General features: G+C 60.6%; 57 protein-coding genes and 1 pseudogene (1 of these 58 running past the window's edge). 33 read left to right on the top strand and 25 right to left on the bottom strand.

Going from position 1 to position 54533, the window contains the following annotated elements; all coding sequences use genetic code 11:
* Window positions 1-159: 159 nt before the first annotated feature.
* Window positions 160-1656: a YifB family Mg chelatase-like AAA ATPase gene (locus tag HCF10_RS27265; protein ID WP_145337425.1), complete on the bottom strand. Its 1497-nt coding sequence runs from the start codon at window positions 1654-1656 to the stop codon at window positions 160-162.
* Window positions 1657-1872: 216 nt separating this feature from the next.
* Window positions 1873-2133: an accessory factor UbiK family protein gene (locus HCF10_RS27270; RefSeq protein WP_027608312.1), complete on the bottom strand. Its 261-nt coding sequence runs from the start codon at window positions 2131-2133 to the stop codon at window positions 1873-1875.
* 421 nt (window positions 2134-2554) lie between these two features.
* On the opposite strand from HCF10_RS27270, the gene glnK reads away from it, so the two are divergent.
* The 4 genes from glnK to sutA all read left to right on the top strand — a co-directional run bounded on the left by glnK (window position 2555) and on the right by sutA (window position 5328).
* Window positions 2555-2893 (top strand): P-II family nitrogen regulator, encoded by a 339-nt coding sequence (gene glnK, locus HCF10_RS27275; protein ID WP_002555808.1) that lies wholly within the window; start codon window positions 2555-2557, stop codon window positions 2891-2893.
* 34 nt (window positions 2894-2927) lie between these two features.
* Window positions 2928-4265, top strand: coding sequence for an ammonium transporter (locus HCF10_RS27280; protein ID WP_131697627.1), 1338 nt, complete (start codon window positions 2928-2930; stop codon window positions 4263-4265).
* Between the two features lie 199 nt (window positions 4266-4464).
* Window positions 4465-4890, top strand: a complete 426-nt coding sequence (locus HCF10_RS27285) for a secondary thiamine-phosphate synthase enzyme YjbQ (protein WP_065938004.1) — start codon at window positions 4465-4467, stop codon at window positions 4888-4890.
* A 102-nt stretch (window positions 4891-4992) separates the two neighbouring features.
* Window positions 4993-5328: a transcriptional regulator SutA gene (gene sutA / locus HCF10_RS27290; RefSeq protein WP_131697626.1), complete on the top strand. Its 336-nt coding sequence runs from the start codon at window positions 4993-4995 to the stop codon at window positions 5326-5328.
* A gap of 196 nt (window positions 5329-5524) precedes the next feature.
* Here the strand turns inward: sutA and HCF10_RS27295 are convergent, their stop codons facing one another.
* From HCF10_RS27295 to lptM, 6 genes are read right to left on the bottom strand one after another with little or no spacing between them, the layout of a single operon-like run.
* The gene (locus HCF10_RS27295) at window positions 5525-6220 is read right to left on the bottom strand and encodes an HAD family hydrolase (RefSeq protein ID WP_131697625.1); all 696 of its coding nucleotides are present in this window, start codon (window positions 6218-6220) and stop codon (window positions 5525-5527) included.
* The gene (xerC, locus tag HCF10_RS27300) at window positions 6217-7116 is read right to left on the bottom strand and encodes a tyrosine recombinase XerC (RefSeq protein WP_131697624.1); all 900 of its coding nucleotides are present in this window, start codon (window positions 7114-7116) and stop codon (window positions 6217-6219) included. The genes HCF10_RS27295 and xerC overlap by 4 nt, the downstream gene beginning before the upstream one ends.
* A gap of 2 nt (window positions 7117-7118) precedes the next feature.
* Complete coding sequence (locus tag HCF10_RS27305) at window positions 7119-7835, bottom strand: DUF484 family protein (RefSeq protein ID WP_131697623.1); 717 nt, start codon at window positions 7833-7835, stop codon at window positions 7119-7121.
* A gap of 13 nt (window positions 7836-7848) precedes the next feature.
* The gene (gene dapF / locus HCF10_RS27310) at window positions 7849-8679 is read right to left on the bottom strand and encodes a diaminopimelate epimerase (protein ID WP_131697622.1); all 831 of its coding nucleotides are present in this window, start codon (window positions 8677-8679) and stop codon (window positions 7849-7851) included.
* A 3-nt stretch (window positions 8680-8682) separates the two neighbouring features.
* Window positions 8683-9930 carry a diaminopimelate decarboxylase gene (gene lysA / locus HCF10_RS27315; RefSeq protein WP_145337427.1) on the bottom strand — a complete coding sequence of 416 codons (1248 nt, stop codon included), beginning with the start codon at window positions 9928-9930 and terminating at the stop codon, window positions 8683-8685.
* A 9-nt stretch (window positions 9931-9939) separates the two neighbouring features.
* Window positions 9940-10110 (bottom strand): LPS translocon maturation chaperone LptM, encoded by a 171-nt coding sequence (gene lptM, locus HCF10_RS27320; protein WP_010207449.1) that lies wholly within the window; start codon window positions 10108-10110, stop codon window positions 9940-9942.
* A 238-nt stretch (window positions 10111-10348) separates the two neighbouring features.
* Between lptM and cyaY the strand changes: the two genes are divergently transcribed.
* The 3 genes from cyaY to rnk all read left to right on the top strand — a co-directional run bounded on the left by cyaY (window position 10349) and on the right by rnk (window position 11444).
* Window positions 10349-10681, top strand: coding sequence for an iron donor protein CyaY (gene cyaY / locus HCF10_RS27325; RefSeq protein ID WP_032884360.1), 333 nt, complete (start codon window positions 10349-10351; stop codon window positions 10679-10681).
* Window positions 10682-10683: 2 nt separating this feature from the next.
* Window positions 10684-10902: a DUF1289 domain-containing protein gene (locus tag HCF10_RS27330; RefSeq protein ID WP_131697620.1), complete on the top strand. Its 219-nt coding sequence runs from the start codon at window positions 10684-10686 to the stop codon at window positions 10900-10902.
* 131 nt (window positions 10903-11033) lie between these two features.
* Window positions 11034-11444, top strand: a complete 411-nt coding sequence (gene rnk, locus HCF10_RS27335) for a nucleoside diphosphate kinase regulator (protein ID WP_131697619.1) — start codon at window positions 11034-11036, stop codon at window positions 11442-11444.
* Here the strand turns inward: rnk and HCF10_RS27340 are convergent.
* The 3 genes from HCF10_RS27340 to HCF10_RS27350 form a co-directional block, all read right to left on the bottom strand.
* Window positions 11441-14281: a class I adenylate cyclase gene (locus HCF10_RS27340; RefSeq protein WP_167656789.1), complete on the bottom strand. Its 2841-nt coding sequence runs from the start codon at window positions 14279-14281 to the stop codon at window positions 11441-11443. The genes rnk and HCF10_RS27340 overlap by 4 nt on opposite strands.
* A 168-nt stretch (window positions 14282-14449) precedes the next feature.
* A complete protein-coding gene (locus HCF10_RS27345; protein WP_145337429.1) occupies window positions 14450-14704 on the bottom strand; it encodes a TIGR02647 family protein in 255 nt (84 codons plus the stop codon).
* 95 nt (window positions 14705-14799) lie between these two features.
* Entirely contained in the window at window positions 14800-15084 is a 285-nt protein-coding gene (locus HCF10_RS27350) for a hypothetical protein (RefSeq protein ID WP_065926681.1), read from the bottom strand.
* Window positions 15085-15175: 91 nt separating this feature from the next.
* On the opposite strand from HCF10_RS27350, the gene HCF10_RS27355 reads away from it, so the two are divergent.
* Window positions 15176-15319, top strand: a complete 144-nt coding sequence (locus HCF10_RS27355) for a hypothetical protein (protein ID WP_405046452.1) — start codon at window positions 15176-15178, stop codon at window positions 15317-15319.
* A gap of 39 nt (window positions 15320-15358) precedes the next feature.
* Here HCF10_RS27355 and argH read toward each other — a convergent pair whose 3' ends face one another.
* A complete protein-coding gene (gene argH / locus HCF10_RS27360; RefSeq protein ID WP_131697616.1) occupies window positions 15359-16753 on the bottom strand; it encodes an argininosuccinate lyase in 1395 nt (464 codons plus the stop codon).
* Between the two features lie 389 nt (window positions 16754-17142).
* Here argH and HCF10_RS32205 point away from each other — a divergent pair.
* From HCF10_RS32205 to rsd, 8 genes and pseudogenes are all read left to right on the top strand, one after another.
* Window positions 17143-17259 (top strand): annotated as a pseudogene (locus tag HCF10_RS32205) (sensor histidine kinase); the annotation flags it as partial.
* Window positions 17256-18002, top strand: coding sequence for a LytR/AlgR family response regulator transcription factor (locus HCF10_RS27365; RefSeq protein WP_131697615.1), 747 nt, complete (start codon window positions 17256-17258; stop codon window positions 18000-18002). The pseudogene HCF10_RS32205 and the gene HCF10_RS27365, both read left to right, overlap by 4 nt.
* A 137-nt stretch (window positions 18003-18139) precedes the next feature.
* A complete protein-coding gene (gene hemC, locus HCF10_RS27370; RefSeq protein WP_131697614.1) occupies window positions 18140-19081 on the top strand; it encodes a hydroxymethylbilane synthase in 942 nt (313 codons plus the stop codon).
* A complete protein-coding gene (locus HCF10_RS27375; RefSeq protein WP_167656790.1) occupies window positions 19078-19836 on the top strand; it encodes a uroporphyrinogen-III synthase in 759 nt (252 codons plus the stop codon). The genes hemC and HCF10_RS27375 overlap by 4 nt, the downstream gene beginning before the upstream one ends.
* 18 nt (window positions 19837-19854) lie before the next feature.
* The gene (locus tag HCF10_RS27380; RefSeq protein WP_167656791.1) at window positions 19855-20979 is read left to right on the top strand and encodes a uroporphyrinogen-III C-methyltransferase; all 1125 of its coding nucleotides are present in this window, start codon (window positions 19855-19857) and stop codon (window positions 20977-20979) included.
* A gap of 5 nt (window positions 20980-20984) precedes the next feature.
* Entirely contained in the window at window positions 20985-22226 is a 1242-nt protein-coding gene (locus tag HCF10_RS27385) for a heme biosynthesis protein HemY (protein ID WP_131697613.1), read from the top strand.
* A 237-nt stretch (window positions 22227-22463) separates the two neighbouring features.
* A complete protein-coding gene (locus tag HCF10_RS27390) occupies window positions 22464-22985 on the top strand; it encodes a disulfide bond formation protein B (RefSeq protein ID WP_131697612.1) in 522 nt (173 codons plus the stop codon).
* A 209-nt stretch (window positions 22986-23194) separates the two neighbouring features.
* Entirely contained in the window at window positions 23195-23653 is a 459-nt protein-coding gene (gene rsd, locus HCF10_RS27395; RefSeq protein WP_131697611.1) for a sigma D regulator, read from the top strand.
* Window positions 23654-23707: 54 nt separating this feature from the next.
* Here the strand turns inward: rsd and HCF10_RS27400 are convergent, their stop codons facing one another.
* Window positions 23708-24385, bottom strand: a complete 678-nt coding sequence (locus tag HCF10_RS27400; protein WP_145337433.1) for an FKBP-type peptidyl-prolyl cis-trans isomerase — start codon at window positions 24383-24385, stop codon at window positions 23708-23710.
* Between the two features lie 192 nt (window positions 24386-24577).
* On the opposite strand from HCF10_RS27400, the gene HCF10_RS27405 reads away from it, so the two are divergent.
* Window positions 24578-25705, top strand: a complete 1128-nt coding sequence (locus HCF10_RS27405) for an AlgP family protein (RefSeq protein ID WP_167656792.1) — start codon at window positions 24578-24580, stop codon at window positions 25703-25705.
* Here the strand turns inward: HCF10_RS27405 and HCF10_RS27410 are convergent.
* Entirely contained in the window at window positions 25702-26166 is a 465-nt protein-coding gene (locus HCF10_RS27410; protein WP_145337435.1) for a TIGR02444 family protein, read from the bottom strand. The genes HCF10_RS27405 and HCF10_RS27410 overlap by 4 nt on opposite strands.
* Before the next feature lie 50 nt (window positions 26167-26216).
* On the opposite strand from HCF10_RS27410, the gene abc-f reads away from it, so the two are divergent.
* The 3 genes from abc-f to HCF10_RS27425 all read left to right on the top strand — a co-directional run bounded on the left by abc-f (window position 26217) and on the right by HCF10_RS27425 (window position 29423).
* On the top strand, window positions 26217-28127 hold the full coding sequence (gene abc-f, locus HCF10_RS27415; protein WP_167656793.1) for a ribosomal protection-like ABC-F family protein: 1911 nt from the start codon (window positions 26217-26219) through the stop codon (window positions 28125-28127).
* Complete coding sequence (locus HCF10_RS27420; RefSeq protein WP_145337436.1) at window positions 28127-28699, top strand: mechanosensitive ion channel family protein; 573 nt, start codon at window positions 28127-28129, stop codon at window positions 28697-28699. Before abc-f ends, HCF10_RS27420 begins: the two co-directional genes overlap by 1 nt.
* A gap of 91 nt (window positions 28700-28790) precedes the next feature.
* Window positions 28791-29423 (top strand): LysE family transporter, encoded by a 633-nt coding sequence (locus tag HCF10_RS27425; RefSeq protein ID WP_131697605.1) that lies wholly within the window; start codon window positions 28791-28793, stop codon window positions 29421-29423.
* A 151-nt stretch (window positions 29424-29574) separates the two neighbouring features.
* Here the strand turns inward: HCF10_RS27425 and HCF10_RS27430 are convergent, their stop codons facing one another.
* From HCF10_RS27430 to HCF10_RS27445, 4 genes are read right to left on the bottom strand one after another with little or no spacing between them, the layout of a single operon-like run.
* Window positions 29575-30315 (bottom strand): penicillin-binding protein activator LpoB, encoded by a 741-nt coding sequence (locus HCF10_RS27430; RefSeq protein ID WP_131697604.1) that lies wholly within the window; start codon window positions 30313-30315, stop codon window positions 29575-29577.
* 3 nt (window positions 30316-30318) lie between these two features.
* Window positions 30319-30906: a penicillin-binding protein activator LpoB gene (gene lpoB, locus HCF10_RS27435; RefSeq protein WP_131697603.1), complete on the bottom strand. Its 588-nt coding sequence runs from the start codon at window positions 30904-30906 to the stop codon at window positions 30319-30321.
* A 35-nt stretch (window positions 30907-30941) separates the two neighbouring features.
* Window positions 30942-31313, bottom strand: coding sequence for a YcfL family protein (locus HCF10_RS27440; protein WP_131697602.1), 372 nt, complete (start codon window positions 31311-31313; stop codon window positions 30942-30944).
* Between the two features lie 10 nt (window positions 31314-31323).
* A complete protein-coding gene (locus tag HCF10_RS27445; RefSeq protein WP_167656794.1) occupies window positions 31324-32721 on the bottom strand; it encodes a COG3014 family protein in 1398 nt (465 codons plus the stop codon).
* A 267-nt stretch (window positions 32722-32988) separates the two neighbouring features.
* On the opposite strand from HCF10_RS27445, the gene HCF10_RS27450 reads away from it, so the two are divergent.
* Together HCF10_RS27450 and HCF10_RS27455 are read left to right on the top strand one after the other, a co-directional pair.
* The gene (locus tag HCF10_RS27450; RefSeq protein ID WP_167656795.1) at window positions 32989-34884 is read left to right on the top strand and encodes an FTR1 family protein; all 1896 of its coding nucleotides are present in this window, start codon (window positions 32989-32991) and stop codon (window positions 34882-34884) included.
* Window positions 34885-34886: 2 nt separating this feature from the next.
* Entirely contained in the window at window positions 34887-35342 is a 456-nt protein-coding gene (locus HCF10_RS27455) for a YaiI/YqxD family protein (protein WP_131697599.1), read from the top strand.
* Window positions 35343-35406: 64 nt separating this feature from the next.
* Here the strand turns inward: HCF10_RS27455 and elbB are convergent, their stop codons facing one another.
* On the bottom strand, window positions 35407-36072 hold the full coding sequence (gene elbB, locus HCF10_RS27460; RefSeq protein ID WP_167656796.1) for an isoprenoid biosynthesis glyoxalase ElbB: 666 nt from the start codon (window positions 36070-36072) through the stop codon (window positions 35407-35409).
* A 116-nt stretch (window positions 36073-36188) separates the two neighbouring features.
* Between elbB and HCF10_RS27465 the strand changes: the two genes are divergently transcribed.
* Window positions 36189-37424, top strand: a complete 1236-nt coding sequence (locus HCF10_RS27465; protein ID WP_131697597.1) for a sterol desaturase family protein — start codon at window positions 36189-36191, stop codon at window positions 37422-37424.
* Here HCF10_RS27465 and HCF10_RS27470 read toward each other — a convergent pair.
* The gene (locus HCF10_RS27470) at window positions 37405-38043 is read right to left on the bottom strand and encodes a DedA family protein (RefSeq protein ID WP_131697596.1); all 639 of its coding nucleotides are present in this window, start codon (window positions 38041-38043) and stop codon (window positions 37405-37407) included. The two genes, HCF10_RS27465 and HCF10_RS27470, sit on opposite strands and share 20 nt — an antisense overlap.
* Before the next feature lie 208 nt (window positions 38044-38251).
* On the opposite strand from HCF10_RS27470, the gene hemB reads away from it, so the two are divergent.
* Both hemB and ppk1 read left to right on the top strand, forming a co-directional pair.
* Entirely contained in the window at window positions 38252-39265 is a 1014-nt protein-coding gene (gene hemB, locus HCF10_RS27475) for a porphobilinogen synthase (RefSeq protein WP_167656797.1), read from the top strand.
* Window positions 39266-39283: 18 nt separating this feature from the next.
* Entirely contained in the window at window positions 39284-41509 is a 2226-nt protein-coding gene (gene ppk1, locus HCF10_RS27480; RefSeq protein WP_167656798.1) for a polyphosphate kinase 1, read from the top strand.
* Window positions 41510-41648: 139 nt separating this feature from the next.
* Here the strand turns inward: ppk1 and ppx are convergent, their stop codons facing one another.
* Window positions 41649-43151, bottom strand: coding sequence for an exopolyphosphatase (ppx, locus tag HCF10_RS27485; protein WP_167656799.1), 1503 nt, complete (start codon window positions 43149-43151; stop codon window positions 41649-41651).
* A gap of 448 nt (window positions 43152-43599) precedes the next feature.
* On the opposite strand from ppx, the gene HCF10_RS27490 reads away from it, so the two are divergent.
* The 4 genes from HCF10_RS27490 (at window position 43600) to HCF10_RS27505 (ending at window position 48111) form a co-directional block, all read left to right on the top strand.
* Window positions 43600-44256, top strand: coding sequence for a DUF1120 domain-containing protein (locus tag HCF10_RS27490; protein WP_167656800.1), 657 nt, complete (start codon window positions 43600-43602; stop codon window positions 44254-44256).
* 103 nt (window positions 44257-44359) lie between these two features.
* On the top strand, window positions 44360-45076 hold the full coding sequence (locus HCF10_RS27495) for a fimbria/pilus chaperone family protein (RefSeq protein ID WP_167656801.1): 717 nt from the start codon (window positions 44360-44362) through the stop codon (window positions 45074-45076).
* 70 nt (window positions 45077-45146) lie between these two features.
* Window positions 45147-47585 carry a fimbria/pilus outer membrane usher protein gene (locus tag HCF10_RS27500; protein ID WP_237683194.1) on the top strand — a complete coding sequence of 813 codons (2439 nt, stop codon included), beginning with the start codon at window positions 45147-45149 and terminating at the stop codon, window positions 47583-47585.
* Window positions 47575-48111 (top strand): hypothetical protein, encoded by a 537-nt coding sequence (locus tag HCF10_RS27505; protein WP_131697589.1) that lies wholly within the window; start codon window positions 47575-47577, stop codon window positions 48109-48111. The genes HCF10_RS27500 and HCF10_RS27505 overlap by 11 nt, the downstream gene beginning before the upstream one ends.
* Here the strand turns inward: HCF10_RS27505 and HCF10_RS27510 are convergent.
* From HCF10_RS27510 to HCF10_RS27525, 4 genes are read right to left on the bottom strand one after another with little or no spacing between them, the layout of a single operon-like run.
* Window positions 48083-48820, bottom strand: coding sequence for an amino acid ABC transporter ATP-binding protein (locus tag HCF10_RS27510; protein ID WP_065938032.1), 738 nt, complete (start codon window positions 48818-48820; stop codon window positions 48083-48085). The genes HCF10_RS27505 and HCF10_RS27510 overlap by 29 nt on opposite strands.
* Window positions 48807-49457, bottom strand: coding sequence for an amino acid ABC transporter permease (locus tag HCF10_RS27515; RefSeq protein WP_115485519.1), 651 nt, complete (start codon window positions 49455-49457; stop codon window positions 48807-48809). The genes HCF10_RS27510 and HCF10_RS27515 overlap by 14 nt, the downstream gene beginning before the upstream one ends.
* Window positions 49454-50122, bottom strand: a complete 669-nt coding sequence (locus HCF10_RS27520) for an amino acid ABC transporter permease (RefSeq protein ID WP_017736949.1) — start codon at window positions 50120-50122, stop codon at window positions 49454-49456. Before HCF10_RS27520 ends, HCF10_RS27515 begins: the two co-directional genes overlap by 4 nt.
* A gap of 14 nt (window positions 50123-50136) precedes the next feature.
* Window positions 50137-50922, bottom strand: a complete 786-nt coding sequence (locus HCF10_RS27525) for a transporter substrate-binding domain-containing protein (RefSeq protein ID WP_131697588.1) — start codon at window positions 50920-50922, stop codon at window positions 50137-50139.
* Window positions 50923-51177: 255 nt separating this feature from the next.
* Here HCF10_RS27525 and HCF10_RS27530 point away from each other — a divergent pair, with 255 nt between their 5' ends.
* The 4 genes from HCF10_RS27530 to ubiD all read left to right on the top strand — a co-directional run.
* Complete coding sequence (locus tag HCF10_RS27530; RefSeq protein WP_131697587.1) at window positions 51178-51873, top strand: FadR/GntR family transcriptional regulator; 696 nt, start codon at window positions 51178-51180, stop codon at window positions 51871-51873.
* A 121-nt stretch (window positions 51874-51994) separates the two neighbouring features.
* The gene (gene trxA, locus HCF10_RS27535) at window positions 51995-52324 is read left to right on the top strand and encodes a thioredoxin TrxA (protein WP_015886460.1); all 330 of its coding nucleotides are present in this window, start codon (window positions 51995-51997) and stop codon (window positions 52322-52324) included.
* Between the two features lie 235 nt (window positions 52325-52559).
* Entirely contained in the window at window positions 52560-53819 is a 1260-nt protein-coding gene (gene rho / locus HCF10_RS27540) for a transcription termination factor Rho (RefSeq protein ID WP_003176825.1), read from the top strand.
* 157 nt (window positions 53820-53976) lie between these two features.
* Window positions 53977-54533, top strand: the start of a protein-coding gene (ubiD, locus tag HCF10_RS27545) for a 4-hydroxy-3-polyprenylbenzoate decarboxylase (protein ID WP_027608362.1). It continues 910 nt past the right edge of the window; only the first 557 of its 1467 coding nucleotides appear in the window; the start codon lies at window positions 53977-53979; the stop codon falls past the right edge of the window.

Consider the following 54533-nt stretch of genomic DNA (forward strand, 5'->3'; position numbering starts at 1 on the left):
TCCAACACCATGCTGGCAGCCTTGAGCTTGAACTCACTCGAATAAGATTTACGCATATCCAAACACCTCAGATTTGGGCGCTATCATAGCGCCCGATTGAAGTGTCCAAAATCATTAGGCCAGTTCATACCCCCTCCCACATTTGGCTCTGCGCCAAGCTTAAGTGATCGCCGCCGGGCGGTATTGCAGGGCCTCTTTCAGGTGGTCGCGGGTAATGGTATCTACCTGATCCAGATCCGCCAGGGTGCGTGCCACCTTGAGCAGTCGATGGGCCGCGCGCAGCGATAGGGTCAGTCGTTCACAGGCCGTTTCCAACCAGCTTTCATCCACCTTCGCGAGCTTGCAGTGCTCGCGCAGCCCCGGCAGATCAAGAAAGGCATTCGCACAGCCCTGGCGCTTTTGCTGATGCTCGCGAGCCTGGGCGACCCGCGCTGAGGCATGGGCGGTATCCTCGCCCATCTGTTGGATCGGGTTCAGCGCTGTCGTCTCCCTCGCCACGGTCAGGTGCAAGTCAATCCGGTCCAGCAGCGGTCCTGAGAGCTTGTTGCGATACCGCTGAATCTGCTCCGGCGTACAGCGACAGCGCCCGCTGGGTTCGCCCATATAGCCGCAAGGGCAGGGGTTCATCGCCGCGACCAGTTGGAAGCGCGCCGGGAAACTCACTCGGTCGCGAGCGCGGGAAATCACGATATGCCCCGACTCCAGCGGTTCACGCAGCACTTCCAACACCTTTCGATCAAATTCCGGCAGCTCATCGAGAAACAGCACCCCATGATGAGCCAGGGTAATTTCTCCTGGCTGTGGTTTCGAGCCGCCGCCCACCAGTGCCGGGCCTGATGCCGAATGGTGCGGTTGGCGAAACGGCCGGTGAGGCCAGTGGCTCAGCGGTGCCAGGCTTACAACCGATTGAATCGCGGCAACCTCCAGCGCCTCCTGTTCGCTCAACGGCGGCAATAAACCTGGCAGGCGGCTGGCGAGCAAGGTCTTGCCGGTGCCGGGCGGCCCACTGAACAAAAGGTTATGCGCGCCCGCTGCCGCAATCAGCAACGCTCGCTTGGCCGCGAGCTGGCCCTGGACTTCACTCAGGTCCGGATAGGGCTTGTTCAAGTACATCAAACCATCGGACTTGTATGGCTCGATCGGCACATGCCCATTCAGGTGCGCCACCACTTGCAGCAGGTGGTCCACCGCAATCACCTTCAACCCCGACGCCAGGCACGCCTCCTCGGCATTCGCCCGCGGCACTATCACGGTGCGCCCGGCCTTGCGTGCCGCCAACGCCGCCGGCAACACCCCTTTCACTGCGCGCACCTCGCCGGACAGCGCCAGTTCCCCCAGGCATTCCACGTCATCGAGCATCAGCGCCGGCACCTGCACGCTGGCCGCCAGGATTCCCAGGGCAATCGCCAGGTCAAAACGGCCGCCGTCCTTGGGCAGGTCGGCGGGCGCTAGATTGAGGGTGATCCGGCGGGCAGGGTATTGCAACGCGGAGTTGAGAATGGCGCTGCGTACGCGGTCCTTGCTTTCCTTGACCGCGGTTTCCGGCAGCCCCACCAGCGTCAGGGACGGCAGACCATTGGCCATATGCACCTCGACGGTGACGGCAGGGGCTTCGACGCCGATCTGGGCGCGGCTGTGGACGATGGCGAGGGACATGCTCGTTCCTTGAAAAGGGGAGGCCGCTTCCTGCGGTTTTTCAAGGGTAGACGAGGTGGGGAAGAGCGAGGCGGGGAGGTTTTACAGAACGTATCCAGAACAAAAGGTTGAGCAAATGTGGGAGGGGGCTTGCTCCCGATAGCAATGTTTCAGTCAGCATTGATACCGGCTGATACACCGCCATCGGGAGCAAGCCCCCTCCCACACTGATCGCATTTATTCAGCAGGAGGGGTCAACCGCGCTTCCAGCTCTGCAACTTTCGCCTCCAGGCTCTCCAACCGCGCACGGGTGCGGGCAAGAACCACCATCTGGCTATCAAACTCTTCCCGGCTCACCAGGTCGAGCTTGCTGAAACCGCTTTGCAGCAAGGCCTTGAACTGGCTTTCGATTTCATTGCGGGGCAGCGGGGTGTCGCCGCTGAACAGACGAGAGGCGTGGCCGCTCAGGGCGTCGAGGAGGTCTTTGGGCGCGAGCATGGGGAATATTCCGGAAAACTGTTGGCGGGCAGTGTATCACGCAGCGTCTATAGTCTTTTTTACGGCCTGAGTCGCACGCTTTTCGCGCATCAGGCTGGGCGGCTATGCGCTGTTTTAGTGCGCATTGTCGTCGCCAGATAGCCCCGCTGGTGGGCTTGAGTGGGCAAAGGACTGATTTCAGTGATTTTTACGGAGCTGGCAAGGTTTCTGCTTAGACGATCATGACCCATGCACTGATGCAGTCGCTGTGACGAATGCAGTGCGCCGACGGATCAGGGGTACAGGTTTCGTCACCAGTGGTTCGCTGGCGTCGCAATGGCAACTGCCCTGCGACGATGCGTTACAAAGCCAGGCACTGCGCTTAGACTTGAGACGGGTTTGTTTTCCTGGGGCAAGTCCACCAATTCGGGAGAGAGTTTTCATGAAGCTAGTCACTGCCATCATCAAGCCGTTCAAGTTGGACGATGTACGCGAGTCGTTGTCCGAGATCGGCGTGCAGGGCATTACCGTTACTGAGGTCAAGGGCTTCGGTCGGCAGAAGGGTCACACCGAGCTGTATCGCGGCGCGGAATATGTAGTCGATTTCCTGCCGAAGGTGAAGATTGATGTCGCTATTGACGACAAGGATCTTGACCGGGTTATCGAGGCGATAACCAAGGCCGCCAACACCGGCAAGATCGGTGACGGCAAGATCTTCGTGGTCAATCTGGAACAGGCTATTCGCATCCGTACCGGCGAAACCGATACCGACGCAATCTAAGCCGCCAAACCCCAACGCCCCAGGAGAAAACAATATGACTCTGCGTAAATTCGCAGGGCTCGGAGCCCTGTTGTCCATCGTAATGCCAAGCCTGGCCATGGCGGCAGACGAAGTGGCTGCTCCAGTCCTCAATTCCGGCGACACCGCCTGGATGCTCACATCCACTGCGCTGGTGCTGTTCATGACCATTCCAGGCCTGGCGCTGTTCTACGGCGGCATGGTGCGCTCCAAAAACATTCTTTCGGTAATGATGCAGTGCTTCGCCATCACGGGCCTGATCAGCATCCTGTGGGTCGTCTACGGCTATAGCATCGCGTTCGATACCACGGGTATGGAACAGGGTGTGGTCAACTTCAACTCCTTCTTCGGCGGCATGGGCAAGGCGTTCCTGGCGGGTGTGACCCCGGCCAGCATCACCGGGCCGGCTGCGCTGTTCCCGGAAGCAGTGTTCATCACCTTCCAGATGACCTTCGCCATCATCACCCCGGCACTGATCGTCGGTGCGTTCGCCGAACGCATGAAGTTCTCCGCCATGCTGATCTTCATGGCTATCTGGTTCACTCTGGTCTATGCGCCAATCGCCCACATGGTGTGGAGCGGCAACGGTGGCCTGCTATGGGACTGGGGCGTGCTGGACTTCGCCGGCGGCACCGTGGTGCACATCAATGCCGGTGTTGCTGGCCTGGTGGCGTGCATCGTGCTCGGCAAGCGTAAAGGCTTCCCGACCACACCAATGGCGCCTCACAACCTGGGCTACACCCTGGTGGGTGCTGCCATGCTGTGGGTTGGCTGGTTCGGCTTCAACGCCGGCTCTGCGGCTGCGGCCAACGGCACCGCCGGTATGGCGATGCTGGTGACTCAGATTGCTACCGCTGCTGCAGCCCTGGGCTGGATGTTCGCCGAGTGGATCACTCACGGTAAGCCAAGCGCACTGGGCATCGCCTCGGGTGTCGTGGCTGGTCTGGTAGCCGTTACGCCGGCCGCTGGCACTGTTGGCCCGATGGGCGCTCTGGTGATCGGCCTGGTGGCCGGTGTGATCTGTTTCTTCTGCGCCACCAGCCTCAAGCGCAAACTGGGCTATGACGACTCCCTGGACGCATTCGGCGTGCACGGTATCGGCGGTATCGTCGGTGCGATCCTCACCGGTGTGTTTGCAGCCCCTGCATTGGGCGGCTTCGGCACCGTGACTGACATTGCAGCTCAAGTCTGGATCCAGTGCAAAGGTGTCGGCTTCACCGTGATCTACACGGCCATCGTCACCTACGTCATCCTCAAGGTGCTGGACATGGTCATGGGCCTGCGTGTCACCGAAGAGGAAGAGGCTGTCGGCCTCGACCTGGCGCAACACAACGAACGCGGCTACAACCTGTAAGTACGCGAAAAAAAGATGCCCGGCTTGCCGGGCATTTTTTTGCCTGGCGTTTGTCAGTCATAACAAGCTGTGCCGGTTTTTGCGCAGAGTTTGTCATGCACTTTCCACCGTGCGAATGTCTTACAGGCATGTAGGCGTATTCGGCACTTTGTTTTTTCCCAGAGCGCGCTAGAATGCGCGCCGATGGGCGGAGAACTGTATGTGGCAACAGACCCTGATTACCCTGCGGGCCAAGCCCCGGGGCTTTCACCTGGTGACTGACGAGTTGCTTGCCGGTTTGCCTGAACTGAAGGCCTGCCGCGTGGGCCTGTTACATCTGTGGCTGCAGCACACCTCGGCCTCGTTGACCGTCAACGAGAATGCCGATCCGGCGGTTCGTCGTGACTTCGAGCGTTTTTTCAACTCGCTGGTGCCGCAGGGCCGCGCCGGGTTCGAACACAACGACGAAGGTCCGGATGACCTGCCGGCGCACTTCAAGGCCAGTCTCCTGGGCTGCCAGCTGAGTTTGCCGGTCAAGGCCGGCCGCTTGGCGATAGGGACCTGGCAAGGTGTTTATCTGGGCGAGCACCGTGATCATGGCGGTGCTCGTAAAGTCCTCGCCACCTTGCACGGTGATGGGGCATAAGCCACTGGTTATCCGGTGGATGTTGATTTTTCCCCGGTGACCTCGACAGAGGATGAAGCTGGGCTATAACTAATCTGCTTTTCGCAAGTCATGAGGTAGAACATGAGCGACGATGATCTGGAAAACGACGACCTCGAAGTAGGTGACGACGACGAGGCCGAAGATAGTCTTGATGCGGCAGCAGTTGACGACGTTGCTGACGAGGCCGATGACGGTGGTGGCGATGACGCGGCTCCCAAAGCCAAGGGCAAAGCCAAGGCTGCTGTTTCGGTAGATGAATTGCCGAGCGTTGAAGCCAAGAATAAAGAGCGCGATGCGCTGGCCCGTGCGATGGAAGAGTTTCTTGCCAAAGGCGGCAAAGTGGTTGAAGTCGAGCCCAATGTGGTTGCAGACCCGCCCAAGAAGCCGGATAACAAGTACGGCAGCCGACCTATCTAAGGTCAGCCACCTGCTTGCAAGAAAAAGCCCGCCGTCGCTGCGGGTTTTTTCATGCCTGTAATAACCGGCTACAGGTCACCCCCCAATCAAGTGTGGGAGGGGGCTTGCTCCCGATTACAGTAGGTCAGTCAATACATCGGGAGACTGATACACCGCTATCGGGAGCAAGCCCCCCCCCACATTTTTCTCACCCGTATTACTGCCAGCTACGAAGTAACGCCGGCAACTCCGTCAGGCTGCGAATCTGTGCGTCCGGGAGTTTATCCCCTTCCCACACCTTGTCCGACGGGTTAAACCACACCGCCCGCAGCCCCGCCTGCTGCGCCCCAGCAATGTCGTCCCCGGGGTGGTCGCCAACATGCACCGCCGCACTGGCATCTACTCCGCCGCGCTGCAGCGCTTCCTGGAACAGCCGCGCATCCGGCTTGGCGATGCCAATATCTTCAGCGCGCAGCGCAAAGTGAAAATAGTCCGCCAGGCCAACACGCTGCACATCGGCATTGCCATTGGTGATCACACCCAGCAGAAAGTGCTGGCGCAGTGCTTGCAGCATCGGCTCGGCTTCTGGGAATGGCGTGAGCTGATGGCGGGCGTGAATGAACGCTTCGAAACACACATCGGCCATTTCCGTGGCCTCAGGCTGTGGGTAACCGGCCTCTTCAAACGCATGCATCAAGACTCGGTGGCGCAGGACGCTGATGCGGTGTTTGAGTTCGGGATGACGTTGCAGTACCTGCTGGCGAAGGCTGGCAAAATGCTCCAGGGGCAGGTCGCCAACTTTGGCGGCGTGGGTGGCCAGCCATTCGCGCATCGACGCTTCGGCGCCGATGATGACGGGTACGTTGTCCCAGAGCGTGTCGTCCAGGTCGAAGGTGATCAGCTTGATACTCATGAGTCGCCGCCCTTGATGCGTTTGGCCCGTGGATGGGCGCTGTCGTAGACCGTTGCCAGGTGTTGGAAGTCCAGATGGGTGTAGATCTGCGTGGTCTTGATGTCGGAATGGCCGAGCAGTTCCTGCACGGCGCGCAGATCCTGGGACGATTCCAGCATATGGCTGGCAAAGGAGTGCCGCAGCATATGCGGGTGCAGGTTCTGCCCCAGCTCGCGCTCGCCCGCGGCCTTGACCCGAACCTGGATGGCCCGTGGCCCCAGGCGCCGGCCTTGCTGGCTGATAAACACCGCGTCGTCCACCGGGTTGGCCAGGGCGCGCAGCGGCAGCCAGGTTTGCAGGGCTTCGCGGGCTTTCCTGCCCACCGGCAGCACCCGGGTCTTGCTGCCCTTGCCGAGCACCTGCACCAGGCCGTCGGCCAGGTCCAGTTGATCGAGGTTCAGCCCCGTCAGCTCCGACAGGCGCAGGCCTGAAGAGTAGAACAGTTCGAGGATCGCCTGGTCGCGGTGGGCGAGGAAGTCGTCCTCCACGGCGCCATCGAGCAATTGCAAGGCGCGGTCGGTATCCAGGGTCTTGGGCAGGCGTCGCTCGCCTTTCGGCGGAGCCAGGCCATTGGCGGGGTCGTGGTCGCAGAGGCCTTCGCGATTGAGGTAGTGATAGAGGCCACGCACCGCCGACAGCAGGCGCGACAGGCTGCGTGAGGACTGGCCCGCCTGGTGCAACCTTGCGATCAGGCTGCGCAGGCTCTGGATATCCAGGGCCTTCCAACTGGCGATCTGCTGTTTTTCGCAGTAGGCCAGGACCTTGTTCAAGTCCCGTCGGTAAGCTTCCAGCGTATGGGGCGACACCTGGCGCTCGTTGCGCAGGTGAGCGCAATAAGCGTCCAGTTGCCGTTCCATGGCTAGCGCACCGCGCGAAGGGCGGTGGTGAAGCGCGGCAATACTCGGCCCAGCACTTCGGCGATATAGGTCAGGAACAGCGTGCCCACCGAGCTTTTGTAGTGCGCGGGATCGCGGCTGGCAATGGCCAGTACGCCGTGCAGGCCTTGATGGCTGAGGGCGACTACGGCGGTAGAGCCGATCTGCTTGCGCTGTTCGGCGCCGAACAGGAAGTCCAGTTCATGCTCGCGCAAGGTGCCGCTGATGGTCTTGCCTTCGGAAAGCAAGCCGCCGATCGCGGTTTGTGCGTCGTTGCCGCTGACCCAGCGACCTACCGGCATCGGGTTGTCGCTGAACAGGATCAGGCTGACAAAAGGCACCTGGAAGTCCTGGCGCAGGCTGTCTTCCACGGCAATCACCGTTTCTTCCAGGCTGCCGGCGTCCATCAGGGTAAGAATCAGGCGGCGGGTTTTCTCGAACAGACGGTCGTTGTCGCGGGCGACATCCATCAGGTGCGAGAGCTTGTGGCGCATTTCGATATTGCGCTCGCGCAGGATCTTCATCTGTCGCTCCACCAGCGATACGGTATCGCCACGCTGGTGGGGGATGCGCAGGGCCGGCAGCAGTTCTTCGTGTTCGACGAAGAAGTCCGGATTAGCCTCAAGGTACGCCGCGACGGCAGCGGCCTCCAGACTTTCGCTCGGGGTTGCTTGTGCGGGCACTTGAGGCTTATCGGTCATTGGCTTGGCTCACTCATAGACGGACCTGTCCTTCGTATACGCGCGAGGCCGGCCCGGTCATCATCACCGGGTGGCCAGGGCCTGCCCATTCGATGGACAAGCGTCCACCGGGCAGGTCGATCAACAGCGGCGAATCCATCCACCCCTGGCTGATCGCGGCCACGGCAGCGGCGCAAGCACCTGTACCGCAGGCCTGGGTTTCGCCGGCGCCGCGTTCCCACACACGCAATTGCGCGCGGGAACGGTCGATCACCTGCAGGAAGCCCACATTGACCCGCGCCGGAAAGCGCGGGTGGTGTTCGATCTTCGGCCCCAGTTCATGCACGGGCGCAGTGTTGATGTCGTTGACCCGCAGCACGGCATGGGGGTTGCCCATGGAGACGGCCGCCAGGTCGACGATCTTGCCGTCGACATCCACTGCATAGCTGGTGGCCTGCTCGCTGGCCTGGAACGGAATATCCGCCGGCACCAGGCGTGGCGCGCCCATGTTGACGCTGATCTGGCCGTCGCTGCGGATATCCAGCTCGATCACACCGCTCTTGGTCTCGACGCGAATCTGCCGCTTGGCGGTCAGGCGCTTGTCCAGCACAAAGCGTGCAAAGCAGCGCGCACCGTTGCCGCACTGTTCCACTTCGGAGCCGTCGGAGTTGAAGATCCGATAACGGAAATCCACCTCCGGGTTGCTTGGCGCCTCGACGATCAACAATTGGTCGAAACCAATCCCGGTATGCCGGTCGCCCCACTGTTTAGCGTGCTTGGGCAGGATGTGCGCGTGCTGGCTGACCAGGTCGAGGACCATGAAATCGTTGCCCAGCCCGTGCATCTTGGTAAAACGCAGCAGCATGGCTTACTCCGGCAGCAGGCTTTCGCCAGCATACAACTCGGCTACCGTCTCGCGGCGACGCACTTCAAACGCTTGATCACCGTCCACCAGCACCTCGGCGGTACGCCCGCGGGTGTTGTAGTTGGAACTCATGACAAACCCGTAGGCACCGGCCGAATGCACGACCAGCAGGTCGCCTTCTTCCAGGGCCAGTTGACGATCCTTCGCCAGGAAGTCACCGGTCTCGCAGATCGGGCCGACGATGTCATAGGCGCGCACTTCGCTGTTGCGAGGCGTCACCGCGGTGACATTCATCCAGGCCTGGTACAGCGCAGGGCGGATCAGGTCGTTCATCGCCGCGTCGACGATGGCAAAGTCCTTGTGCTCGGTGTGCTTGAGGTACTCGACCTGGGTCAGCAACACGCCGGCGTTGGCGACGATATAGCGGCCCGGCTCGAACATCAGCGTCAGGTCGCGGCCTTCGATGCGCTCACGCACGGCCTGGATATAGTCGGCGATCGCCGGGGGCTCTTCATCGCGATAACGCACGCCCACGCCACCGCCGAGGTCGATGTGGTGCAGGTAGATGCCGCATTCGCCCAGGCGGTCGATCAATGCCAGCAGGCGGTCGAGGGCATCCAGGAACGGTGGCAGTGTGGTCAGTTGCGAGCCGATATGGCAGTCGACACCCAGCACCTCCAGGTTCGGCAGCTGGGCGGCGCGGATGTACACGTCTTCGGCGTCGGCAATGGCGATGCCGAATTTGTTCTCTTTGAGACCGGTGGAAATGTACGGGTGGGTGCCGGCATCGACGTCCGGGTTGACGCGCAGGGAGATCGGCGCACGAACGCCCATCTCGGCCGCGACGACTTGCAGGCGCTCCAGTTCGTCGGTGGATTCGACATTGAAGCAATGCACGCCGACTTCCAGGGCCCGGCGCATGTCCTCGCGGCTCTTGCCGACGCCGGAGAACACGATCTTGTCGGGCTGGCCGCCGGCGGCCAGGACCCGTTCCAGCTCGCCACGGGAGACGATGTCGAAACCGGCGCCCAGACGCGCCAGGACATTCAGTACACCCAGGTTGGAGTTGGCCTTGACTGCGTAGCACACCAGGTGCGGTACGCCCTCGAGAGGGTCGGCGAACGAGCGGTATTGGGCTTCGATATGCGCACGGGAGTACACGTAGGTCGGGGTACCAAAGCGCTGGGCAATCGCGGACAACGCCACGCCTTCCGCGAACAGCTCGCCGTCCCGGTAGTTAAAAGCGTCCATGGAGTTCCCTTATTCGTAGGTGTCGTGCTTATGCGCTTTGGATGGCTTTTGCGACGATTGCGCCTGTTCATTCGGGTCTTTGCTGTCATCGGGCAGGTACAGCGGGCCTTTTTGACCACAGGCACTAACGAGGCAAGCGACCGCGACGAGCGCAGCAAGGGAAGAGATCAGGCGCTTCATGGCGAAATCCTTGAATATGCATTAATTGCGCCCGAGTATACCGACCACCCGCCAGCTTGCCTATGCGCTGAAATACCCGTCCGGCGGGGGTTTGCCGAGATGGTCGGGAAGCGGACTACGCTGGTTGAGGATATTTCACGCCGTCAATCGTGCTGAAATCGGTATCCTTTGCAATCGGCGAGGCTCGCCCGTATCGTGCGGCGCTTGAGCAAAACCAGACACTTTTGAGGTTGCCACAATGAGTTTGACCGAAGCCCGTTTTCACGACCTGGTGGATGCGACCCAGCAGGCGCTGGAAGATATTTTTGACGATAGCGGCCTGGATGTGGACCTGGAAAACTCGGCCGGCGTGCTGACCGTCAAGTTCGAGAGTGGCCAGCAACTGATCTTCAGTCGCCAGGAACCGCTGCGTCAGCTGTGGCTGGCGGCGCGCTCCGGTGGCGTTCACTTCGACTACGACGAAGAAAGCGGCAAATGGCAGTGCGACAAGAGTGAAGAGTTGTTGGGCGAGATGCTCACGCGCCTGGTCCACGAATATACCGGCGCCGAGCTGGACTTTGACGAGATCTGATCGTGAGCCAGCCTGCACTCGTACGCCCGCCCAAGCCGCTGTTCAGTAATGTCAGCCCGGCGGTGCCGTCACCTTGTATCAGTTTGTGTCGCCTGGACGAGCAAAAAGTCTGCCTCGGCTGCTTCCGCCATGTGGAAGACATCCGTGAATGGCGCTCCGCCGATGATCAGCGGCGCCGAGTGATCGTGGCCCAGGCCGAGCAACGCAAGGCGGCGTCTTGAGCCTGTCTTGTTTATTTGCGCTGCTGTGATAGTGTCCGGGTACGCCTCAACTCATCGAGGCCCGTGAGAACCCCGCCTTTTCCTGGCGGGGTTTTGCTTTTTTGTGCAGAAAAAAGGAGTCTGCCTGAATCATGACCGCACCTTCCATCATCCTCACCCGTCTTGATGTGCAGCGTCTTGAGCAATTGATCGACCGTATGGACGAGACGCAGCCGGGCGTTATTGCGCTGCAAGCCGAACTCGACCGCGCCGAAGAAGTGGTTGGCCACGATGAAGTGCCTGCAACGGTCGTGACCATGAACTCCAGCGTGCATTGCCGTGAGCAAGGCAGCGGCAAGGACTACCACCTGACCCTGGTCTACCCGAAAGATGCGAACGCAGATGCAGGCAAGATTTCGGTCCTGGCCCCGGTGGGCAGTGCCTTGCTTGGCTTGCAGGTAGGGCAGCACATCGATTGGCCGGCACCGGGTGGCAAGACCCTCAAGCTTGAACTGCTCAGCGTTGAAGGCCAGCCGAAAGATGGCGGTGCCTTCCCTCTCTAAATCTGGCTCAGCGCTTCATTCAGCGCGAGCTCCAGCTCGGCCTTGTAGCGCAGATACAAATTGCTTGGGCTTTGCACATCACCGAGCAGCCCCGACAGGTCGAGGTCGGTGATGTAGCAGCGGTAGCGCTCGGCTTCCCGGCGTTGACCGACGATCTCCTGGGCGACCACGGCAAAGAGCTGGTCGCCGAATTCCAGTTCTGAAAACTCCCGCTGATTGCAGTAAAGGGTAATGCCCACTTGGCCTGGCGCTGCCTTGCCGATAATCGCCTGCACGTCATAAAACGGTTTGTTCGCGGGGTTCTGCGGGGCCGGCCGCGGTTCGACGCCGCGCGCGCGCGTGCCTCCCGACGGCAACAGTTGGTAGTACAAGGTTTGCACCTCACCCAACGGTTGTTGCGTATCCAAAGGCGACAGCGCTTCCCGTCGATAGATGATCGACTGCAAAAAGCGCTGCAGCGGTGCCAAAAGGCTCTGCTCATCATGAAACGGCAAGCTCTGCTGCCAGAGCGCGTTGAACTCATCCAGCACATACAGCTCGGCGAAGCCTTCGTTGACCCGGTAGAACACCTGCACGCAATCGGCCATGCCCATGGGCAGCAACAGCGCCAGGTCGTGGTCTTCCAGGGCCATGGCATCCAGATGCAGCGGGCTGTAGCTGGCCAGCTCCTCGCTGAGATAGGCGACCAGTGCATCCTGGGTCGCCAGCGATACGTGGGTGGCCTGGCCCGGCATCAACTCCATCACGTGATAGTGCTGCTGCACTTGGAGCAAGTAGCGGTGGTTGCCTTGACCCAGCAGCAGGTTTTGCGCGGTATCGAAGACTTCTTCCACGCGCTGGGCAATGAATTGCGCACGGTTATGGCAAAAACAGCGTACCCGCAGGCGTGGCAAGTGATCTGACGGCAGTTGATTGAGGTAGTCGCGCAGGCAATCGAGCAGGGCGTGCGGGCCGTCGTAGCGGCTGACCATCACCTCGTTCCAACTGTTGAGGGTGACCTGGTCCAGGGTCAGTACGAGGTTGTCGCGCACACCGGCATAACTCAGGGAGTCGGTGCGCTCCGTCGTCATCAGGATATTGAGGTCGCGATGATGCTTGAGTGGGTCGACGCCGACGTTGATCAGCAGCAACACTTCCTCGGGCACCGCCGAGCGCAGCAGGCGCGCTTCATCAACGCTGGCCAGGGGGAGGGCGATCGTCTGTTGCAGGCTGCCCAGCAGGTTGAACAGCTCGAATTCGGTCATGTCGCTGGTGCCGGGGTGCAGCGCCAGGCGGGTGCTGCTGTCGATGACGCCGTTGCGGTGGCACCAGGTGAGCATTTCCAGCAGGTCGCGGCTGCGCTTGATCGGCGCGAAGTGCTCCCACTCCAGGGCCGTGAGGTTGCCGTTGTACAGGCCCCAGTGGTGCTGGCCGGGCTCCTTGCGGTTGGGCGATTGCACCAGGGTCAGGGTGTCTTCGGCCAGGTCCGGGGCGATGCCGGGGTTGATGAATTCGACTTTGCCCGCCTTGCGTTCAAAGGCAGCGTACAGGCGCCGACCGAGCACATTGAGGTCACGCTTGTTGATCAGGCTGACGGTCTGTTCGGTACGGGCGAATTGGGTCAGGAAGCGATAGCTGTAGTTCAGCTCGCTGACCAGGGCCCGGCGCTCGGAGGCCACCTGGCGTACTTTCCACTGGCTGCGGCTGTCCAGCAGCGCCAGTTGGCGCTGGTCCCAGCCCCACTCATGGGCCAGGCGTTCCAGCAACAGCCGTTGCCAGCTGGCATTGCGCTGACCGGCGCTGAGTTTGCGGTTGACCTTCAGGTACAAGGCGCGGCGCACCAGTTCCAGGCGCTCGGGCTCGTTGCGTGCCCGGAGGTATTCCTCGATACGGCGGTACACCACGATGTACGGGTCCAGCTCATCCAGGTCCATCTGGTTGGCGAACACCGCGCGCTTAAAGCGCAGGCTCAGGCAATGCACGTTCGGGTGCTCGCTGGCGTAGACCTCGGTCAGCAGCAGCTTGAGTACCGATTTGTACGGCGACTCGATGCCCTTGAACAGTTGCCACAGCCCGGCACCAATGAATTCACCGGGAGGGATGCGCGCCAGGTGGCCGAGGTCGAGGGTTTCATCGGCGCGGATAAAACGTTTTGAGATCAGTGTGTGGGTGAATTCCGCATAGCGGGTTTCTTCATACACCGGCACCAGCCACCAGATCGGCGTGCGCCCGGCCAGCCAGATGGCTGTGCGGTAGAACTCGTCCAACAACAGGTAGTGCTGGGTCGTGCCGCAGTCGTCGGAGCTCAGCTGCGTATCGCGCTCGCCGAGTACGAAGCGCGTCGGCTCGATCAGGAAGAAGTGTGCCTCGGCGCCCATCGTGAGGGCCCAGGCTTCCAGCAGTTGGCATTTTTTGCGCAGCTCCGCGAGCTCGTTTTCACCCAGGTCGGGGGCGTGGCACACCCACACATCCATGTCACTCTGATCGGCCTGGGCCAGGGTGCCGAGGCTGCCCATCAGGAACAGGCCATGGATCGGTTTGGGTTGATTAACCGTACGCGGCTTGTAAGAGAACGAGCGGGTCAAGCGCTGGGCTTCGGTCAGGGCCTGGGCGTCGGGCTCGAAGTTCGACAGCCCGGCTGGCGTGCTGCCCGATACGTAACCTGGCAACAGCGGATGATTGACGTGAAAAAACAGCGGCAGCAGGGTCAGCACGCTTTGCTGGCGCGGCGTCAGCCCTTCGACGGCACGAGCCATGCGACCTTCATTGAGGGCCATGAAGCGCGCGCGCAATTGGGCCAGCACCTTGCGGTCGATGCCTTCGTCCAGGTCAGGGCGGATTTCATGGGTGCGGGTCATGTCGAACTCGGTGGCTCGCAGGGCCCGACATGGGCGGCCATGTAGGAGTTTACATTCAGTAGTGCAGGAGGTTTAGAGGGAAATGGTTTTTGACGTCAGAATTTTCTCGCTCCCACAGCAACGCCCTCGGAATCCGCACGGGGCGGACTCCATGGGCGGTATCAAGTATCAGGCGGCTTCTTTGGTCGCGGCGGTCGTCAGAATAGTCAGCAGGCTTTGTGCGTGCTCGGCAGCATCCCGGCCAAGGCTGGTCAGATAACCGCCATCTGGCTGGTCGATCAAGTCTTTGTCATACAGGCGCCGGGCAGCAGCGATGGCAGTGGGAGCGGCGGTCTGGTGGACTTTCAGACCTTCCTGGGAGCTACCCAGGTTGAAGAGTGCAAGGATTTCCAGTTCGGCAACCAACTCAGGGGTATACGACATAAGGACTCCAGACTTTCTAAAATTTATTAGAGGCTAGCAGACCATAAGGTGAACGCACTTTGCCGAACTGTCCAGCGTGTTGCGGTGTGCCGGGATTATTCCTTTTCGGGAGGCAGCTCAGGCAGTGCCCGCAGCGCTGTTTCATACCATTCGGTATTGAATGCGCGGTCATCATCCAGCATCGCGTCGATCTCGAAAGCCAACACATGAGCCATGAGATTCAGGATCTCCTCACGCTCATAACCCACCAGAGTCAGTTTGTTGAAAGTGGCCTTGGCGGCAGGTGGGTTGTCGCTTTCGATCTGGTTTTCGATCGCTTCGATCAAGGTGTTTTCGGTGAACTCTTCTTCGTCGCTGTCGATATCGGTCGGCTCGCTCATGGCAGGCTCCTCAAGGAAAGGGCGCCAGTCTACCCCCATTCAGGCAGGTGATGCTGCTGGCCAGGCGGGCTATAACGCTTGCAGCGGCTTCATGTACAGCGTGAACCTCGCCTGTGCGGTGGGCGAGAAGCTGTTTCTGGAGAGGCTGCCTGCCATGCCCAATGCGCAGAAGGTGGCGGCGGACAGGGAAGCAGCGATGCCGGCGTTCATGGCGATGAATGCGGCCAAAAAGTGATCAAGTGTGTGAGGGGGCTTGCCCCCCTCACACATTTTTTTAGCGACTGGCGAGCAGGGCCTGGCCGCGCAAGACGGCTGCCTTCACCTGCGCCGGCGCGGTACCGCCCACGTGGTTACGGGCATTCACCGAGCCTTCCAGGGTCAACACGGCAAACACGTCCTGTTCGATCTGGTCACTGAACTGGCGCAGTTCTTCCAGGCTCATTTCCGCCAGGTCCTTGCCGGTGTCCACGCCGTACTTCACCGCATGGCCAACGATCTCGTGGCAGTCGCGGAACGGCAGGCCACGGCGTACCAGGTAGTCCGCCAGGTCAGTCGCCGTGGAGAAACCGCGCAGGGCCGCTTCACGCATGATCGCATGCTTGGGCTTGATCGCCGGGATCATGTCGGCAAACGCGCGCAGCGAATCGCGCAGGGTGTCGGCGGCGTCGAACAGCGGTTCCTTGTCTTCCTGGTTGTCCTTGTTGTAGGCCAAAGGCTGGCCTTTCATCAGGGTCAGCAGGCCCATCAGTGCGCCGAATACACGGCCGCTCTTGCCACGCACCAGCTCGGGCACGTCGGGGTTTTTCTTTTGCGGCATGATCGAGCTGCCGGTGCAGAAGCGGTCCGGCAGGTCGATGAACTGGAATTGCGCACTGGTCCACAGCACCAGCTCTTCGGAGAAACGCGACAGATGCATCATCGCAATGCTGGCGGCGGCGCAGAATTCGATGGCGAAATCGCGGTCCGATACGCCGTCCAGAGAGTTGCCGCCGACGGCGTCGAAGCCCAGCAGTTGTGCGGTGTACTCACGGTCGATCGGGTACGTGGTGCCGGCCAGGGCGGCGCTGCCGAGCGGCATGCGATTGGCGCGCTTGCGGCAATCCACCAGGCGCTCGTAGTCGCGGCTGAGCATTTCGAACCAGGCCAGCAGGTGGTGACCGAAGGTCACCGGTTGTGCGGTTTGCAGGTGGGTGAAGCCGGGCATGATGGTGTCCGCCTCACGCTCAGCCTGCTCCAGCAAACCTTTCTGCAAGCGGGTGATTTCGGCCAGGATCAGGTCGATTTCGTCGCGCAGCCACAGGCGGATGTCGGTGGCCACCTGGTCGTTACGGCTACGACCGGTGTGCAGTTTCTTGCCGGTCACACCGATACGGTCGGTGAGGCGGGCCTCGATGTTCATGTGCACGTCTTCCAGGTCGACACGCCAGTCGAACGTACCGGCTTCGATCTCACCGCGGATGGTGGTCAGGCCATCGATGATGCTGTCGCGCTCGGCGTCGGTCAGCACGCCGACCTTGGCCAGCATCGTCGCATGGGCGATGGAGCCCATGATGTCGTGGCGGTACAGGCGCTGGTCAAAGGTGACGGAGGCGGTGAAGCGGGCGACGAAGGCGTCGACGGGTTCACTGAAGCGGCCGCCCCAGGACTGGTTGGTCTTGTCGGTGCTCATGGATTCGCTCGTGGTCTGCTTATTAAGAGGCATGAAAGTGTGGCGGCGATAATAACAGGGTTGCCCTTGGAGGCGGTGCTGCGGGTCGTCGGCATTTTTATTTGTGCAAAGGATGGCTAAGTGCCTTGCCGCCGACCGCGTCCAGGACGAGACTGGAGGCAGCTGCTTATTGATACGATATTTGACGATTGAGCAATATCGTCTCGGCGAGCGTCTACAGTTGGACTGATAGTGTGTGAATGCACCAAAGTCGGGTAATGCGGTCAGAGCCTGACTATCCATTTAAAAGGGGGGTATTCGGATTGTGCATCAGCAAACCCTGCGACGATGCCCGAAGGCAGCAGGTCTTGGGCGCTATTGAACAGGTCCGGGTAAATATGGGTGCCGCTGTCAGGGCACTTTTTGCCGCTCGCGCTAGTCTTAGCGTGGATCGCTGTGACGCAAGTCACCGCACCTGTCTACGCTATCCTTGTGCGAGACTCACGCAGGAATCCAGCGCTATATGAATGTCCTGATCGTTGATGACGAACCCCAAGCCCGCGAGCGACTGAGCCGTTTGGTCAGTGATCTCGAGGGTTATACAGTCCTTGAACCGAGTGCCACCAGCGGAGAGGAGGCGTTGACGTTGATCGACAGCCTCAAGCCGGACGTGGTGTTGCTCGATATCCGTATGCCGGGCCTTGATGGCCTGCAAGTTGCCGCCCGACTGAGTGAGCGCGAATCGCCACCCGCCGTGGTGTTATTTGCGGCGCAGGAAGAGTTTGCCGCGCAGACACTGGAGGCCAGTGGTGTCAGCTTCGTGGTCAAGCCGGTGACTGCCGAAGCCTTGCTCAGGGCCCTGAAGAAAGCTGAACGCCCCAACCGCACCCAGCTTGCTGCCCTGACCCAGCCGGCCGCCCAAAGTGGTAACGGGCCGCGCAGCCATATCAGTGCCCGCACACGCAAAGGCATCGAGCTGATCCCTTTGAACCAGGTGGTCTACTTCATTGCCGATCACAAGTACGTGACCTTGCGACATGAGGCCGGTGAAGTGTTGCTAGATGAGCCGCTCAAGGCCCTTGAGGATGAGTTCGGTGACCGCTTCGTGCGTATTCACCGTAACGCGCTAGTGGCCCGCGAGCGGATCGAGCGCCTGCAGCGCACGCCCCTCGGGCACTTTCAGTTGTTCCTCAAAGGGCTTAACGGGGATGCGTTGATTGTCAGCCGACGCCATGTCGCCGGCGTGCGCAAGATGATGCAGCAGCTTTAGCCCGGGGGTTTTGGCGAGACTGTATTCATTATCCCGGTGCGACGTGGCCAGGGAGGCCCCGCACTTGCTGATTCAAATCAAAGCGTATTTGCCTGAGCTGTTATTATCTGCCGTATCTATTCAGTACGGATTGATCCATGTCCTCTCGCGAAATCCGCATCGCCACCCGTAAAAGCGCCCTGGCCTTGTGGCAGGCCGAATACGTCAAAGCACGTCTTGAGCAGGCCCATCCCGGCCTCAAGGTGACCCTGGTGCCCATGGTCAGTCGCGGCGACAAGCTGCTGGACTCGCCGCTGTCGAAGATCGGCGGCAAGGGCCTGTTCGTCAAGGAACTGGAAACAGCGCTGCTGGAAAACGAAGCCGACATCGCTGTGCATTCAATGAAAGATGTGCCCATGGACTTCCCCGAAGGCCTGGGCCTGTTTTGCATCTGTGAACGTGAAGACCCGCGTGATGCCTTCGTTTCCAACACCTTCGCGTCCTTGGATGACTTGCCTCTGGGCAGCATTGTCGGCACCTCCAGCCTGCGTCGCCAGGCACAATTGTTGACCCGTCGTCCGGACCTGCAGATTCGCTTCCTGCGTGGCAACGTCAACACCCGCCTGGCCAAGCTCGATGCCGGTGAGTATGACGCGATCATCCTCGCTGCCGCCGGCCTGATCCGATTGGGCTTCGAAGACCGCATCACCTCGGCCATCAGCGTCGAAGACAGTCTGCCTGCTGGTGGGCAAGGCGCCGTGGGCATTGAATGCCGCACCGCCGACAGTGAAATCCACGCTCTGCTCAAACCCCTGGATCACCACGATACTGAAGTGCGCGTCACGGCCGAACGCGCCCTGAACAAGCACCTTAACGGTGGCTGTCAGGTGCCGATCGCCTGTTACGCCGTGCTCGAAGGTGAAAACCTGTGGCTGCGTGGCCTGGTTGGGGATCCGGAAGGGGGCACTCTGCTGACTGCCGAAGTCCGTGGTCCGCAACGTGATGCCGTCGCCCTGGGTGTCCAGGTGGCTGAAGAGCTGTTGGACAAGGGGGCTGGCGCCATTCTGCAAAAGGTCTACGGCGAGGCCGGCCCGCAGTGACCGACTGGCGAGTGCTGCTGACACGGCCTGCCGAGGAATCGGCGGCCCTGGCGGCGGCGTTGTCCGAAGCCGGTATCCTCAGCAGCAGCCTGCCTTTGCTGGACATCGAGCCGTTACCCGTTACCCCCGAACAACAGGCCATCTTCGGCGATCTTGGCCGCTATTGTGCGGTGATCGTGGTGAGCAAACCGGCGGCGCGGCTTGCCATACAACAGTTGGATCAAGCCTGGCCGCAACTGTCGTGGTTCAGCGTCGGTGCGGCCACCGCGCAGGTCCTGGCTGATCACGGCCTCTGCGTTCACTATCCCCAAACCGGCGACGACAGCGAGGCCTTGCTTCAATTGCCTGCGTTGCGCGAGGCTATCGCACGGCCCGGTGCGCGGGTTTTGATCCTGCGCGGCGAGGGGGGGCGGGAGCTGCTGGCTGAGCGTTTGCGCGAGCAAGGTGCTAGTGTCGACTACCTGGAGTTGTATCGCCGTTTCCTGCCGACTTACGACACGGGTGTACTGACCCGGCGCATCCAGTTGGAACGCTTGAACGGCCTGGTGGTCAGCAGTGGGCAGGGTTTTTTGCACCTGCAAGCCTTGGCCGGACCCGATTGGCCACAGGTGGCACAGCTGCCGTTGTTCGTGCCCAGCCCCCGAGTCGCCGAGATGGCGCGGGCCGCTGGCGCAGAAAAAGTTGTGGATTGTCGCGGCGCGAGCGCCGCGGCTTTGTTAGTGGCGTTACGGAGTCATGCCGTTCCCACTCTCTGATACGCAAAGGACGGATACGTGAGCGAAACAGCCTTGCCTAAAGATGAAACCCAACCCGCACTTGATGCGCCGGTTGAGTCACCGGTCACCGCGCCGCGCCGCGGCAATGGCCTGGCAGTTGTCGCCCTGCTGCTTGGCGCTGCGGGTGTTGCCGCCGGCGGTTGGGGGATCTGGCAGGTCCGTGCCCTGCAAGCCAGCAGCCAGCAACAGCTGGGCCAAGTGCAGACCCTGGACGACCAATCCCAGACCCTCAAGCAAAGCCAGCAGCAACTGGCTGCACGCCTGGCGCAGCTGCCGGGTGCGGATGAGCTCGAGGAGCGCCGTCGCCTGGTGGCCCAGTTGCAGGGTGACCAGCAGCGCTTGAGCCAGCGCCTGGAAACCGTGCTGGGTGCCAGCCGCAAGGATTGGCGCTTGGCTGAGGCCGAACACTTGATTCGCCTGGCGAGTTTGCGCTTGTCTGCCTTGCAGGACATCAACAGCGCCCAGGCGCTGGTCCAGGGTGCCGACGAGATTCTTCGCGAGCAAAGCGATCCAGGCTCCTACGCTGCCCGCGAACAGTTGGCCAAGAGCCTTGCCGCGTTGCGCAGTACTGAGCAGCCGGACCGCACCGGGCTGTATCTGCAATTGGCGGCCTTGCGTGATCAGGTCGTGCAACTGGCGGCCATTGCCCCCGAGTATCAACTGACCGAGCCCGCATCCCAAGGGCGCCCGAGCACCGATACCGACAACCGATGGAGCCAGTGGTGGGAACAGATCTCCCGCTACTTCCGCATCGACTTCAACCCTGATGACAACATCCGGCCGCTGCTTGCCGGCCAGGGCATGAACCAAGTGCGCCTGGCCCTGAGCCTGGCCCTGGAACAAGCGCAATGGGCGGCGCTCAATGGTGAGTCGGCGGTGTACAGCCGTTCGCTGGGTGAAGCACGCAGCGTGTTGCAGGACAACTTCAACCAGGACAACCCGCAGAGCAAGGCGATGCTGGCGCGTATCGCCGAGCTTGAGCCCAAAGCTGTCTCGGTAGTGACACCCGATTTGGCGGCGAGCCTGGCCGCAGTGCAGGCGTACCTCGAGCGTCGTCATTTGTCTGCTGACGAAGCCAAGGCAGCGTCCACGCCGGCGGCCACGTCGGCGAAGCAGGAGTAGAGCCGATGAAGCGTTTCTATGTGATCCTGGTGCTGGCGATTGCAATCGCCCTGGCACTGGCTGTGGGCATTTCGAAACACACCGGCTACGTGCTGATTACCTACCCTCATGTGCTGCACTACGAGTCGAGCCTGTGGGCTACCGTGGTGGCGGTGTTTGTCTTCGGCCTGGCCATCTACTTGATCCGCGTATTGCTGAGCCTGGTCACCACCTCGGGTGGCGTGGTTAACCCGTGGTCGCGACGTAACCGCAGTCGCCGCGTGCAGATTGCCATCGAACAGGGCCAGATGGACCTCGCCGAAGGCCGTTGGGCCAGTGCGGAACGTCACCTGCACCGTGCCGCCGAAGCCGAGCGCCAGCCATTGCTGTACTACCTGGGCGCGGCCCGGGCGGCGAATGAGCAGGGCCGTTATGAAGAGTCGGACGGTTTGCTTGAGCGCGCTCTGGAGCGTCAGCCCCAAGCCGAGCTGGCGGTTGCCTTGAGCCATGCGCAGTTGCAGTTGGACCGTGGCGACACTGACGGCGCGCTCACCACCTTGCAGGCCATGCACGAGCGTCATCCCCACAACGGCCAAGTGCTGCGCCAATTGCAGCGCCTGCACCAGCAGCGTGGCGACTGGTCGTCGGTGATCCGCCTGTTGCCGGAGCTGCGCAAGGACAAGGTGTTGCCTGCCGGCGAATTGGCCGAACTGGAGCGTCGTGCCTGGGGGGAGAACCTGAGCCTGGCGGCCCAGCGCGAAGAGCAGGGCGAAGCCGGCTTGCAATCTCTTGAGCGGGCTTGGCAACAACTCACTTCCGCCCAGCGCCAGGAGCCGCAACTGGTCTTGGCCTATGCCGAACAACTGCGTCAATTGGGCGCCGATACCAAGGCGGAGGAGGCGTTGCGCGGTGCTATCAAGCGCGGCTACGACAGCCACCTGATTCGTCTCTACGGCCTGCTGCGCGGCAGTGACCCGGCCCGGCAATTGAAATTTGCCGAAGGCTGGCTCAAGGACCATCCGGGCGATGCCAGCCTGTTGTTGACGTTGGGTCGTCTGTGTCTGCAAAACAGCCTGTGGGGCAAGGCGCGGGATTACCTGGAAAGCAGCCTGCAGGTACAGCGTAATCCCGAGGCCTGTGCTGAATTGGCGCGGCTGTTGGCCCAGTTGGGCGACACTGAGCGCAGCAACCAACTGTTCCAGGAAGGCCTGGGCTTATTGGATAACCGCTTGTTGGCGTCTCCGCTGCCAGTTCCTGCCCGAGTTTGATGTAGGAAAGAAGTCGAGGGCTGGTTCAGATCCGTCTGACAGCCAGCCCTTCAATGCTGCGCATATGCCGGCCCTGAGAGGCTTTGAAGCATACTCCTACGCTCATGCGCTTCAAGTCTTCCATCCTCTGACGGGATGTCCCTACGTTCTCACGGAATCGTCTGCTCTGGCGCGTATTGAAAGGGGTCAGGCCTTTCCTCTAACGTAACGACCTACCTCTCGCGATGCGGATAAAGCATGTCTTTGGCCCCTTCACGCTCCTTGTTTTTCCTTGCGTTCATGGCGGGTGCGCTGACGTTGGGTGCGTCCTTCTATCTTGAGTTCGGTGCCTCGTTACGCCCTTGTTTCCTGTGTCAGATGCAGCGGGCCTTTCTGGCTGCCTTCACGCTGATCAATCTGGTCGCCGCCCTCCACAACCCCAGGCGCTCCACTTTTTACCTGTATGGGTTTACGAGCATGGCATGTGCGTTGTTGGGTGCCATCACCGCCGTACGGCAGGTGCTGCTGCAAAATGCCGCACCGGATCAAGCCGCCGATTGTTGGCCCAGTCTCAGTCACATGATCGAAAACCTGTCGCTGTGGCAGGCGTTGCAATTGACGGTCAAAGGCACTGTCGATTGCATGGAAATAAGCTGGACGCTGTTTGACCTGAGCCTTCCCGAGTGGAGCCTGCTGTTCTTCCTGGGCATGTTGATCCTCGGTGTCATGCAGTTTTCCCGACTGTTTTTGAGTCGTCCGTTGCGCTCAGCAAGGCGCTGAGCGGAGGCCGCAGTTTGTAGGAAGGGATTAAACACTTGTATGAACTTTCTCTCCTGCGTACCTTGAAGCCATAGTCGTGGGGGCATAATCTGGCCCGCACGCGTTATCGAAACCGTTTGTCAGACGCGGCCTTGTCCCGCTGCTGTTTTATCCTTGAAGTGTTGCGTGGGCATCAGGCGGCAGCGCCCCTATAGGGAAGAGAGATCATCATGCTGGAAAGTTGTCAGAATGCTCAGGAACGCTGGGGTGGGGTGCACAAGCTGATCGACAGCTGGTTGAAGGCACGTCACGAACTGGTTCGGGCCTTTGATGCTCTTGGCGCCAAGCCCGAGGCGCTGGCTGAGAATCGCAAGCCGTTGCAAGAGTTCTGTGAAGTGTTGGTGGACTATGTGTCTGCTGGCCATTTCGGTGTCTACGAGCAGCTGACCAAAGAGGCGGAAGCCTTTGATGATAAGCGTGGTCTTGACTTGGCCGAGACTATTTATCCGCGCATCGATGTCATTACCGAGAAACTGCTGGCGTTCACCGACCTGTGTGATGCCGGCCAGTGCGTTGCTGAGAAATTCAAGGAGTTGGGTGGCCTGCTCCATGAGCGTTTCGAACTGGAAGATTGCCTGATCGAGGTGCTCCACAACGCTCATAAGGAAGAAGCTGCCACTCAGGCTTGATCATTGCTGGCGAGATAAAAAACGGTGCGCATGGCGCGCCGTTTTTTTATTGGGTCAGTGACGGGTGTCGAGCAATTCGATCTCGAATATCAGAGGCGTATAGGGCGGGATCAACTCACCGGCACCGTCGGCACCATAGGCTTGGGTCGATGGGATCACCAGGCGCCATTTGGCCCCGACCGGCATCTGCTGCAACGCGCTGCTCCAACCACTGATCACACTGTCCAGGCGAAACCACTGGGGTTGTGTGCTCTGATCGAAGACCGTGCCATCGGGCAATCGCCCAACGTAGTTCACTTGAACCTGATCATTCGCGCCAGGCTTGTTACCACTGCCGGGTGTCAGTTCCGTGAGCAGGATTCCATCGGCCAACTCGCGTACCCCTTTCGCGGCTTTTTCCTTGGTTAAAAACTGCTGCTCGGCGGCGAGCGCCTGTTCACTTTTTGGGGTTTGGACGTCGGCTTCGGCCTGTGCCTCATGCTGGGCAAGAATCTGTTCGATGCGCGCGTTATCCAACACCAGCGGCTTGCCTTGATAGGCTTGTTTGAGGCCGTCGATCAAGGCCTGGATCTGCAGGCCCGGGACTTCCTGGCGCAGACGCTCACCGAGGCTGGCGCCCAGGCTGTAGGCGAGGTCGTGCTGGTCTTGGGGCGTGGTTTTTGACGGTGATTGCTCGCTCGCATTGGCCGCAGAAATCGCCAGGCCCAGCACAAGAAAAAGGTAACGCGACATGGGCATTCTCCTGCCGAAAGTGCGACGGATTATGCCAGTGCCGGTGCGTAAAAAGTGCCGCTTGTTTTCGTTATATCGATAAGAATTTTCGCACGTTGCAACGCAACGCAAACGATACTGTCAACATGCCCTAGCGGCGGTAAGAGCAGAGGGCTAGTATGAGCCGCACCCACGTCAGCCAGGAGGTAAACCATGTCGGCCAAACAGAAGCCTGTAAATACCCCGTTGCATTTACTCCAACAACTTTCGGGCAGCTTGCTCGAACATCTGGAAAGCGCATGTTCCCAAGCGTTGGCCGATGCAGAAAAACTGCTCGCCAAGCTGGAAAAACAACGCGGTAAAGCGCAAGAAAAGCTGCATAAATCCCGCACCAAACTGCAAGACGCTGCTACTGCCGGCAAGGCCAAGGCACAAGCCAAAGCCAAAGACGCGGTAAAAGAACTCGAAGACCTGCTGGATGCTCTCAAGGATCGTCAAGCTGAAACCCGCACCTACATTTCCCAACTCAAAAAAGATGCTCAAGAAAGCCTGAAATTGGCCCAGGGCGTTGGTCGTGTGAAGGAAGCCGTAGCGAAAGTGCTGGGTGCTCGTGCACCGGCTAAAGCTGCCGCCAAGCCAGTTGCCAAAACTGCTGCTGCAAAAACAGCCGCCAAGCCAACTGCCAAAACCGCTGCTGCAAAACCAGCCGCCAAGCCAGCTGCCAAAACTGCTGCTGCAAAACCGGCCGCGAAGCCAGTTGCCAAAACCGCTGCTGCAAAACCAGCCGCGAAGCCAGCCGCCAAAACTGCTACTGCAAAACCAGCCGTGAAGCCAGTTGCTAAAACCGCTGCTGCAAAACCAGCCGCGAAGCCAGTTGCTAAAACCGCTGCTGCAAAACCAGCCGCGAAGCCAGCTGCCAAAACTGCTGCTGCAAAACCAGCCGCGAAGCCAGTTGCTAAAACCGCTGCAGCAAAACCAGCCGCGAAGCCAGTTGCTAAAACCGCTGCAGCAAAACCAGCCGCGAAGCCAGCTGCCAAAACTGCTGCTGCAAAACCGGCCGCGAAGCCAGTTGCCAAAACCGCCGCTGCAAAACCAGCCGCGAAGCCAGCTGCCAAAACCGCTGCTGCAAAACCAGCCGCCAAGCCGGCTGCCAAACCTGCTGCTGTCAAGCCAGCCGCCAAGCCAGTTGCAAAGCCTGCTGCTGCAAAACCAGCACCGGCCAAGCCAGCTGCACCTGCTGCACCTGCTGCAACCCCCGCAGCGTCCACCGCTCCAACCGCATCGGCCAGCAGCACTCCTGCACCGGTAGCGCCAGGCACCACCCCAACCAGCGCTTCCTAAGTGCCGGTGATCATGACGCGCAGCTGCTGCAGTGCGTCATGGTCAAGGTTGGCGGCATCCTCAGCCGCCAGTCCTTCCAACCACCTCTGTTGAGTCGTCTCCCCTTTCGGCCATGCCTGCGCCAACGCTTCCAGGCGCGTCAGCAATTGCCGTTCGGCATCCAGTTCCAGGGCTTTGACCCGCTCGCGTAACGCCGCCAGGGGCTCATCCTGCTGCGCCATGGCGCGCCATTGCACACGCAACTGCCGCAACGGTTCGATCACCTGTGCCTGCCACGGACGGGCCAGCTGTTGAAGCGTTCGCATACGTTCAGGCTCAAATGCCGCACCCCGCTGTTCCAGCCACGCGCCGCAAAGCAACAGGCACACGTCCGCCCCTTGCTCTTGCAAGCGCAGGCAGACGGTTTCGACGCCCGGCCGGGCGTAAGTCGAGAGGGCAAAGCTCCACAGGTCAGCGCACATATTCACACCCAAGCCAGCGGCCAACGAAGCTGGTAGACTCCGCCGCCATTATGATCCGACTTCAAAGCCTAACATTACAGCGTGGCCCGCAACGTCTTCTCGAAGACGCCGAGCTGACCCTGCACGCCGGTCACAAAGCCGGCCTGATCGGTGCCAACGGCGCCGGCAAATCCACGTTGTTCGCCCTGCTGCTGGGTGAGCTGACCCCGGATTCCGGGGACTGCTTGCTGCCGGCCGACTGGCGCATCGCCCATATGCGCCAGGAGATCGACACCCTGGACCGCATCGCGATCGACTACGTACTCGATGGCGACCTGCGTCTGCGCCAGGTGCAACACGACCTGGCCGAAGCCGAGAAAGCCCAGGACGGCGCCGCCCAGGCCCGCCTGCATGCGGAACTCGACAGTGCCGACGGCTACACCGCCGACGCCCGCGCCCGCAAGATGCTCGCCGGCCTTGGCTTCACCAACGAACAGATGGACCGCCCGGTCGCCGACTTCTCCGGTGGCTGGCGCATGCGCCTTAATTTGGCCCAGGCGCTGATGTGCCCCTCGGACCTGTTGCTGCTCGACGAACCGACCAACCACTTGGACCTCGATGCGATCCTGTGGCTGGAAGACTTCCTCAAGAGCTATCAGGGCACCTTGCTGCTGATTTCCCACGACCGGGATTTCCTTGACGCCGTGGTCGACAACATCGCCCACGTCGAACAGAAGAAAATCACCCTCTACCGTGGCGGCTACACCGCGTTCGAACGTGCGCGTGCCGAGCGCCTGGCCCAGCAGCAGCAGGCGTTCGAGAAGCAGCAGGCGCAGCGTGCGCACATGGAAAGCTACATCGCCCGGTTCAAGGCCCAGGCCACCAAGGCCCGCCAGGCCCAGAGCCGGATCAAGGCCCTGGAGCGCATGGAAGAACTGTCGGCGGCCCACGTCGATTCGCCGTTCGACTTTGTGTTCCGCGAGTCGGTGAAGATCTCCAGCCCCTTGCTGGATCTTTCGGATGCCCGCCTGGGTTATGGCGAGAAAACCATCCTGGAGAAGGTCAAGCTGCAGCTCACCCCGGGTGCACGCATTGGTTTGCTCGGCCCTAACGGCGCGGGCAAGTCAACGCTGATCAAGAACCTCTCGGGCGAGCTGCAACCCCTGGCCGGTCGCCTGACCCGTGGCGAGAACCTGGTGGTGGGCTATTTCGCCCAGCATCAGTTGGACTCCCTCGACGCCAAGGCCAGCCCGTTGCTGCACCTGCAACGCCTGGCGCCGACCGAGCGCGAGCAAACCCTGCGCGACTTCCTCGGTGGCTTTGACTTTCGTGGCGCGCGCATCGATGAGCCGGTGCTGAACTTCTCCGGTGGCGAAAAAGCCCGCCTGGCCCTGGCGCTCATTGCCTGGGACCGCCCGAACCTGCTGCTGCTCGACGAACCGACCAACCACCTCGACCTGGAAATGCGCCTGGCGCTGACCATGGCCTTGCAGGAGTTCAGCGGTGCGGTACTGGTGGTGTCTCACGATCGCCACTTGCTCAAGAGCACCACCGACAACTTCCTGCTGGTAGCGGATGGCAAAGTCGAAGAGTTCGACGGTGACCTGGACGACTACGCGCGCTGGCTCATGGATTACCGCCTGCGCAATGCGCCGGTCAGCAACACCCCGGTCAACCCGGACAAGACCGACAAGAAAGCCCAGCGCCAGGCCGCTGCCGCACTGCGCCAGCAGTTGGCACCGCACAAGCGCGAAGCCGACAAGCTTGAGGCCGAGTTGGGCAAGGTGCACGAGCGCCTGGCCAGGATCGAAGCCAGCCTGGGTGACAGCGCCGTGTACGAGGCGGCACGCAAGGATGAGCTGCGCGACCTGCTGGCTGAACAGGCCAAGCTCAAGGTCCGCGAAGGGCAATTGGAGGAAACCTGGATGGAAGCCCTCGAACTGCTGGAAACCCTGCAAGCGGAGCTGGAGGCGCTGTCCTGATGGAAGCCTTGCAACTGCCGTTGCCTGCGCAATGGATCGAGCCTGTATGGATCGGCGTGCAAATCCTGCTGATCCTGCTGGCCGGCTACCTCGCCCAGCGGTTTGTCGCCAAGGGCCTGACACGCCTGGGTGAGCGCTACCCGTTCCCGCCGCAATTGCTGATGCCGCTGCGTGGTGGATTGCGTTGGCTGATCATGGGCAGTGCGTTGATCTTTGTGCTGGGCCGGCTGGGTGTGTCCGCCACGGTATTGTGGACCGCACTGTCGGGGTTTGTCGCGGTGGCGGCAGTGGCGTTCTTCGCCATGTGGTCGGTGTTGTCCAACCTGCTGTGCGCGATCCTGATCTTTACCGTCGGGCCATTTCGCCTCGGTGACATCGTCGAGTTGGTGGATACCGTCGACAAGCCAGGAGTGAAGGGCAGGGTAGTGGCGATCAACTTGCTCTACACCACGCTGATCGAAGTGGAAGCAGCAGGCACCGACAGCGCCATCGTACAGGTACCTAACAGCCTGTTCTTCCAGCGCTCGGTGCGGCGTTGGCCAGGTACCCATGTGTTCTCGGGCGACCGCTAGCGTTTACATCCTGTAAAAATCTATAGCCAGCCTCTGGTCGGCGGAGTTAGCTTAAGGCACAACAATCGCTGACTCTTTACCGAGGTGTGCAATGGCACTCGACACGTGGCTGGCCTTTTTCCTGGCAAGTTGGATCATCTCCCTGTCCCCTGGCGCCGGCGCCATCGCTTCAATGTCCAGCGGCCTGCAATACGGTTTCCTGCGCGGTTACTGGAACGCCATTGGCCTGCAACTGGGCCTGGCAATGCAGATTGCCGTGGTGGCGGGCGGTTTGGGTGCCATTCTGGCGGCGTCGTCGACCGCGTTCTATGCGATCAAATGGTTTGGTGTGGCGTACCTTGTGTACCTGGCCGTCAAGCAATGGCGTGCCTTGCCCATGGACATGGCCGATGACGCGGCGATACGCCCGCTCGGCAAGCCGATGGCGATGATGTTCCGGGGTTTCCTGGTCAACGCCAGCAACCCCAAGGCCCTGGTGTTCATGCTCGCGGTGCTGCCGCAGTTCGTGAATCCGCAGGCGCCGCTGCTGGTCCAGTACCTGATCATCGGTGCGACGATGATCAGCGTCGATATGGTCGTAATGGCGGGGTATACGGGGTTGGCGTCCAAAGTCCTGCGCCTGTTGCGCACGCCCAAGCAGCAGAAGCGCGTGAACCGTACGTTTGCCGGGTTGTTCGTGGGGGCTGCGGGTTTCCTGGCCAGCTTGCATCGCGCAACGGCGTAAACCTCGGAACCTCTGAAGAAACCGCATTAAAAGTGTGGGAGGGGGCTTGCCCCCGATGGCGGTGTCTCAGCTACAGCTAAGCTGACTGACACCCTGCTATCGGGAGCAAGCCCCCTCCCACATTGGTTATGTGTTTCCAAAGGATTACCCTTCAGCGCAGGATCTTCGGCGCTTCATCCCTTGGCAGGTTATTACGCAACGCCGGCTGGCCAGGCTCTTGATAGCCGCCGCCCAACTGTTCCGCCAGTTGCCGTGCCACGTCCTCACCCAGCGCCTTCGACACCTCCTTCACCACGCGCGGCCGGTTCAGGCTCACGCGTATGTCGCGGCTGTTCACCAGCTTGGTGTCCTGGCCTTCGCCCATGGCGGTAAACGCCGAGGTGATTTCGTAGGTGCGGGTGTTGATCAGGCTGAAATCCGCCACCAGCGTCAGGCCCAGCACCGCCGAGTAGCTGTTGGTGTGGTCCAGGGCGTTGATGTCCTGGGTGAAGTCGATGTCTGACAGCGTGCCGAACAGCACGTAGTCCGCGCCCTTGAAGTTACCGGCCTTGATGCGCTTGATCACGTCATAGACGTCACCTTTGGCATCGGCGGTGTAGGGCGTGCCCTGCACCAGCTGGAACTGGCGGGACTTGAGGATTTCGCCCTTGATATCACCGCTGAATTTACGCAGCTCGGTCTGTTCGATGTAGCTGCTACGGCTCTCGTACTCGCTGTAGTTCGATGCACCGCTGGCGTTGTAGCTGCTTGCCTGGAAGTTGTTGCTGGCCGAAACCTGGTGGATGTACTCCTCGACCCGCGCCTGGTAGGCCAGGTCAGTCACCGCGATTTTGGGCGCGGCCGAGGCGCCAAAGGCGCACAGCAGGCCGATCAAACCAATCCATGCACGCATCGCTTAGCGCTCCGTGGTCTTGCGGATTTCTTTTTCGTCCATCCATTCAGCCAGGCCGCTCTCGACGTCGATCAGCTGCAGGCTGAACTTGTAGAACACGTCCTTGTAGTCCGAACTGCGCTTGACGATGGAGCTGATGGAGCCTTCCAGGCGGTACTTGGCGGCGACCATGTTGCCGGTTTTGCTGACGGTGGACTTCTTGTACAAGCCGCTCTGGTTCTGCAGCTTGAGCTGGTCGACCTGGCTCTGCATGTCGGTGTTGTCACTGGCGAAGCGTGCGGTGCCGGTCTTCATCAGTTGGGTCTTGATCGACGTGGTGATCTCACGGGTATCGATGTACTCGCTGGTCTTGTTCTTTACGTCATACACCTGCACCACCGGGCGGCCTTGCAGGATGCCGGACTGGGCCAGGGAGCGGGTCATGCTTTCGGCAATCATCTGCAGGTCGGTGGAGCCGAACTCGTTGGTCACCAGTTCCACGGCCTTGGTGTCGCCGTAGCTGATATTTTTACCGCCCAGTACCGGGGAGGTGTTCGCGCAACCGCTGGCCAGAACGGCAACCACGGCGAGAATCGAGAAACGTACAAACATGGGGAAATCTCTCAGCAGCAAAAAGAATGAACGGCTCAAGGGGTTTTGACTTCAAGGCGGAAGTCCGCGGCCTGGGGCACATTGGCAATGGCGGGCAGGAATGTCGCCTGGTTGGCGTACAGGTTCAGCACCTTCCAGGCCTCTTCATCGCCTACGGGGAAACCATCGGCGCCCAGCCAGGCGAAGCGGTAATACATCATCTGGTTACTGCTGGTGATGTTGCTCAGTTGCACCTTGGCGGTAAGGAAACCGTTCTCGCGGGCCACACGAATGGCGCCGACCGCGATGCCCTTGAACTTGCCCATCACTACGATTTTGCTCGCAGCACTGCCAGGTTCCGGCGGCGGCGGGGTCGCGCAGCCGGCAAGCAGGACCAGCGCCAGGGCGCCGAGGATGAAGTGACGCATAGCGTGCTCCTTAAGGTTGTTTGAGGGTGGCAATGGCCTGGGGCGGATTGTTCGGCACCACATGGGCGGCCAGGCCACCGGCGAACACCTGGTTGCCGACCACGCGCAGCGTGATCACCTGGTAGCGCTGATCAGCCTTGATCGTCACCCGCGTGCCACCCAGGGCGTTGGGCAGGCTGACCTGGTGCTCGCCGCGCTTGAGGCGCAGGCGGGTCACTTGGGTCATGTCCGGCAAGGTGCGCCAGGTGCGGGTGTCGGCGCCCTCGGTTACGGCCGAGGCGATACCCAGTACCAGGCCTGCCATGGGGTTGGTCTTGTTCAGGTTGTTCTGCGCCACACCACGGGTTACCGCACGCACGGTGGTGCGCAGAATGATCCCTGGCATGTCATCCCGCAGGGCGCGGCGGGACATGGCAGTGGTGCTGTTGAGCGCCGTGAGGTTCTGTTGCTGGCCATCGACACCGATCTGGGCGAAGGTCGCCGTGGAGGTGTCGGCCTTGATCACCGGGAACGACAGCGGGGTGATCACCAGGTTGCCATTGATCGGGATGGGCAGCGGCAGGCGGATCGAGTCGCGGGCGGGTGCGAGACCGCTCTGCACCACGATCAGCACGTCGGTTTCATCGGCGCCGACCTTGGATTTATCCAAGTCGAGCAACGCTTTTTCCAGCAGTGGCGTGTTAGGACGCAGCTCGACGGCCTTGCGATAACCGGGGGCGGCCAAGTCTTTTTCGCCCAGGGCTTCGTAGACGAAGCCGGCCAGGTAATGGCTGAACGCACTTTGGTAGCTGTTCTTCAGGCCGACCACTTCCGGCGCGTCGAGGGCTTGCACCGGGTAGCCGTGCAGGTCCTTGAGCTGGGTGGTCATGCCCTGGCGCTCGGCGTCGTCTTCGCGCTTGAGGTATTCCTTGTCGCGCAGGTCGGCGATCACCGCTTCGCGTTCGTGGGTCTTCTTGATTTCGGTGCGTGCACCGTCGAAGTCGTTCAAGGCCAGCAGGTTCAGGGCCATCTGCGTGGTCAGCATGACTTTTTCGTAGTCATAGCCTTCGTAGCGACGCACCTTGTCGTTGGCCAGGAAGCTGCCGAACTGGGACAGGTACTTTGCGCCGTCGAACTTGACCGACTCTTCCCACTTGTAGACTTGCAGGTCGGCGCTGCGCCAGGCGGTCTGGCTGCCGGTCAGGTCGCCCTTGGCCCGCAGCAACTCGCCCTTTTCGAAGAAATACAGCAGGTCTTTGTCTTCGCCGGTGTTGTTCTTTTCCAGCAGGGTCAGGGCGGCGTCGACATTGCCGGTGGCCAGTTGCTGGTTGGTAGCTTGCAGCTCTGAGTCGTAGCTGCGGAACATTGAACAGCCGGAGAGCAAGGTGACTGCCGCGAGCGTGAGCGGAGTTAAGGCGCGAAAAGCCATGTGACTTCTTCCCTGAAAGTAGCCGACCGATGTGGTAATTCCTCATAAAAACGAGGAACGAAATTCCCTTTCGCACTAACAGGGCGCGGCATTATAAGCACCGTTAATGGCAAAACAATGGCTTTTTGCTTTGATTGGTCGACATAGATGCCATTACCGCGCGGCTGAAATTCCCCTCCCGCTCAAACGACAAATCACTAACGCCTTGAGTCAAACCCTTTAAGGCTTAACAATGTGTTACTTCGTATTTCCACTTGAGATTCATTCATGACTGGCCCCTTCCGTTTTCTCGCCTGGCTGCTGTTGCCGGCGTTGATGTCGTGCAGCTTCAACCTGTTGGCCGCGACCGCCGAGGGCGCCCCACAGGCCCTGCATTTGCTGGACTACATTGGCGCTGACTACCCGCCGACGGTGCAGGCGGGCAAGGTGGTGGATGATTCGGAATACCGTGAGCAGGTGGAGTTTCTCGGGGTATTGCAGGGGTTGGTGGCGGATTTGCCGCAAAGGCCCGAGCGTGCGGAGTTGGTGAAGGGCGTCAATGAACTGCTGGCCGCTGTCACCGCTCACGCAGATGGCGCGACCGTTGCTCGCCAGGCCCGCCAGTTGGGGGCCAAGCTGGCAGTCGCGTATGAAGTCAGCCAAGCCCCGGCCATCACGCCCGACCCGACGCGCGGCGCACCGCTCTACGCCCAGCACTGCTCGGTGTGCCACGGTACTGCCGGTGCTGGCGATGGCCCGGCCGGCGTGGGGATGACGCCGCCACCTGCCAACTTGACGGATGCAGCACGCCTGGACCGCCTGAGCCTCTACGCGATCTACAACACCCTGGGCCTGGGTGTCGAAGGCACCGACATGCCGTCTTTCGCCGACCAACTGGACGACCGCCAGCGCTGGGACCTGGCCACCTACATCGCCGGTTTCACCGCCGACCCGGCCGCCGCGAAAAGCGAACAACCCCTCAATCTCGCCGACCTGGCCCGTCAGACACCTGATGAAGTGCTGGCCGCAAGCGGCGCGGCGGCTGCCACGACCTTCCGCGCCCAGCGTGCGCAACCGCCGCAGGTCAAGCGTGGCCCGGCGCAGTTGCTCGATTACACCGCCACCACCCTGGACAAAAGCCTCGCGGCGTTCCGCAATGGTGACCACGACCAGGCCTATGATTTGTCGGTAGCGGCCTACCTCGAAGGCTTCGAGTTGGTGGAAAGCTCTCTGGATAACGTCGACGCCAATGTACGTAAGGACACCGAGAAGGCCCTGATGGCTTACCGGCAGTCGTTGCAGGACGGCCTGCCGATCGAACAGGTGCAGCAGCGCCTGGACGTGGCCAAGGGCAAGCTCGCCGAATCCGCAGGCTTGCTGGGCAGCGATGGCTTGAGCTGGTCGTTGAGCTACATCTCCGGTCTGCTGATCCTGCTGCGTGAAGGCCTGGAAGCGATCCTGGTGCTGGCGGCGATCCTCGCCTTCCTGCGCAACACCGGCCAGCAATCGGCGGTGCGCAGCGTCAACGTCGGCTGGGGCCTGGCACTATTGGCCGGCTTGGCCACCTGGGCACTGGCGGCGTATGTGATAGACGTCAGCGGCGCCCAGCGCGAATTGCTCGAAGGCTGCACGGCGCTGTTCGCCAGTGTAATGGTGCTGTGGCTTGGCGTATGGATGCACGACCGCCGCCATGCTGCGGCATGGCAGGACTACATCAAGAGCAGCCTGGTGGGCGGCGGTGGGCGTTTCGGGTTTGCCATGCTGGCGTTTTTCTCGGTCTACCGCGAGCTGTTCGAAGTGATCCTGTTCTACGAAACTCTGTGGCTGCAAGCGGGCCCGGCCGGGCACAACGCGGTGCTGGCGGGTGGTGCCACGGCGTTGGTGCTGCTGGTGGGCCTGGCCTGGGTGATCCTGCGCGGTTCGGCGAAACTGCCGCTGGCGCTGTTTTTCGGCATCAACGCGGCGCTGCTGTGCGCGCTGTCGGTGGTGTTTGCCGGCCATGGCGTCAAAGCGTTGCAGGAAGCCGGCATCTTTGGCACACGGCCGGTGGCGTTCTTTGACTTCGACTGGCTGGGCATCCACGCCGATGCGTACTCGTTGAGTGCACAGGCCTTGGCGATCCTGGCGATTATGGTGTTGTATGGCCGCAGTCGCCTGGCTGAAAAACGCCGGGTGGTGGCCTGACCATGCGGGTATGGATCGACGCCGACGCCTGCCCTCGGGCCGCCAAGGACCAGGTGGTGAAGTTCGCCCTCAAGCGCCAGTTCGAAGTGGTATTGGTGGCCGGGCAGAGCCAGATCAAGCCGAGCTTCTCGTGTGTGAAGTTGATCGTGGTGCCCAGTGGACCGGACGCCGCAGACGATTATTTGGTCGAGCACGCAGTACCCGGTGAGCTGGTGATCTGCAGCGATGTACCGCTGGCTGATCGTCTGGTGAAGAAGGGCGTCACCGCCCTCGACCCACGGGGCAAGGAGTTCAGCCCGGCGAACATGAGCGAACGGTTGGCGGTGCGTAACTTGTTCACTGACCTGCGCGAGCAAGGTCAGATGGGCGGTGGTCCCCCACCCCATGGGGAAAAGGACAAGCAGGCGTTTGCCAACTCACTTGACCGCATCCTGACCAAATTGATGCGCCAGGCCTGACCTTGTGGCGAGGGTACTCGCCACACCAGGCCGGCTTACTACCGTTAAGTTCACGGCTCCCTCATCAATCGTTCTCGTGGGTCAGCTCCAGCACCCGATCCACCAGCTTGTTGATGCCTGACGCCACCTCGCTGATGTTCTTGCCCAGCATATAGGCCGGCGTGCTTACCAACTTGCGTGCTTTGTCCTCGACAATGTCTTCCACTGTGCATTCGTGGTGGGTGGCGCCCATTTTGTCGAGGGCGGCGGCGGTGTCGGCATCGTTGCCGATGGTGCAGGTCACTCCCGGGCCGTAGATCTTCGCGGCCAGAGCCGGCGAAATGCAGATCAGCCCCACCGGCTTGCCGGCTTCTGCAAAGGCTTCAGCCAGCGCCAGTACCTGCGGGTTGACGCTGCAAGCGGCGCCCTCCAGGGCAAAGTCCGACAGGTTCTTCGCCGCACCAAACCCGCCGGGTACGATCAACGCATCGAAGTCTGCGGCACTCGCCTCGGCAATGTCCTGCACGGCACCTCGGGCAATGCGCGCCGATTCCACCAGCACATTGCGCGACTCGGGCATTTCCTCGCCCGTCAGGTGGTTGATCACGTGCAACTGCGCAATATTCGGTGCAAAACATTGGACCTGAGCGCCGCGCTGATCCAGGCGCAGCAAGGTGATCACGCTTTCGTGGATCTCTGCGCCGTCGTACACGCCACAGCCGAAAAGGATCACTGCAATCTTTTTGCTCATGGGCATTTCTCCTGGGGTCTTGGCGTTAAATGTCTACTAATTTGTAACCTGTTGCCAATGGGATCTCGCACCGCTGCACCTAATCTTGATGTAACAAAAATAGACCGGACCAGACCATGGACTTCGTGCCTTACGCGGTACCGTTTTTCATTGCCTTGATCGTAGTGGAGCTGCTCGCCGACCGTTGGCGTGGGCAGCGCAACTATCGCGTGGCGGACGCCATCAACAGCCTCAGCACCGGCGTACTGTCCACCACCACCGGGCTGTTGACCAAGGGTGTGGGGCTGCTGACCTACGCGTTTGCCCTCAAGCACCTGGCGCTGATCGAGCTGTCTGCCCAGAGTGTCTGGACCTGGGTATTCGCCTTTGTGTTCTACGACTTCTGCTACTACTGGCTGCATCGAATGGGGCACGAGCGCAATATCCTCTGGGCCGCGCACTCGGTGCATCACCAGAGCGAGGACTACAACCTCAGCACCGCCCTGCGCCAGACCAGCACCGGCTTCCTGCTGAGCTGGATTTTCTACCTGCCCCTTGCCGTGCTTGGCGTGCCGCTGGTGGTGTTTATCAGTGTGGCGTCCCTTAACCTGCTGTATCAATTCTGGGTGCATACCCGGCACGTGCCCAAGCTTGGCTGGTTCGAGTGGTTTTTCGTCACGCCATCCAATCATCGGGCCCACCATGCACAGAACGCTCTCTACATGGATCGCAACTACGGCGGGGTGTTCATTCTTTGGGACAGGCTGTTCGGCACCTTCCAGGAAGAAGACGACAACGAGCCGGTGATTTTCGGCGTGACCACGCCCTTGGCCAGCTGGAATCCGTTGTGGGCCAACCTGCAGTTTTATGCACAGCTTTGGCGTGATGCACGGCGTACCGAAAGTAAGTGGGACAAGCTGCGCATCTGGTTCATGCGCACTGGTTGGCGCCCGGCGGACGTGAAGGCCAAGTACCCGTTGGCCAAGCCGGATTTGAGTCAGTTCCGCAAATTCGAAGTGCCGCTGGACGCGCGCCAACAGGTCTACATCGCCCTGCAGTTCGCGGCGTATGTGGGTTTTGGCAGCTATTTGATGAATGTCGGCGAGGGTCTGCCCACCGCAGCGCTGATTCTCGGCTGGAGTGCGATGGCGCTTGGATTGTTTACCCTGGGCGTGGCCCTGGAGAATCGCCCGTGGGCGTTAAAGGCCGAACTGATGCGCCTGGCGCTGAATGTGCCGCTGGTGTGGCTGGCGCCGCTGGTCGGGCTGTGGCCGGCGAGCAACCTGGGATGGTTGGGCCTGGTGAGCTACAGCCTGCTCAGCGTGATTGGCCTCTACTGTTGCAGAGGCCGGCTTACTCGACTGGTGTCTTAGGCGCTTCTACCGGAGCGGGCTCGGCGGCGGCGAGCCGCGCCTTGGCATCGGCACAGGCCTGGCGGGCGATACGGGCGTTCTTGAAACGGCGGCGCAGCCACAGGCCAAAGCCCAGCAGCAGCAAGGCGCCCAGTACCCACAGCTCGTATTTCTTGACGCTGCCCAGCATGCCTTCCAGCACGGCACCGAAGTGATAAGCCGCAGCACCCAAGGCCGCAGCCCAGATTGCAGCACCAATACCGTTGAGGATCAGGTAGCGTACTGGCGGGTAGCCTGACAGGCCGATCGCGACGGGCATTACCGTGCGTAATCCGTAGACAAAGCGGAAGCTCAGCACCCAGATATCCGGGTGCTTGCGGATATGTTCCAGGGCTTTGTCGCCCATCAATTGCCAGCGCGGCTTGCGCGCCAACAGTTTGCGGCCGTGCTTGCGGCCCATGTAATACCAAAGCTGGTCGCCGGCGTAGCTGCCGAAGAAGGCAACGACTACCACCAGGTTGATATCCATGTACCCACGGAACGCCAGGAAGCCTGCGAGAACCAGGATGGTTTCGCCTTCGAAGAACGTGCCTAGGAAGAGGGCAAAGTAGCCGAAGTCATGCAGAAATTGTTGAAGCATGGTCTGGGTGCTGGCGAAATGAACGCGCAGCCTACGCCTTCGTGAACATTCATGAAAGTATCGAGATGTGTCACGAAGTGAACAATTCCTACATTAAGCGACGAATGCGACTACAGGTCGCATCGTTAAGCACAACTGTCATACCTTCGTCATAATGCCCGCTTATAACTGCAACGCTCGCCCGTGAACCCGGGCTCAGGAGTCTGTCGTGAGTTTTACCCCTGCCAATCGCCTGTTCCCTGCTACCCGCCTGCGCCGTAATCGCCGTGATGATTTTTCTCGCCGCCTGGTTCGTGAAAACGTACTGACGACGAACGATCTGATCCTGCCGGTGTTTGTGCTCGACGGTGAAAATCGCCGGGAAGCGGTGGCATCGATGCCGGGAGTGGAGCGCTTGACCATCGATCTGCTGCTTGAAGAAGCAGCCGGTTGGGTCGAGTTGGGGATACCGGCGTTGGCGTTGTTTCCGGTCACGCCGTCTGAACTCAAGTCCCTGGACGCTGCCGAAGCCTGGAACCCGGACGGTATTGCCCAGCGCGCCACCCGCGCGCTGCGCGAGCGTTTCCCTGAGCTGGGGGTGATCACCGACGTGGCGTTGGACCCGTTCACCACCCACGGGCAGGATGGCATTCTGGACGAAGAAGGCTATGTTCAAAACGACATCACCGTCGATGCGCTGGTCAAGCAGGCGTTGTCCCACGCGGCAGCAGGCGCCCAGGTGGTTGCGCCGTCGGACATGATGGACGGCCGCATCCAGGCGATTCGCGAAGCCCTGGAACTGGCCGGCCACGTCAATGTACGGATCATGGCCTACTCGGCCAAGTACGCCAGCGCCTACTACGGCCCGTTTCGCGATGCGGTGGGCTCGGCCCTCAACCTGGGTAAGGCCAACAAGGCTTCGTACCAGATGGACCCGGCCAACAGCCATGAAGCCTTGCACGAAGTGGCGGCGGATTTGGCCGAAGGCGCCGACATGGTGATGGTCAAGCCGGGGATGCCGTACCTGGACATCCTTTACCGGGTCAAAGAGGAATTCAAGGTGCCGACCTTTGTGTATCAGGTCAGTGGCGAATACGCCATGCACATGGCTGCAATACAAAATGGCTGGTTGAGTGAAGGGGTAATCCTTGAATCCTTGACGGCCTTTAAACGTGCCGGGGCTGATGGCAGCCTGACCTATTTCGCCGTCCGCGCCGCCCAATTGCTTAGAGAGCAACAATAGCCCTCACAGGAACATTCGATGAATACCGAAGGACTCTCCGAAGTTGCCGTAAAAGACGCTCACCCGGTGGTGGAACAAGTCACCGAGACCCCGCCGGAGCACGAGCCGGTCGCGCCTGTGGTGGTAGCCGAAGCGCCAGCCCCAGCCCCGGTGGCCGCCGTAGTGACCAACCTGGATGACAGCAGCCTGTACATCCACCGCGAGCTGTCACAACTGCAATTCAACATCCGCGTGCTCGAGCAGGCGCTGGATGAGACCTACCCGTTGCTGGAACGCCTGAAGTTCCTGCTGATCTTCTCCAGCAACCTGGACGAGTTCTTCGAGATCCGTGTCGCCGGCCTCAAGAAACAGATCACCTTTGCCCGTGAACAAGCCGGCGCGGACGGCTTGCAGCCGCACCAGGCCCTGGCGCGCATCAGCGAGCTGGTGCATGGCCATGTGGACCGCCAATACGCGATTCTCAACGACATCCTGCTGCCGGAACTGGAAAAACATCAGGTCCGCTTCATTCGTCGTCGTCACTGGACCACCAAGATCAAAACCTGGGTGCGCCGTTACTTCCGTGACGAGATTTCACCGATCATCACCCCAATCGGCCTCGACCCGACGCACCCGTTCCCGTTGCTGGTGAACAAGAGCCTCAACTTTATCGTCGAGCTGGAAGGGATCGATGCCTTCGGTCGCGATTCGGGCCTGGCGATCATCCCGGCGCCGCGCTTGCTGCCACGGATCATTAAGGTACCGGAAGAGGTGGGGGGCGCTGGCGATAACTATGTATTCCTGTCGTCGATGATCCATGCCCACGCCGATGACCTGTTCCAAGGCATGAAGGTCAAGGGCTGCTACCAGTTCCGCCTGACCCGTAACGCCGACCTGGCGCTGGATTCCGAAGACGTCGAAGACTTGGCCCGTGCCCTGCGCGGCGAGCTGTTCTCGCGGCGCTACGGCGACGCGGTGCGCCTGGAAGTGGCGGATACCTGCCCCAAACATCTGTCGGACTACCTGCTCAAGCAGTTCAACCTCGCCGAGTCCGAGCTGTACCAGGTCAACGGTCCGGTGAACCTCACGCGGCTGTTCAGCATTACTGGCCTGGACAGTCATCCGGAACTGCAATACACCCCGTTCACCCCGCAGATCCCGAAACTGCTGCAAAACAGCGAGAACATCTTCAGCGTGGTGAGCAAGCAGGACATCCTGCTGCTGCACCCGTTCGAGTCCTTCACCCCGGTGGTCGACCTGCTGCGCCAGGCCGCCAAGGACCCACACGTGTTGGCTGTACGCCAGACGCTGTACCGCAGCGGCGCCAACTCGGAAATCGTCGACGCGTTGGTAGACGCCGCGCGCAACGGCAAGGAAGTCACCGCGGTGATCGAGTTGCGGGCACGCTTTGATGAAGAGTCCAACCTGCAACTGGCCAGCCGCCTGCAAGCGGCCGGTGCGGTCGTGATCTACGGCGTGGTGGGCTTCAAGACCCACGCCAAGATGATGCTGATCCTGCGCCGCGAAGCCGGTGAGATCGTGCGTTACGCCCACCTGGGTACCGGCAACTATCACGCCGGCAACGCCAAGCTCTATACCGACTACAGCCTGCTGACTTCCGACGACGCCTTGTGTGAGGACGTTGGCAAGTTGTTCAGCCAATTGATCGGCATGGGCAAGACATTGCGCATGAAGAAGCTGCTGCACGCGCCGTTCACCCTGAAGAAGGGCATGCTCGACATGATTGCCCGCGAGACCCAGTTCGCCCTCGAGGGCAAACCGGCGCACATCATCGCCAAGTTCAACTCGCTGACCGATCCGAAGATCATCCGCGCGCTGTACAAGGCCAGCCAGTCCGGCGTGCGTATCGACCTGGTGGTGCGTGGCATGTGCTGCCTGCGTCCGGGCATTGTCGGCGTGTCGCATAACATCCATGTGCGCTCGATCATCGGCCGCTTCCTGGAACACACGCGGGTGTTCTACTTCCTCAACGGCGGCGAAGAGCAGATGTTCCTCTCCAGTGCCGACTGGATGGAGCGCAACCTCGACAAGCGTGTGGAGACCTGCTTCCCGGTCGAGGGCAAGAAGCTGATCATGCGGGTCAAGAAAGAGCTGGAAAGCTACCTCACCGACAACACCCATAGCTGGAGCCTGCAGTCGGATGGCCGTTACGTGCGTAACACGCCGACCGGCAACCAGAACCCGCGCAGTGCCCAGGCGACGTTGCTGGAGAAGTTGGGTAGCCCGATTCTCACGGTGAACTAAACACCGACGCGGTCTGAAAATGTGGGAGGGGGCTTGCTCCCGATGAAGGAGTGTCAGTCAACAGATTCATTGACTGGTCCACCGCCATCGGGGGCAAGCCCCCTCCCACATGTGTTTTTGCAGTGTTCTTTAGATCGGCTCAGCGCAGGTTCAGGCTGAACCCCACCCGTGTCAGCCACTCCGCTTCCTGGGCGAAGTCAGCCTGGGTCAGTTGGTTCTCATCCAGCCAGCCTTTCGGGAACACCACATCCAGGCTGTCGCCATTGGCGCGCAGGCTCACCTGGGGCATTTCCTGGGTGCCGCGAATGTGGTGGAACAGGATCGCGAAGCGCAGCAGGACGCACAGGCGGATCAGCTTGATGCCTTCATCACCGAACTCGGCAAACTTGTCCTTGGGAATATTGCGACGATGGCCGCGCACCAGCAGCGCAAGCATCTGTTGGTCTTCACGGGAGAAGCCCGCCAGGTCGGAGTGCTCGATCAGGTAGGCGCCGTGCTTGTGGTAATGGTAGTGGGCGATGTCCAGGCCCACTTCATGCACCTTGGCGGCCCAGCCCAGCAGTTCGCGCCACACGCCGTCTTCCAGGTCCCAGTCCTCGGCGACCTGATCGAAGGCATGCAGGGCCTTACGCTCCACGCGGGCTGCCTGCTCCAGATCGACGTGATAACGCTCCATCAACGAGCTGAGGGTGCGCTCACGTACGTCCTCGTGGTGATGACGGCCCAGCAGGTCGTAGAGCACGCCTTCGCGCAGGGCGCCGTCACAGTGGTCCATGCGTTGCAGTTCGAGGGCATCGAAGATCGCCTCGAGAATCGCCAGGCCGGCCGGGAAGATGGTGCGACGGTCGGGCTTGATGCCGTCGAAGTCGATTTTCTCTGCATCGCCCAGCTTGAACAGCTTGCGCTTGAGCCACGCGAGGCCCTCGGCGTTGACCTCGCCGGTGCCATGGCCGCCGGCCTTGAGCGCCAGGCCGATGGCACGGATAGTGCCGGACGAGCCGATGGCTTCATCCCAGGTCAGGCGGTGCAGGGCGTGTTCGATGCTCATGATCTCCAGCCGCGCCGCCGTGTAGGCCTGGGCGTAGCGTGCCGGGGTGATCTTGCCGTCCTTGAAGTAGCGCTGGGTATAGCTGACACAGCCCATCTGCAGGCTTTCACGCAGCAGCGGTTCGAAGCGCTGGCCGATGATGAACTCGGTACTGCCACCGCCGATGTCCGCCACCAGGCGCTTGCCGGGGGTGTCGGCGAGGGTATGCGACACGCCGAGGTAGATAAGGCGTGCTTCTTCACGGCCGGAAATGACTTCCACCGGGTGGCCGAGGATCTCCTCGGCGCGACGGATGAATTCGCCCCGGTTGCGGGCTTCGCGCAGGGCGTTGGTGCCGACGATTCGCACGGCGCCCAGGGGCATGCCGTTGATCAACTGGGCAAAACGCTTGAGGCAATCGAGCCCGCGCTGCATGGATTCTTCATTGAGCTGGCGTTCGTCGTCGATTCCGGCAGCCAGCTGCACTTTCTCTCCGAGCCGCTCAAGGATGCGGATTTCGCCGTTCTGGGCCTTGGCCACGACCATGTGAAAGCTGTTGGAGCCCAGGTCGATGGCGGCGATCAGGGACAGATTCTTGGCTTGGGATTGCGGCATGGTTAGGGGGTCTCGGTCGATAACCTTACCATCGTGCCACGATCGACCGCTGACGCCAACGCGTAGTGCTCCGTGAATTTCTCTGCGCTCGTCTGTAGGGGATTTTTGTGGAAAGTGTAGGGTGTCTTTTCATGCTTCTGTTGACGCATTCGCGTAGTTCTGTAGGGGCATTTAACTTCAGATTTTTATAAGGCGAAATATGATTTCGCCTACAACTTTGGAGGCGGTTCGCTATTGGTTTTTATGTTCAGGACTACTGTCTTGGTGGGTTGGACCGACAGTTTGTTTTTATCGCTCCCACAATAAACACGGTATTGCCTTATTCTTTATTCGGGCCTTGAGGCGACAGACTGTCATTCGGCAATCGTGCCGTGGCGCTATTTATTTATGGCTTGTGTCTTCGAGGCAAAAATAAGTACGCCTGATAACTTTAAGTGACAGGTCGACTATGAAAAAAATTGTTGGATTGACTCTCGGTATTGCTTGGCTGGCCGCCGCCTTCAACGTCCATGCATCCACCAGTGCCGAGCTGATCGTCAGGGGGACGATCAAGCCAGCCGCCTGCAACCTCAGCATGACCGGTGGTGGCATCATCAACTACGGCGACATTCCCTCTGGCCAATTGCTGCCAACGGCATTCAACCCATTGGCGGAAAGAACCGCCCCGTTGACCGTCACTTGCGGCACCACGCCTGCTACGTTCGGACTGAAATTCGTCGACCTGCAGGCGGCCAGCAAGGTTCCGGGTATCCTCAATGTGCTCGGCTCAGGCTATACCGAGGTGCACAATTATGGCCTGGGTACTGCAAACGGCCGGCGAACCGGCGGCTTTGCGGTCACCCTCAGGGACCTCAGGTCGTCGAGTACAGTACTGTCGCCCATCATGCGTGTCGGTAACGGTGCCTGGCAGAACAGCGACGGCAAGGTCGCCCAATCGCCCACTCAGTATTCATGGCGCAGTGGCACAACCATCACCCCGGCCTCAATCGCTCAGTTGACCGGAACTATCGTGGTGCGGGCGGTGATCAACAGGGGGCAGGATCTGGACCTGAGTCGTGACATTACCCTGGATGGGCGCGCGACACTTGAGTTGAGTTACATCTAAGCGATCAAACTGCAGCCGATAAAGAAGCTGCGTGCTTCTTGTCGGCTGTTTTTATGTGGTCGTCTGGATAAACAAACAACTTCAAGTTCGTGGGGAGCACTGAGTGTTTAGTCTTTCATTAATAAATAATGCACGGTTGTTTTGTGCGGGCGCGTGTCTGTGTTTTACCGGTATTGCATTAGCCGACGGTATGTTGCCGGAAACTACGGTGGTTGTGCTTTATGAAGCCCAGGGCGAAGCCACCCTGAACATCAAGAATACCGACGCGGTGCCAGCGCTGCTTCACTCGGTCGTGGAAAATGTGCCCGAGGATATGGAGTCGCTGTTGATTGTGACGCCACCCATTACCCGCGTGGAGGCGGGGGAAACTCAATTGGTGCGTTTCATCAGCACCTTGAAGGAGCCACTGAAGACCCAGCGGTTGAAGCGCGTGTCTTTCGAAGGCATCCCCCAGGCGCGCGCCGCAGGCGGTGCGACTATCGGCATCACGCTGCGACAGAATTTGCCGTTGATCCTTCACCCGAAAGATCTGCCGGTTCATCACACGCCCTGGGAACTGCTGAAGTGGGCGCGCGCAGGGGCGGGGCTGACGGTTCACAACGACAGTGCCTATGTAGTGCGCCTGATTCCGCAGGTGCGGCTGCTGCCACAGGGAGCCTTGGCGACCTTGCCGCGCACTTACGTGTTGCCGGGGGAAACGCTGACGCTGAAGGTGGATGGCGCGTTGGAAGGGGTAACAGACGTCGAGATCCAGCCGGCCACGCTCTACGGCTTTTCGGCGGACAGCTTCCGGGCTCCGATCAATGCCGACAGGGGTTAATCGACCCATGGCCAACCTGTCGAATAACAAACGAGTGGCTTCTTTGCGGCCGTCTCGGCCCACTCTGCTGATGGGGGTTGCGACACTATGGGGCTTGCCTGGCCTGGCCCCCGCAGTGGAGTTGGGGGAGGGTTTCGACCTGGCTGCACTGACTACCCACGGCATTGATCCGAAGGTCTCCGACTACTTTCGCAGTGCGGCGCGCTTTCGCGAAGGTGTTCATGTGGTGGGGTTGCGGGTCAATGGCAACCCGCTCGGGTTGGTCGATGCCCGGTTCGACTCGCAAGGGCAGCTGTGTTTCACCCCGGGGCTGCTCGATAAAGCCGGATTGGTGAAGCCCGAAGGCATTATCCGCAAGGGCGCTACTGCAGACCTGGCCTGCCACGACTTCCTGGGTGCTTTCCCGGCCACGATGGTGCGGCTGCGCCCAGGAAATGACGAAGTGGCGCTGGTAGTGCCGACCGGATCACTGCGTGAACCGCAGTGGGAGGCTGGCCAGTTTGCCCGGGGCGGGGCGGCGGCGTTGTTCAACTATGACGTGCAGGGATTCGACAGTTATTCGAACAATGGAAGCAATCGTTTTGTTTCGGCCTATACCGAGGCGGGTTTCAACCTGGGCGATTGGATTGTCCGCAGCCGCCAATTTTATGTGTCCGACAATGGAGTGACACGCAACGAGCATCTTTATGCTTATGCGCAGCGGGATATTGCCGCGTTGCAATCGACCTTTCAGGTAGGTCAGCTCTCCAGCAACAACCCGCTGTTTGGCGGTGTTCAGCTGTCCGGTGTGCAGTTTTCCCCCGATGGTCAGTCGCGCACGCCGGCGGGCAGTAACAATGCTGTGGTGGAGGGGCTGGCGCAGAGCCAGTCGCGGATTGAAGTACGTCAATCGGGAGTGTTGATCCACAGCACACTGGTGCCCGAGGGACCGTTCCGGCTGACGGGCTTGCCATTGCTCAACGGCACCAGCGACCTGGAGGTCAGCGTCATCGATGTGCGAGGTGCCAAGCGCAGCTTCGTGGTACCTGCGGCCTCATTTGCCGGGAGCGCCCCGGCGGAGCCTGGCTACTATCTCTCCTTGGGCAAGGTGCGTAGAAATGCGCATGAGGAAGGCCCGACTCCCGTCGTTGCCATGGGCAGCGGCACCTGGGGTTTGGGGCGAGACTCCTCTGCGGGCTTCGGCTTGTTGGGCTCCGATGAGTATGGGGCGGCAGGAGGCACCCTGAGCAGCGTGTTTTTCCAGCGGGTTTCTGTTGGCGCACGTCACAACGTTTCCCGGGACAGCCGTAATACGGTGTTCGGATCACGCAGCAGCGTGTCCGCGAGCAGCCCGGTGAGCGCCAACATCGATCTTAATCTCAGTGTCACTACGCAAAGCCATGGCTATCGCGAGGTCCTTGAAGCGGGCCGATCGGCCAGGACCGACGAGCTGGATGCACGCTTCAAGCGTCAGTACACGGCGGGTGTGAGCTGGGTCGACAACACGCTGGGTGCATTTTCCGTGGGGTATACCCGCAGTTCCCAGTTTGATGGGCAGTCGGCCGACCATGTGTTTGCGGCATGGAACAAGTCGTTCCGCTATGCGGACGTCGCATTGGTCGCTGACTCTCAGGTAGGCGGTACTTCGGCACGCCGCGATGCCCTGAGTGAGGGCCGTCGGCGCGTTACAGTCGAGGACAGTGATCTGTCCGTGCGACTGCAGGTCAGCGTACCCCTGGGCAGCGACCGGCGGGTGAACAGCTATGTCAGCAAGCGTGGCAATCAGTCCCGAGCCGGTACGGCGCTCAGTGAGCGGGTCAATGAGTATGTGAATTACGAGGTCGGTGTCGAACGCGACCTCAGCGCCCGGGAGCAATCGATACGCGGCCAGGTGGACCTGATGCCACGCTACATCCGCGTGGGCCTGGGGGTCAGTCGCGACCCATCGGGCACCAGTTACACGGGGCAGCTGCAAGGTGGCGTGGTGGCTCACGCGGGCGGCGTGACCTTCTCGCCGTATGCCATCCAGGACACCTTTGGCATCGCATCGGTAGGGGATATCGGCTCTGCCAAACTCGACACGCCCTACGGTCCGGTGTGGACCGACTTCAGCGGGCAGGCCGTGATCCCAGGCTTGCCCGCCTACACGAACAGCCGCATCGAAGTGCAGACCCAGTCCTTGCCCAAGCGCGTTGACCTGAAGAACGGCACCCGGGTGCTTGCCCCTGGGCGAGGGGCCGTCAATACCGTCGCATTCGATGTGGTGACAGTGCGTCGTGTGTTAGTCACGGCCACTGATCAACAAGGGCGAACACTGCCTCAGGGTGCTTCGGTGTTCGACAAAAACAATCGCTTCCTGACCAGTGTGGTGGGTGACGGCATGATCTTTCTGAACGACTTCAATGACTCGCAACACCTGCGCGTTGCATTGCCGGACTCCTCCTCTTGCCTGCTCAACCTTGCTCCCGAGACCAAGGCCGACCATGACAAGTTCTATGAGACAACATCGGCGGTGTGCCATGCTCGTTAAGCTGAAAATCGCGGGTTTTTTCGCAGTGCTCTGCACGCTGTCGATGGCCGGTGGAGTTCACGCCGAAAACTGCCAGCTGTCCGTCAGCCAGGCGTATATCGACTATGGCGTCATTCGCAGGGAGGCGCTTGTCGAGAGCCGTTCAATCGCGCTGGGTACGCGCAGGGTGCACCTGAACGTACTGTGCGCAGAGCCGGCAGCTATCGCGTTGCGATTTACCGGCGTGGCCGACGGGCAAGGTTATCGGTTTGGGCGTCATGGGCGATTCAGCCTGACTCTCAAGCACGCCCAGGTGGATGGGCGTGCCGTCGAATGGGCGCAGGCCCACCTTCCGGGTAAGGCGTTCGACGGGCAGTTATTGCCGGGCCAGGTCCTGGTCGCTCGGGCGGTGGGAAAGCGATTGACTGCCCAGGTTGAAGTCGACACCGACCTGCCCGCCAACGCCCTGCAAGTCAGCAATCAAGTGGTGCTGGAGGGGCGCGGCAGTTTCGAACTGGTCAGTCCGGCTGTTCCACTGAGCCGATGAAGTTGGCGAACTCGGGGGTTTGCGGGTTGGCGAACAGTACCTTGGGATCGCCGACTTCGTGCACCTTGCCTTGGTGCATGAACACCAGCTTGTCGCCGACTTCCCGGGCGAATCGCATTTCGTGGGTGACCATGATCAGGGTCATGCCGTCCTTGGCCAGTTGGCGCACCACGCTGAGCACTTCATTGACCAGCTCCGGGTCCAGGGCCGAGGTGATTTCATCGCACAGCAGCACCTTGGGCGACATGGCCAGGGCGCGGGCGATGGCAACCCGCTGTTGCTGGCCGCCGGACAGGCGATCGGGGAAAGCGTCGAATTTCTCGCCCAGCCCCACGCGCTCGAGCATCTGCCTGGCCAGTTGGGCCGCCTTGGCCTTGGGCACTTTCTGCACGACCTGTGGTGCAAGCATGACGTTTTCACCCACCGTCAGGTGCGGGAACAGGTTGAACTGTTGGAACACCATGCCGACTTTCTGCCGCAGGCTGCGCAGGTCGGCCCGGGCCGCATCGAGGTATTCACCATCGACTTCGATCACGCCGTCATTGATCGACTCCAGGCCATTGAGGGTGCGCAGCAAGGTGGACTTGCCCGAGCCGCTGCGGCCGATGATTGCCACCACCTGGCCTTCTTCAACGGTCAGGTCGATGCCCTTGAGGACGTGGTGATCGCCGTAATACTTATGCAGAGCGGAAATTCTAAGCAGAGGCATGCAGTCTCCTTTCCAGGTAGCGCGCACTGAGGGACAAGGGGTAGCAGAGCAGGAAGTAACCGAGGGCCACCAGGCCGTAGACCATAAAGGGCTCGAAGGTGGCGTTGGCGAGCATGCCGCCGGTCTTGGTCAGTTCGGTAAAACCGATGATTGAAGTGACAGCGGTGCCTTTGACCACTTGCACCGAGAACCCAACGGTGGGCGCCACTGCAATGCGCAGGGCTTGGGGCAGGATCACGTAGCGCAGTTGTTCAAGCGGATTCAACGCCAGGCTGGCCGATGCTTCCCACTGGCCGTGGGCGATGGAGTCGACGCAGCCGCGCCAGATTTCGGCGAGGTAGGCGCTGGTAAACAGCGTCAAGGCGATCGCGGCCGCCAGCCAGGGCGAAATATCCACGCCGAGCAGGGCAATGCCGAAAAAAACCAGGAACAGCTGCATCAACAACGGTGTGCCCTGGAACAGTTCGATATAGGTGCGCGCAACATTGCGCGCGAATGCCTTGCGGCTGATGCGCAGGGTCATCACCAGCAAGCCGATCAGGCCGCCGCCGATAAACGCCACGAGCGACAGCAACAGCGTCCACTGCAGGCCCGTAAGCAGGTTGCGCACGATGTCCCAGAAGGAAAAATCACTCATCGGCTGTTCCTCATCACAAAGCGGCGGCCGATCCAGTTGAGCAACTGGCGAATCATCAACGCCATGCACAGGTACACCAGGGTGGTCAGGGCATAGGTTTCGAACGCGCGGAAATTGCGCGACTGGATAAAGTTGGCGGCAAAGCTCAGCTCCTCGGTGGCGATCTGCGAACACACCGCCGAACCGAGCATCACGATGATGATCTGGCTGCTCAGGGCCGGCCACACCTTGCCCAGCGCCGGCAGCAGCACCACATGGCGAAACGCTTCGAAGCGCGTCATCGCCAGCGCAGCGGCGGCTTCCAGTTGCCCACGTGGGATGGCCTGGATACCGGCGCGGATGATCTCCGTGGAGTAGGCTCCCAGGTTGATCACCATCGCCAATACGGCTGCTTGCCACTCGGTAATTTTCAATCCCAGGGAGGGCAGGCCGAAGAAGATGAAGAACAACTGCACCAGGAACGGTGTGTTGCGGATCAACTCGACATACACACCGAAGAACCAGGCAAATGGCTGGATCTTCCACGCCCGCACCACGGCGCCGACAGTGCCCAGGGCGACGCCCAGGATTGCGCCGATGGCAGTCAGCTCAAGGGTGAACAGCGCGCCGCGCAACAGCAGGTCGGTATTGGCCAGCACCGGCACAAAGTCGAATTGATAGGCCATCAATCAGCTCCGCTTCAGAGATCAGCAGGCAATGGTTCTTTGAGCCACTGCATCGCGTTCTTTTCCAGGCTGCCGTCAGCCTTGGCCGCGACCAGGATCTGGTTGACCTTCTCCAGAAGCGCCGGCTCGTTCTTGTTCACGCCCACGTACACCGGCGAGTCCTTGAGCTTCACTTTCAACGCTGGCACGCGTTTCGGGTTGCGTTCGCTGATTGCCACCATCACCACGTTGCCGCTGGCGATCAGGTCGACCTGGCCGGCCAGGTAGGCGGCGATGGTGGAGTTGTTGTCTTCGAAGCGCTTGATGGTGGCTTCCTTCGGCGCTACAGCGGTCAGCTCGATGTCTTCGATGGCGCCACGGGTCACGCTGATGGTCTTGCCCTTGAGGTCGTCGGTGCTGCTGATGGCAGCATCAGGCGGGCCGAACACGGCCAGATAGAACGGTGCGTAGGCCTTGGAGAAGTCGATGACCTTTTCGCGCTCGGGGTTCTTGCCCAGGCTGGAGATCACCAGGTCGACCTTGCCGGTGGTGAGGAACGGGATGCGGTTGGTGCTGTTGACCGGGGTCAGCTCCAGCTTGACCTTAAGTTGGTCGGCCAGCAGCTTGGCGGTGTCGATGTCCAGGCCACGTGGCTTCATGTCGGGGCCGACCGAGCCGAACGGCGGGAAGTCCTGGGGCACGGCGACCTTGAGGGTGCCACGGGCGACGATATCGTCCAGACCGTTGGCCTGGGCGGGTGCCTGGCTCAGCATCAGGCTGGCAAACAGGGCAGTGAGCAGGGCGCTGAAGCGCTTGGTCATGGCAACTCTCCGAGAAGGGCGAAGGAATTTTCTGGATTTGCTCAGTGCATAGCCCATGCCAGTACTGCTCGGATTGTCTGTGAGGCTCGAGTTTGTTGAGGTTCAGTGGTCTTACTGGTCTGAACAGTGCTGCGCGTTTTCGCACCCTTTTCGAGCGTCGGTAAAACTCCGCGAGCCCCTTTGGGGCGTGGCTTGCCGCGGCCCCCGAATAGCTTTACAACTAGCCGCTCTGTTGACGCAAATCTTGAGTTTTTTATGAATTCCATCGCCCAAGCCGTACCGGAGGCGGCCCTGCAGGCCATCCGCAAACTGATCAAGGAGCAAGGCTTCGGGCCGGGTGATGCACTGCCGTCCCAGCGCGACCTGGCGGTGCAGTTGGGCGTCAGCCGGGCGTCGCTGCGCGAAGCGCTGTCGTCCTTGAGCGCTTTGGGGGTGGTCAGTGTGCAGCCGGGCAAAGGTGTGTTCGTGCAGGCGGTGGAGGACGCACCGGGCTTTGCCTGGCCTTTTGCCGCCCAGGCCACGCCGCTCGAAATCTTTCAGTTGCGTTACGCACTGGAAGGGTTTGCGGCGGGTTTGGCGGCTGTGACGCTGACGATCGATGCGCTGGACAGCCTGGAAGACAACGTCGAAGCGATGCGCAAGGTGCTCAAGGCCAGTGACTTCGAAGCGGCTGCGCGGCTGGACTTCGAGTTCCACCAGCGCATCCTGTTGGCCAGTGGTAACCGGGCGATGGTGAGCATCCTGAGTGCCAGTGCCGAGGTGTTTCTGGAAAGTCAGAAACTACCGTTCATCCGACCGGAGCGGGCCATGGAAACCTGGCAGGAGCATCGCAAAATCCTGCGCGCCCTGGCCCGGCGGGCCAGCGCATCGGCGCAGAAAACCATGCAGGAGCATGTACGCAATGCGGCGTTGCGCACGGGTATTGCCTTCGTGACTCCCGTTGCGCCCTGAGTTGGGCTATACCCAAACTCATGCGCCATCATAGGAAGACTCAATCAGAGGCGGCTTCCTGAACGGGGGAAGGGCGGCTATGATGGGCAACGTTTTTTTTGCTTACAATCCGGAGACATCCATGAGCAACGATCTTATCAAGCACGTCACCGACGCGACCTTTGAGGCCGAAGTACTCAAGGCTGCTGGCCCGGTGCTGGTTGACTACTGGGCTGAATGGTGTGGCCCTTGCAAAATGATCGCTCCGGTCCTGGACGACATTGCAACCACCTATGAAGGCAAGCTGACCATTGCCAAGCTGAACATCGACGACAATCAGGAAACCCCGGCCAAGCATGGCGTGCGCGGTATTCCTACGCTAATGCTGTTCAAGAACGGCAACGTCGAAGCCACTAAGGTGGGCGCGCTGTCGAAGTCGCAGCTGCAAGCTTTCCTCGACGCCAACATCTGAGTGTCATCAAAAAAGCCCCGCAAATAGCGGGGCTTTTTCGTGAAACAGGGCTAGACGCTCCGAAACTCAGGTGGTACATTCGGCCCCGCACTGGTTTCTCCACTGCCCCCTGCAAGCCGTCGCCGACGCATTCCTTTTCGATTAGTACGCGATCCTGTCGCCTTCTCTGCGGCGCGGCCTCATTAAGCCAAAAGCTTAATTTCCCCCCCTCCATAAATGATTACGTCATTCCTATATGAATCTGACTGAACTCAAGCAAAAGCCGATTACCGACCTGCTCCAACTGGCCGAAGAAATGGGCATAGAAAATATGGCCCGTTCGCGCAAGCAGGACGTGATTTTCTCCCTGCTGAAAAAGCACGCGAAAAGCGGCGAGGAAATCTCCGGTGATGGCGTGCTGGAGATTCTCCAGGACGGCTTCGGCTTCCTCCGCTCTGCAGACGCCTCCTATCTCGCCGGCCCAGACGATATCTATGTCTCGCCGAGCCAGATCCGTCGCTTCAACTTGCGCACCGGTGACACCATCGTTGGCAAGATCCGCCCACCGAAGGAAGGCGAGCGTTACTTCGCCCTGCTCAAGGTCGACACGATCAACTTTGATCGTCCCGAGAACGCGAAAAACAAGATTCTCTTCGAGAACCTGACGCCGCTGTTCCCGACCGTGCGCATGAAGATGGAAGCCGGTAACGGTTCCACCGAAGACTTGACCGGTCGCGTGATCGACCTGTGCGCCCCGATCGGCAAAGGCCAGCGTGGCCTGATCGTCGCTCCGCCGAAAGCCGGTAAGACCATCATGCTGCAGAACATTGCAGCGAACATCGCACGTAACAATCCTGAAGTTCACCTGATCGTCTTGCTGATCGATGAGCGTCCGGAAGAAGTAACCGAAATGCAGCGCACCGTGCGTGGCGAAGTGGTTGCCTCGACGTTCGATGAGCCGCCAACCCGCCACGTGCAGGTTGCCGAAATGGTGATCGAGAAGGCCAAGCGCCTGGTCGAACACAAGAAGGACGTGGTGATCCTGCTCGACTCCATCACCCGTCTGGCCCGTGCCTACAACACCGTGATCCCGAGCTCCGGCAAGGTATTGACCGGTGGTGTCGATGCCCACGCCCTGGAGAAACCGAAGCGTTTCTTCGGCGCCGCGCGGAATATCGAAGAAGGCGGCTCGCTGACCATTATCGCCACCGCACTGGTTGAAACCGGTTCGAAGATGGACGAAGTGATCTACGAAGAGTTCAAGGGTACCGGCAACATGGAACTGCCCCTGGACCGTCGCATCGCGGAAAAACGCGTGTTCCCGGCGATCAACATCAACCGCTCCGGCACCCGCCGCGAAGAGTTGCTGACCGCCGACGACGAACTGCAGCGCATGTGGATCCTGCGCAAGCTGCTGCACCCGATGGATGAAGTGGCGGCCATCGAGTTCCTGATCGACAAGTTGAAAACCACCAAGACCAACGACGAGTTCTTCCTGTCGATGAAACGTAAGTAATAACGACGTTTCAGGTCCAAAAGAATGGCGCCCTCGGGGGCGCCATTTTTTTTTGCGCGTTTTTTAAGCATGTTCCCGATCCAAATGCACCGCGATAAGCTGCCAGCAGCCCTCAGAGCAGGTAGGATGTACGCCTATTTTACGGGTGGCATGGTTAATGAAATTCAAGGATCTTCGGGATTTCGTGCAGCAACTTGAGCAGCGCGGAGAGTTGAAACGTATCCAGATGCCGATTTCCCCGGTGCTGGAAATGACTGAGATTTGCGACCGCACCTTGCGTAACAAGGGGCCGGCGCTGCTGTTCGAGAACCCCACCGGTTTTGATATTCCGGTGCTCGGCAACCTGTTCGGTACCCCCGAGCGTGTGGCCTTTGGCATGGGCGCCGAGGCGGTCAGCGAATTGCGCGAGATCGGCAAGCTGCTGGCGTTCCTCAAGGAACCCGAGCCGCCCAAGGGCCTTAAGGATGCCTGGTCGAAGCTGCCGATCTTCCGCAAGATCATTGCCATGGCACCCAAGGTGGTCAAGGACGCGGTATGCCAGGAAGTGGTCATCGAAGGGGATGACGTCGATCTAGCCATGCTCCCCGTGCAAACCTGCTGGCCCGGCGATGTCGGCCCGCTGATCACCTGGGGCCTGACCGTCACCAAGGGCCCGAACAAAGACCGCCAGAACCTCGGTATCTACCGCCAGCAAGTGATCGGCCGCAACAAGGT

The sequence above is a fragment of the Pseudomonas sp. B14(2022) genome (assembly GCF_012030485.1).
In the GTDB taxonomy this organism is placed as follows: Bacteria; Pseudomonadota; Gammaproteobacteria; order Pseudomonadales; family Pseudomonadaceae; genus Aquipseudomonas.

What these genes read in the sequence shown, in the direction of transcription:
- HCF10_RS27510 (WP_065938032.1), bottom strand. Translation starts at nt 48,820, where the DNA reads ATGCCTCTGCTTAGAATTTCCGCTCTGCATAAGTATTACGGCGATCAC.
- trxA (WP_015886460.1), top strand. Translation starts at nt 51,995, where the DNA reads ATGAGCAACGATCTTATCAAGCACGTCACCGACGCGACCTTTGAGGCC.
- HCF10_RS27285 (WP_065938004.1), top strand. Translation starts at nt 4,465, where the DNA reads ATGTGGCAACAGACCCTGATTACCCTGCGGGCCAAGCCCCGGGGCTTT.
- HCF10_RS27455 (WP_131697599.1), top strand. Translation starts at nt 34,887, where the DNA reads ATGCGGGTATGGATCGACGCCGACGCCTGCCCTCGGGCCGCCAAGGAC.
- HCF10_RS27440 (WP_131697602.1), bottom strand. Translation starts at nt 31,313, where the DNA reads ATGCGTCACTTCATCCTCGGCGCCCTGGCGCTGGTCCTGCTTGCCGGC.
- HCF10_RS27280 (WP_131697627.1), top strand. Translation starts at nt 2,928, where the DNA reads ATGACTCTGCGTAAATTCGCAGGGCTCGGAGCCCTGTTGTCCATCGTA.
- lpoB (WP_131697603.1), bottom strand. Translation starts at nt 30,906, where the DNA reads ATGTTTGTACGTTTCTCGATTCTCGCCGTGGTTGCCGTTCTGGCCAGC.
- HCF10_RS27365 (WP_131697615.1), top strand. Translation starts at nt 17,256, where the DNA reads ATGAATGTCCTGATCGTTGATGACGAACCCCAAGCCCGCGAGCGACTG.
- HCF10_RS27430 (WP_131697604.1), bottom strand. Translation starts at nt 30,315, where the DNA reads ATGCGTGCATGGATTGGTTTGATCGGCCTGCTGTGCGCCTTTGGCGCC.
- HCF10_RS27500 (WP_237683194.1), top strand. Translation starts at nt 45,147, where the DNA reads ATGGGGGTTGCGACACTATGGGGCTTGCCTGGCCTGGCCCCCGCAGTG.
- HCF10_RS27450 (WP_167656795.1), top strand. Translation starts at nt 32,989, where the DNA reads ATGACTGGCCCCTTCCGTTTTCTCGCCTGGCTGCTGTTGCCGGCGTTG.
- cyaY (WP_032884360.1), top strand. Translation starts at nt 10,349, where the DNA reads ATGAGTTTGACCGAAGCCCGTTTTCACGACCTGGTGGATGCGACCCAG.
- HCF10_RS27525 (WP_131697588.1), bottom strand. Translation starts at nt 50,922, where the DNA reads ATGACCAAGCGCTTCAGCGCCCTGCTCACTGCCCTGTTTGCCAGCCTG.
- ppx (WP_167656799.1), bottom strand. Translation starts at nt 43,151, where the DNA reads ATGCCGCAATCCCAAGCCAAGAATCTGTCCCTGATCGCCGCCATCGAC.
- ppk1 (WP_167656798.1), top strand. Translation starts at nt 39,284, where the DNA reads ATGAATACCGAAGGACTCTCCGAAGTTGCCGTAAAAGACGCTCACCCG.
- HCF10_RS27340 (WP_167656789.1), bottom strand. Translation starts at nt 14,281, where the DNA reads ATGACCCGCACCCATGAAATCCGCCCTGACCTGGACGAAGGCATCGAC.
- HCF10_RS27530 (WP_131697587.1), top strand. Translation starts at nt 51,178, where the DNA reads ATGAATTCCATCGCCCAAGCCGTACCGGAGGCGGCCCTGCAGGCCATC.
- sutA (WP_131697626.1), top strand. Translation starts at nt 4,993, where the DNA reads ATGAGCGACGATGATCTGGAAAACGACGACCTCGAAGTAGGTGACGAC.
- HCF10_RS27405 (WP_167656792.1), top strand. Translation starts at nt 24,578, where the DNA reads ATGTCGGCCAAACAGAAGCCTGTAAATACCCCGTTGCATTTACTCCAA.
- xerC (WP_131697624.1), bottom strand. Translation starts at nt 7,116, where the DNA reads ATGGAACGGCAACTGGACGCTTATTGCGCTCACCTGCGCAACGAGCGC.
- hemC (WP_131697614.1), top strand. Translation starts at nt 18,140, where the DNA reads ATGTCCTCTCGCGAAATCCGCATCGCCACCCGTAAAAGCGCCCTGGCC.
- HCF10_RS27265 (WP_145337425.1), bottom strand. Translation starts at nt 1,656, where the DNA reads ATGTCCCTCGCCATCGTCCACAGCCGCGCCCAGATCGGCGTCGAAGCC.
- HCF10_RS27470 (WP_131697596.1), bottom strand. Translation starts at nt 38,043, where the DNA reads ATGCTTCAACAATTTCTGCATGACTTCGGCTACTTTGCCCTCTTCCTA.
- dapF (WP_131697622.1), bottom strand. Translation starts at nt 8,679, where the DNA reads ATGCTGCTGCGTTTTACCAAGATGCACGGGCTGGGCAACGATTTCATG.
- HCF10_RS27270 (WP_027608312.1), bottom strand. Translation starts at nt 2,133, where the DNA reads ATGCTCGCGCCCAAAGACCTCCTCGACGCCCTGAGCGGCCACGCCTCT.
- lptM (WP_010207449.1), bottom strand. Translation starts at nt 10,110, where the DNA reads ATGAAGCGCCTGATCTCTTCCCTTGCTGCGCTCGTCGCGGTCGCTTGC.
- HCF10_RS27465 (WP_131697597.1), top strand. Translation starts at nt 36,189, where the DNA reads ATGGACTTCGTGCCTTACGCGGTACCGTTTTTCATTGCCTTGATCGTA.
- HCF10_RS27410 (WP_145337435.1), bottom strand. Translation starts at nt 26,166, where the DNA reads ATGTGCGCTGACCTGTGGAGCTTTGCCCTCTCGACTTACGCCCGGCCG.
- argH (WP_131697616.1), bottom strand. Translation starts at nt 16,753, where the DNA reads ATGAGCACCGACAAGACCAACCAGTCCTGGGGCGGCCGCTTCAGTGAA.
- abc-f (WP_167656793.1), top strand. Translation starts at nt 26,217, where the DNA reads ATGATCCGACTTCAAAGCCTAACATTACAGCGTGGCCCGCAACGTCTT.
- lysA (WP_145337427.1), bottom strand. Translation starts at nt 9,930, where the DNA reads ATGGACGCTTTTAACTACCGGGACGGCGAGCTGTTCGCGGAAGGCGTG.
- HCF10_RS27355 (WP_405046452.1), top strand. Translation starts at nt 15,176, where the DNA reads ATGTACAGCGTGAACCTCGCCTGTGCGGTGGGCGAGAAGCTGTTTCTG.
- HCF10_RS27305 (WP_131697623.1), bottom strand. Translation starts at nt 7,835, where the DNA reads ATGACCGATAAGCCTCAAGTGCCCGCACAAGCAACCCCGAGCGAAAGT.
- rnk (WP_131697619.1), top strand. Translation starts at nt 11,034, where the DNA reads ATGACCGCACCTTCCATCATCCTCACCCGTCTTGATGTGCAGCGTCTT.
- HCF10_RS27295 (WP_131697625.1), bottom strand. Translation starts at nt 6,220, where the DNA reads ATGAGTATCAAGCTGATCACCTTCGACCTGGACGACACGCTCTGGGAC.
- HCF10_RS27520 (WP_017736949.1), bottom strand. Translation starts at nt 50,122, where the DNA reads ATGGCCTATCAATTCGACTTTGTGCCGGTGCTGGCCAATACCGACCTG.
- rho (WP_003176825.1), top strand. Translation starts at nt 52,560, where the DNA reads ATGAATCTGACTGAACTCAAGCAAAAGCCGATTACCGACCTGCTCCAA.
- HCF10_RS27345 (WP_145337429.1), bottom strand. Translation starts at nt 14,704, where the DNA reads ATGTCGTATACCCCTGAGTTGGTTGCCGAACTGGAAATCCTTGCACTC.
- HCF10_RS27400 (WP_145337433.1), bottom strand. Translation starts at nt 24,385, where the DNA reads ATGTCGCGTTACCTTTTTCTTGTGCTGGGCCTGGCGATTTCTGCGGCC.
- HCF10_RS27515 (WP_115485519.1), bottom strand. Translation starts at nt 49,457, where the DNA reads ATGAGTGATTTTTCCTTCTGGGACATCGTGCGCAACCTGCTTACGGGC.
- HCF10_RS27350 (WP_065926681.1), bottom strand. Translation starts at nt 15,084, where the DNA reads ATGAGCGAGCCGACCGATATCGACAGCGACGAAGAAGAGTTCACCGAA.
- glnK (WP_002555808.1), top strand. Translation starts at nt 2,555, where the DNA reads ATGAAGCTAGTCACTGCCATCATCAAGCCGTTCAAGTTGGACGATGTA.
- HCF10_RS27505 (WP_131697589.1), top strand. Translation starts at nt 47,575, where the DNA reads ATGCTCGTTAAGCTGAAAATCGCGGGTTTTTTCGCAGTGCTCTGCACG.
- elbB (WP_167656796.1), bottom strand. Translation starts at nt 36,072, where the DNA reads ATGAGCAAAAAGATTGCAGTGATCCTTTTCGGCTGTGGCGTGTACGAC.
- HCF10_RS27445 (WP_167656794.1), bottom strand. Translation starts at nt 32,721, where the DNA reads ATGGCTTTTCGCGCCTTAACTCCGCTCACGCTCGCGGCAGTCACCTTG.
- HCF10_RS27385 (WP_131697613.1), top strand. Translation starts at nt 20,985, where the DNA reads ATGAAGCGTTTCTATGTGATCCTGGTGCTGGCGATTGCAATCGCCCTG.
- HCF10_RS27425 (WP_131697605.1), top strand. Translation starts at nt 28,791, where the DNA reads ATGGCACTCGACACGTGGCTGGCCTTTTTCCTGGCAAGTTGGATCATC.
- HCF10_RS27390 (WP_131697612.1), top strand. Translation starts at nt 22,464, where the DNA reads ATGTCTTTGGCCCCTTCACGCTCCTTGTTTTTCCTTGCGTTCATGGCG.
- HCF10_RS27420 (WP_145337436.1), top strand. Translation starts at nt 28,127, where the DNA reads ATGGAAGCCTTGCAACTGCCGTTGCCTGCGCAATGGATCGAGCCTGTA.
- rsd (WP_131697611.1), top strand. Translation starts at nt 23,195, where the DNA reads ATGCTGGAAAGTTGTCAGAATGCTCAGGAACGCTGGGGTGGGGTGCAC.
- HCF10_RS27490 (WP_167656800.1), top strand. Translation starts at nt 43,600, where the DNA reads ATGAAAAAAATTGTTGGATTGACTCTCGGTATTGCTTGGCTGGCCGCC.